This is a genomic window from Streptosporangium sp. OZ121 (genome assembly GCF_051918885.1).
GTDB lineage: Bacteria > Actinomycetota > Actinomycetes > Streptosporangiales > Streptosporangiaceae > Streptosporangium.
In genome coordinates this window covers 112,226-169,896 of the sequence record NZ_JBPXMC010000013.1, presented here as the reverse complement: position 1 = coordinate 169,896, position 57,671 = coordinate 112,226, and the positions used below count along the sequence as shown (strand labels likewise).

44 protein-coding genes (2 of these 44 running past the window's edge) are annotated in these 57,671 nt (G+C 71.8%); 24 read left to right on the top strand and 20 right to left on the bottom strand.

Annotated elements, in window-relative coordinates; translation table 11 throughout:
- The 3 genes from ACTOQ1_RS23575 to ACTOQ1_RS23565 form a co-directional block, all read right to left on the bottom strand.
- Positions 1-46 carry the beginning of an acyl carrier protein gene (locus tag ACTOQ1_RS23575; protein ID WP_440070175.1) on the bottom strand. 206 nt of this gene lie to the left of the window's left edge, so the window shows 46 of its 252 coding nt (coding positions 1-46); it begins with the start codon at positions 44-46; its stop codon lies beyond the left edge, outside the window.
- A gap of 65 nt (positions 47-111) precedes the next feature.
- The gene (locus tag ACTOQ1_RS23570; RefSeq protein ID WP_350972660.1) at positions 112-285 is read right to left on the bottom strand and encodes an MbtH family protein; all 174 of its coding nucleotides are present in this window, start codon (positions 283-285) and stop codon (positions 112-114) included.
- Between the two features lies 1 nt (position 286).
- Positions 287-6,664 (bottom strand): amino acid adenylation domain-containing protein, encoded by a 6,378-nt coding sequence (locus ACTOQ1_RS23565; RefSeq protein ID WP_440070174.1) that lies wholly within the window; start codon positions 6,662-6,664, stop codon positions 287-289.
- Between the two features lie 364 nt (positions 6,665-7,028).
- Here ACTOQ1_RS23565 and ACTOQ1_RS23560 point away from each other — a divergent pair, with 364 nt between their 5' ends.
- From ACTOQ1_RS23560 to ACTOQ1_RS23535, 6 genes are all read left to right on the top strand, one after another.
- Positions 7,029-8,483: a class I adenylate-forming enzyme family protein gene (locus tag ACTOQ1_RS23560; protein ID WP_440070173.1), complete on the top strand. Its 1,455-nt coding sequence runs from the start codon at positions 7,029-7,031 to the stop codon at positions 8,481-8,483.
- Between the two features lie 65 nt (positions 8,484-8,548).
- Positions 8,549-10,294: a condensation domain-containing protein gene (locus tag ACTOQ1_RS23555; protein WP_440070172.1), complete on the top strand. Its 1,746-nt coding sequence runs from the start codon at positions 8,549-8,551 to the stop codon at positions 10,292-10,294.
- Complete coding sequence (locus tag ACTOQ1_RS23550; RefSeq protein WP_440070171.1) at positions 10,287-11,210, top strand: thiamine pyrophosphate-dependent dehydrogenase E1 component subunit alpha; 924 nt, start codon at positions 10,287-10,289, stop codon at positions 11,208-11,210. The genes ACTOQ1_RS23555 and ACTOQ1_RS23550 overlap by 8 nt, the downstream gene beginning before the upstream one ends.
- On the top strand, positions 11,201-12,184 hold the full coding sequence (locus ACTOQ1_RS23545) for an alpha-ketoacid dehydrogenase subunit beta (RefSeq protein ID WP_440070170.1): 984 nt from the start codon (positions 11,201-11,203) through the stop codon (positions 12,182-12,184). The genes ACTOQ1_RS23550 and ACTOQ1_RS23545 overlap by 10 nt, the downstream gene beginning before the upstream one ends.
- On the top strand, positions 12,177-13,439 hold the full coding sequence (locus tag ACTOQ1_RS23540; protein ID WP_440070169.1) for a 2-oxo acid dehydrogenase subunit E2: 1,263 nt from the start codon (positions 12,177-12,179) through the stop codon (positions 13,437-13,439). The genes ACTOQ1_RS23545 and ACTOQ1_RS23540 overlap by 8 nt, the downstream gene beginning before the upstream one ends.
- On the top strand, positions 13,436-19,153 hold the full coding sequence (locus tag ACTOQ1_RS23535) for an amino acid adenylation domain-containing protein (protein WP_440070168.1): 5,718 nt from the start codon (positions 13,436-13,438) through the stop codon (positions 19,151-19,153). Before ACTOQ1_RS23540 ends, ACTOQ1_RS23535 begins: the two co-directional genes overlap by 4 nt.
- Positions 19,154-19,347: 194 nt before the next feature.
- Here ACTOQ1_RS23535 and ACTOQ1_RS23530 read toward each other — a convergent pair whose 3' ends face one another.
- Together ACTOQ1_RS23530 and ACTOQ1_RS23525 are read right to left on the bottom strand one after the other, a co-directional pair.
- Positions 19,348-19,497, bottom strand: a complete 150-nt coding sequence (locus ACTOQ1_RS23530; RefSeq protein ID WP_440070167.1) for a hypothetical protein — start codon at positions 19,495-19,497, stop codon at positions 19,348-19,350.
- Between the two features lie 133 nt (positions 19,498-19,630).
- Complete coding sequence (locus tag ACTOQ1_RS23525; protein ID WP_440070166.1) at positions 19,631-24,541, bottom strand: ATP-dependent helicase; 4,911 nt, start codon at positions 24,539-24,541, stop codon at positions 19,631-19,633.
- Positions 24,542-24,845: 304 nt separating this feature from the next.
- Here ACTOQ1_RS23525 and ACTOQ1_RS23520 point away from each other — a divergent pair, with 304 nt between their 5' ends.
- Both ACTOQ1_RS23520 and ACTOQ1_RS23515 read left to right on the top strand, forming a co-directional pair.
- Positions 24,846-25,334 (top strand): VOC family protein, encoded by a 489-nt coding sequence (locus ACTOQ1_RS23520; protein WP_344749850.1) that lies wholly within the window; start codon positions 24,846-24,848, stop codon positions 25,332-25,334.
- 223 nt (positions 25,335-25,557) lie between these two features.
- Positions 25,558-25,752 carry a DUF3046 domain-containing protein gene (locus tag ACTOQ1_RS23515; RefSeq protein WP_350972642.1) on the top strand — a complete coding sequence of 65 codons (195 nt, stop codon included), beginning with the start codon at positions 25,558-25,560 and terminating at the stop codon, positions 25,750-25,752.
- Between the two features lie 83 nt (positions 25,753-25,835).
- Here the strand turns inward: ACTOQ1_RS23515 and ACTOQ1_RS23510 are convergent, their stop codons facing one another.
- Positions 25,836-26,114: a hypothetical protein gene (locus tag ACTOQ1_RS23510; protein WP_362677457.1), complete on the bottom strand. Its 279-nt coding sequence runs from the start codon at positions 26,112-26,114 to the stop codon at positions 25,836-25,838.
- A 335-nt stretch (positions 26,115-26,449) separates the two neighbouring features.
- On the opposite strand from ACTOQ1_RS23510, the gene recA reads away from it, so the two are divergent.
- From recA to rny, 3 genes are all read left to right on the top strand, one after another.
- Positions 26,450-27,592 (top strand): recombinase RecA, encoded by a 1,143-nt coding sequence (gene recA / locus ACTOQ1_RS23505; protein ID WP_440070165.1) that lies wholly within the window; start codon positions 26,450-26,452, stop codon positions 27,590-27,592.
- Between the two features lie 14 nt (positions 27,593-27,606).
- The gene (gene recX, locus ACTOQ1_RS23500) at positions 27,607-28,527 is read left to right on the top strand and encodes a recombination regulator RecX (protein ID WP_440070164.1); all 921 of its coding nucleotides are present in this window, start codon (positions 27,607-27,609) and stop codon (positions 28,525-28,527) included.
- 326 nt (positions 28,528-28,853) lie between these two features.
- Positions 28,854-30,428 (top strand): ribonuclease Y, encoded by a 1,575-nt coding sequence (gene rny / locus ACTOQ1_RS23495; RefSeq protein ID WP_440070163.1) that lies wholly within the window; start codon positions 28,854-28,856, stop codon positions 30,426-30,428.
- A 152-nt stretch (positions 30,429-30,580) separates the two neighbouring features.
- Here rny and ACTOQ1_RS23490 read toward each other — a convergent pair whose 3' ends face one another.
- The 6 genes from ACTOQ1_RS23490 to ACTOQ1_RS23465 form a co-directional block, all read right to left on the bottom strand.
- On the bottom strand, positions 30,581-32,458 hold the full coding sequence (locus ACTOQ1_RS23490; RefSeq protein WP_440070162.1) for a S9 family peptidase: 1,878 nt from the start codon (positions 32,456-32,458) through the stop codon (positions 30,581-30,583).
- A 226-nt stretch (positions 32,459-32,684) separates the two neighbouring features.
- Complete coding sequence (locus ACTOQ1_RS23485; RefSeq protein WP_440070161.1) at positions 32,685-33,635, bottom strand: amino acid ABC transporter permease; 951 nt, start codon at positions 33,633-33,635, stop codon at positions 32,685-32,687.
- Complete coding sequence (locus ACTOQ1_RS23480) at positions 33,632-34,300, bottom strand: amino acid ABC transporter permease (RefSeq protein ID WP_440070160.1); 669 nt, start codon at positions 34,298-34,300, stop codon at positions 33,632-33,634. The genes ACTOQ1_RS23485 and ACTOQ1_RS23480 overlap by 4 nt, the downstream gene beginning before the upstream one ends.
- Before the next feature lie 60 nt (positions 34,301-34,360).
- The gene (locus ACTOQ1_RS23475) at positions 34,361-35,182 is read right to left on the bottom strand and encodes a glutamate ABC transporter substrate-binding protein (RefSeq protein WP_440070159.1); all 822 of its coding nucleotides are present in this window, start codon (positions 35,180-35,182) and stop codon (positions 34,361-34,363) included.
- 50 nt (positions 35,183-35,232) lie between these two features.
- Entirely contained in the window at positions 35,233-35,988 is a 756-nt protein-coding gene (locus tag ACTOQ1_RS23470) for an amino acid ABC transporter ATP-binding protein (RefSeq protein WP_362677441.1), read from the bottom strand.
- A gap of 83 nt (positions 35,989-36,071) precedes the next feature.
- Positions 36,072-36,746 (bottom strand): Uma2 family endonuclease, encoded by a 675-nt coding sequence (locus ACTOQ1_RS23465; RefSeq protein WP_440070217.1) that lies wholly within the window; start codon positions 36,744-36,746, stop codon positions 36,072-36,074.
- Between the two features lie 172 nt (positions 36,747-36,918).
- Between ACTOQ1_RS23465 and miaB the strand changes: the two genes are divergently transcribed.
- The 4 genes from miaB (at position 36,919) to ACTOQ1_RS23445 (ending at position 40,834) form a co-directional block, all read left to right on the top strand.
- Complete coding sequence (gene miaB, locus ACTOQ1_RS23460; protein WP_440070158.1) at positions 36,919-38,412, top strand: tRNA (N6-isopentenyl adenosine(37)-C2)-methylthiotransferase MiaB; 1,494 nt, start codon at positions 36,919-36,921, stop codon at positions 38,410-38,412.
- Positions 38,413-38,743: 331 nt separating this feature from the next.
- Positions 38,744-39,265: a hypothetical protein gene (locus tag ACTOQ1_RS23455; RefSeq protein WP_440070157.1), complete on the top strand. Its 522-nt coding sequence runs from the start codon at positions 38,744-38,746 to the stop codon at positions 39,263-39,265.
- 287 nt (positions 39,266-39,552) lie between these two features.
- Positions 39,553-40,221, top strand: coding sequence for a hypothetical protein (locus ACTOQ1_RS23450; RefSeq protein ID WP_440070156.1), 669 nt, complete (start codon positions 39,553-39,555; stop codon positions 40,219-40,221).
- 85 nt (positions 40,222-40,306) lie between these two features.
- Positions 40,307-40,834 (top strand): methylated-DNA--[protein]-cysteine S-methyltransferase, encoded by a 528-nt coding sequence (locus ACTOQ1_RS23445; protein WP_440070155.1) that lies wholly within the window; start codon positions 40,307-40,309, stop codon positions 40,832-40,834.
- Between the two features lie 43 nt (positions 40,835-40,877).
- Here the strand turns inward: ACTOQ1_RS23445 and ACTOQ1_RS23440 are convergent, their stop codons facing one another.
- On the bottom strand, positions 40,878-41,231 hold the full coding sequence (locus tag ACTOQ1_RS23440) for an antitoxin (RefSeq protein WP_440070154.1): 354 nt from the start codon (positions 41,229-41,231) through the stop codon (positions 40,878-40,880).
- A gap of 73 nt (positions 41,232-41,304) precedes the next feature.
- Between ACTOQ1_RS23440 and miaA the strand changes: the two genes are divergently transcribed.
- The 5 genes from miaA (at position 41,305) to ACTOQ1_RS23415 (ending at position 47,568) form a co-directional block, all read left to right on the top strand.
- On the top strand, positions 41,305-42,210 hold the full coding sequence (gene miaA, locus ACTOQ1_RS23435; RefSeq protein WP_440070153.1) for a tRNA (adenosine(37)-N6)-dimethylallyltransferase MiaA: 906 nt from the start codon (positions 41,305-41,307) through the stop codon (positions 42,208-42,210).
- A gap of 72 nt (positions 42,211-42,282) precedes the next feature.
- A complete protein-coding gene (gene dapF / locus ACTOQ1_RS23430; RefSeq protein WP_440070152.1) occupies positions 42,283-43,089 on the top strand; it encodes a diaminopimelate epimerase in 807 nt (268 codons plus the stop codon).
- A gap of 306 nt (positions 43,090-43,395) precedes the next feature.
- Positions 43,396-45,672, top strand: a complete 2,277-nt coding sequence (locus tag ACTOQ1_RS23425; RefSeq protein WP_440070151.1) for a tetratricopeptide repeat protein — start codon at positions 43,396-43,398, stop codon at positions 45,670-45,672.
- Between the two features lie 252 nt (positions 45,673-45,924).
- The gene (locus ACTOQ1_RS23420) at positions 45,925-46,683 is read left to right on the top strand and encodes an SDR family NAD(P)-dependent oxidoreductase (protein ID WP_440070150.1); all 759 of its coding nucleotides are present in this window, start codon (positions 45,925-45,927) and stop codon (positions 46,681-46,683) included.
- Between the two features lie 204 nt (positions 46,684-46,887).
- Positions 46,888-47,568: an HNH endonuclease family protein gene (locus ACTOQ1_RS23415; RefSeq protein ID WP_440070149.1), complete on the top strand. Its 681-nt coding sequence runs from the start codon at positions 46,888-46,890 to the stop codon at positions 47,566-47,568.
- Here ACTOQ1_RS23415 and ACTOQ1_RS23410 read toward each other — a convergent pair whose 3' ends face one another.
- From ACTOQ1_RS23410 to ACTOQ1_RS23400, 3 genes are all read right to left on the bottom strand, one after another.
- Entirely contained in the window at positions 47,569-47,949 is a 381-nt protein-coding gene (locus tag ACTOQ1_RS23410) for a PepSY domain-containing protein (RefSeq protein WP_440070148.1), read from the bottom strand.
- Between the two features lie 135 nt (positions 47,950-48,084).
- A complete protein-coding gene (locus ACTOQ1_RS23405; RefSeq protein WP_440070147.1) occupies positions 48,085-48,699 on the bottom strand; it encodes a hypothetical protein in 615 nt (204 codons plus the stop codon).
- Between the two features lie 177 nt (positions 48,700-48,876).
- A complete protein-coding gene (locus ACTOQ1_RS23400) occupies positions 48,877-49,752 on the bottom strand; it encodes an STAS domain-containing protein (RefSeq protein ID WP_440070216.1) in 876 nt (291 codons plus the stop codon).
- A gap of 99 nt (positions 49,753-49,851) precedes the next feature.
- Here ACTOQ1_RS23400 and ACTOQ1_RS23395 point away from each other — a divergent pair, with 99 nt between their 5' ends.
- Both ACTOQ1_RS23395 and ACTOQ1_RS23390 read left to right on the top strand, forming a co-directional pair.
- Positions 49,852-50,859, top strand: a complete 1,008-nt coding sequence (locus ACTOQ1_RS23395) for a chemotaxis protein CheB (RefSeq protein ID WP_440070146.1) — start codon at positions 49,852-49,854, stop codon at positions 50,857-50,859.
- Between the two features lie 31 nt (positions 50,860-50,890).
- Positions 50,891-52,753, top strand: a complete 1,863-nt coding sequence (locus ACTOQ1_RS23390) for a CheR family methyltransferase (RefSeq protein ID WP_440070145.1) — start codon at positions 50,891-50,893, stop codon at positions 52,751-52,753.
- A gap of 24 nt (positions 52,754-52,777) precedes the next feature.
- Here ACTOQ1_RS23390 and ACTOQ1_RS23385 read toward each other — a convergent pair whose 3' ends face one another.
- Both ACTOQ1_RS23385 and ACTOQ1_RS23380 read right to left on the bottom strand, forming a co-directional pair.
- A complete protein-coding gene (locus tag ACTOQ1_RS23385) occupies positions 52,778-54,037 on the bottom strand; it encodes a HAMP domain-containing sensor histidine kinase (RefSeq protein ID WP_440070144.1) in 1,260 nt (419 codons plus the stop codon).
- Positions 54,034-54,717, bottom strand: a complete 684-nt coding sequence (locus tag ACTOQ1_RS23380; RefSeq protein WP_440070143.1) for a response regulator transcription factor — start codon at positions 54,715-54,717, stop codon at positions 54,034-54,036. Before ACTOQ1_RS23380 ends, ACTOQ1_RS23385 begins: the two co-directional genes overlap by 4 nt.
- Positions 54,718-54,810: 93 nt before the next feature.
- Here ACTOQ1_RS23380 and ACTOQ1_RS23375 point away from each other — a divergent pair, with 93 nt between their 5' ends.
- Positions 54,811-55,347, top strand: coding sequence for a hypothetical protein (locus ACTOQ1_RS23375; RefSeq protein WP_440070142.1), 537 nt, complete (start codon positions 54,811-54,813; stop codon positions 55,345-55,347).
- A gap of 159 nt (positions 55,348-55,506) precedes the next feature.
- Here ACTOQ1_RS23375 and ACTOQ1_RS23370 read toward each other — a convergent pair whose 3' ends face one another.
- Both ACTOQ1_RS23370 and ACTOQ1_RS23365 read right to left on the bottom strand, forming a co-directional pair.
- Positions 55,507-56,586 carry a CU044_5270 family protein gene (locus ACTOQ1_RS23370; RefSeq protein ID WP_440070141.1) on the bottom strand — a complete coding sequence of 360 codons (1,080 nt, stop codon included), beginning with the start codon at positions 56,584-56,586 and terminating at the stop codon, positions 55,507-55,509.
- The gene (locus ACTOQ1_RS23365) at positions 56,583-57,182 is read right to left on the bottom strand and encodes an RNA polymerase sigma factor (RefSeq protein ID WP_440070140.1); all 600 of its coding nucleotides are present in this window, start codon (positions 57,180-57,182) and stop codon (positions 56,583-56,585) included. Before ACTOQ1_RS23365 ends, ACTOQ1_RS23370 begins: the two co-directional genes overlap by 4 nt.
- 201 nt (positions 57,183-57,383) lie before the next feature.
- On the opposite strand from ACTOQ1_RS23365, the gene ACTOQ1_RS23360 reads away from it, so the two are divergent.
- Positions 57,384-57,671, top strand: partial view of an SPFH domain-containing protein gene (locus ACTOQ1_RS23360; protein ID WP_440070139.1) — the 5' end (the start) only. The gene runs 642 nt beyond the window's last position; the window shows 288 of its 930 coding nt (coding positions 1-288); it begins with the start codon at positions 57,384-57,386; the stop codon falls past the right edge of the window.

Genomic DNA, 57,671 nt, shown 5'->3' with positions numbered 1-57,671 from the left:
CGTCGGAGGCCGAGGCCACCATCGCCGCCAGCCGTTCCCTAACCATTGCCAGCCCCTCTCGTACGATCTCCGGCGCCGCTCGCCGGGATCCGGATCCAGTCGCCGTGCATCTCACGCCCCTCTCGCGCTGAGCGGGCGCAGGTCGGTCCAGACGCGGTCGATGTGGGCGAGACACTCCTCCTTGGTGCCGGAGACGCCCTCCTCGCGCCAGCCGTCCGGGAGGTCCCGGCCGTCCGGCCAGATCGAGTACTGCTCCTCGTGGTTGACCACGACGCGGTGACCCATCTCAGCTCCCGGTTTCCATGAGGCGCTCGGCCTCCTCGTCGGACATCTCGGCCAGCTCCGCGACGAGCAGTTCCTCCACCGCCGCCGCGAGATCGGCCACGGTGCTGCGGGCGAACAGGGTGCGGATCGGCACGTCCACCTCGACGGCGGCGCGGAGCCTGGCGACGGCGCGGGTGGCGAGCAGCGAGTGCCCGCCCAGCGCGAAGAAGTCGTCGAAGGCGCCGATCTCCTCGATGCCCAGCACCTCGCCGAAGATCTCGGCCACCAGCTCCTCGGCGTCGCCGCGCGGGGCGGTCCTCGTCCGGGGTCCGGCCTCGGGCGCGGGCAGCGCGGCCCGGTCGAGCTTGCCGTTCGCGGTCAGCGGCAGCGCGGTGAGGCTCACCCAGAGCGCGGGGACCATGTAGGCGGGCAGCGTCCCGGCCAGGTACCCGGCCAGTTCGTCTCCCGTGGCCGTGCCGACGACGTAGCCGACCAGCGTCTCCCCGTGCACGGCCACCGCCGCCTGGCCGACGCCGGGTTGGGCCAGCAGCCGCGCCTCGATCTCGCCGGGCTCGATCCGGAAGCCGCGGACCTTGACCTGGTCGTCGAGGCGGCCGAGGAACTCCAGTTGCCCGTCGGCCCGCCAGCGCGCCAGGTCGCCGGTCCGGTAGATCCGCTCCCCGCCGGGAACACCGGGAACGCCGGGAACGCCGGAGTCGCCAAGGGTGTCGTCAAGAATGGGAAAGCGCTCGGCCGTGAGGTCCGGCCTGCCCAGGTAGCCGACGGCCACCCCGGCCCCGCCGACGCACAGCTCGCCCGGCGCCCCCGGCGGCACGGCCTCGCCCGAGCCGTCCAGGATCAGGACCGAGGTGTCGGCGATCGGGACGCCGATGGGCGGGCGCCCGGGGGAGCCGTCCAGCTCGGCGGCGGTGGCGATGATCGTCGCCTCGGTCGGGCCGTAGGTGTTGACCAGCCGCACCCGGTCGCCGAAGCGCTCCCGCCAGCGGGTCACGGCCGCCTCGTGCACCTGCTCGCCGCCGAGGATCACCAGCCGCAGGGTCGGCGGCCAGGCGATCTCGTCGATGTCGTCGACGAGCGCGTGCCAGTACGCCGTGGGCAGGTCGAGCACGGTGACCCGGTCGAGGTGGTCGGGCAGGGTGACGCCGCCCTCGGGCAGCAGCTCCAGCCGGGCCCCGGCGGCCAGCGCCGGATAGATCTCCTCGGCGTGGGTGTCGAAGCTCAGCGAGGCGAACTGGACCACCCGGTCGCCGGGCCCCAGCCCGTACGCCTCGCGCATCCAACCGACGCGGGCGGCCAGGTTGCGGTGCGAGACCACGACCCCCTTGGGCGTTCCCGTGGACCCGGAGGTGTAGATCACGTAGGCGGCCGAGCCGGGCACCGGGGCGCTCACCGGGACGAGGGGGGACCCGTCCGCGGGCGGCGCGCCGGGCCGGGCCGTACGGGCAGCGGGCAGGGGGCTCTCGTCCGCGTGCGCGCGCGGCGTGCCGGGAGGCAACCGGTCGCCCAGTCTCGCCGTGGTGAGGACGAGGGAGGCGCCGCTGTCCCCCAGCATGAAGGCGAGCCGCTCGGCGGGGTGGTCCGGGTCGAGCGGCAGGTAGGCCGCCCCCGCCCGCCAGACGGCGAGCAGGGCCGCGACGGCGTCGGGCGACCTGCCCAGGCAGACGCCGACCACGTCGCCGGGCGCGACGCCCCGCCCGCGCAGCAGCGCCGCCAGCTCGTCCGCGCGGGCGTCCAGTTCGGCGTAGGTGAGCGCGGTGTCCCCGCATCCGATCGCCACCGCGCCCGGCGTGGCCCGTACGGTCGCCGCGAACAGGTCCGGCACCCAGGGAGCGGGCGGTCGCGCGGGTCCCCGCGAGAGGCGCCGCAGTAGGGCGTCGTCGTCCCCGGTGCGCAGCGGCAGCTCGGAGACCCGGTCGCCGGACGCGTCCGGCAGCGCGGTGAGCAGCAGGCGGAACCGCGCGGCCATCGCCTCGATCGTGGCCCGGTCGAACAGCTCGGCGTCGTAGACGAAGCTGAGCGTCAGCTCGTGCTCGTCCTGCCAGGCCTCCAGCATCAGTTCGAGCTTGGCCTGCCGCATGCCGTGCTCGAACCCCGTGGTGGTCAGCCCCGCGAAGGCGTCGCGAGCCTGCGCGACGTCCTGCGTGTGCAGGATGAGCATGGTCTGGAACAGCGGCGTGCGGGTCAGGTCGCGCTCGACCCTCAGCGCCGCCACCAGCTCCTCGAACGGCACGCCCTGGTGGGAGAAGGCGTCCAGGACGCCGATCTGGGTCTCGCGGAGCAGGTCGGCGAAGATGGGGTCGGCCGACAGGTCGCCGCGCATGACCAGGGTGTCGCTGAGGTAGCCGACGACCGGTTCGAGCTGGACCCGGTCCCGGCCCGCGGTGGCCGTGCCGACCAGGATGTCGCCGCGCCCGGTGTGCCGCGACAGCAGGACCTGGTAGGCGGCGAGCAGGACCATGAACATGGTGGCGCCGTGCTCCCTGCCCAGCCGGGCCAGGGCGGCGGCCTCCGCCGCGTCCAGCCGGACGCTCGCCACGTCCCCGCGCCTGGCGGCCCCGGCGGTGCGCGGCCGGTCGACCGGCAGGTCCAGCGGGGTGGGGTCGGCGAGCCTGTCCCGCCAGTAGCCGAGAAGGTCGCCGAGGTCGCGCCCGCGCTGCCAGAGGGCGACGTCGCCGAACTGGAGCGGGACCGGCGGCAGGGCGGTGGCACCGGAGTACAGCCGCGACACCTCGTCGAAGATGAGGTTGAGCGACCAGCCGTCGCCGAGGATGTGGTGGAGCACGACGCACAGGACGTGGTCGTCCTCGGCGATCCTGATCAGGGTGACGCGCAGCGGCGGCCTGGCGCCCAGCTCGAAGGGCGCGTTGGTCAGGGCCGCGACCAGCTCCAGCGCCCCGGCCTCGCCCGCGGCGTCCGTCTCCTCGACGGTCACGGGACCCGGCGGGTCGACGACCACGACCGGTGCGCCGTCCACCTCGGGGAAACGGGTGCGCAGGCTCTCGTGCCTGGCGACCGTCCCGGCCAGCGCCTCGGCGAGCGCGTCCCGGTCCAGCGGCCCGCGCAGCCGCCTGACCAGGCACAGGTTGTACGACGCGTCGTCCGGGTCGAGCCGGTTGAGGAACCAGAGCCGCTCCTGGCCGAAGGAGAGCGGCGGTACGGTTCCCTCGGGTCTCGGCCGCGGCCCGTCGCTCCTCCCACCGGACGCGGTGGCGATCAGTTCCGCCAGCCCGGCGACCGTCGGCCGGGTGAACACCTCCCGGACCGGCACCTCCGTCCCGGACAGCGCCGCCAGCCGCGCGGTGACCATGGTGGCGAGCAGCGAGTGCCCGCCGAGGGCGAAGAAGTCGTCGTACGCGCCCACCTCCGTCGTTCCGAGCACCTCGGCGAAGACCTGTGCGACCATCCGCTCGCCCGGGGTGCGGGGGGCGATCGCGTCCCGCGCGGGCGTCGCGTCCACGTCGGGAAGCGCGTTGCGGTCGATCTTCCCGTTGGGGGTGAGCGGCAACGCCTCCACCTCGACGAACACGCTGGGCACCATGTAGCCGGGCAGCTCGCGCGCGGCGCGCTCCCCGAGCCCGTCGAGCGCTCCCGCGCCGTCCGTCTCCACCTCTGATGACGAGGTGGGCACGGCGGGCACGACGAAGGCCACCAGCCGGTCCCCGCGCACCGCGACGACCGCCTGCCGCACGCCGGGGCAGGCGTCCAGCACGGCCTCGATCTCGCCCAGCTCGATGCGGTGACCCCGGAGCTTGACCTGGTTGTCGGTCCGGCCGAGGAACTCCAGGGTGCCGTCGTTGCGGAGGCGGACGCGGTCTCCGGTCCGGTAGTGCCGCGAGCCGCCGGGACCGGGGACGAAGCGCTCCGCGGTCAGGGCCGGGCGGCCCAGGTAGCCGGTGGCGACCCCCTCGCCGCCGATGAGCAGCTCTCCGGCCACCCCGATCGGGCACGGCCCGCCGCCGGGGTCGGCGACGTGGACGACGGTGTTGGCGATCGGGCGGCCGATGACGATCTCACCCGGGTCCTCCGGGACGTCCCAGGCCGTGGACCAGATGGTGGTCTCGGTCGGGCCGTAGACGTTGACGAGCCGGTCCACCCGGGGACGCAGCTCGCGGGCGAGCCGGGGGGCGAGCGGCTCGCCGCCGGTCAGCCCCACCACGCGCGGCAGGTCCCCGGCGAGCAGGACCCGCCACCCCGAGGGCGTCGCCTGGACGTGCGTCACGCCCTCGTCCCCGACGAGGCGCGCGAGCCGCACCCCGTCGCGGGCCGTCTCCGCGTCGGCGACGACCACCCGCCCGCCCGTCACCAGCGGCAGGTAGAGCTCCAGGGCGGAGATGTCGAACGACAGCGAGGTCAACGCCAGCCACACGTCCTTCGGGGAGGACCGCACCAGGTCGCGCATCGCCAGCAGGAAGTTGGTCAGCGCCCGGTGAGGTACCACCACCCCCTTCGGCCGTCCGGTGGACCCCGAGGTGTAGAGCACGTACGCGGTGTCGCCGGGAAGCGGCCGCGCGGGCGCGGCGGTCACCGCGCCGGTCGCAGTGCCGGTCGCAGTGCCGGCCGTCGCGCCGGTCACCGGGGGGAGGTCGTCGAGGCCGGTCAGCACCAGCGCCGCCGCGGAGTCCTCGATCACGTACGCGACGCGCGCCTCGGGGTAGTCGGGGTCGACGGGGAGGTAGGCCGCGCCGCTCATCGCCACGCCCAGCAGGGCGACGAGCATGTCGGTGCCACGTTCCATCCGGACCGCGACCAGCGAGCCGCGCCCGATCCCGGCCGCGCCCAGCCGCCCGGCCAGCTCCGCCGCCCGCCCGGCCAGCTCCGCGTACGTCAGCTCCCGCGCGCCGGCCCCGCCCACCGGCCCGTCCACAGGCCCGTCCGCCGGTCCGTCCATCGGCCCGTCGGCCGGCGCGCTCACCGGTGCGGTCGCGGGCGTGGAGGCGCGAGCGGACGCGGCGCGTACCGCGACCGCGTCGGGGGTCGCCGCGGCCTGTTCGAGCAGCAGGTCGACGAGGGTGACCTCGGGCAGCTCGGCCGCGGTGTCGTTCCACCCCTCCAGCCGGGCGAGTTCCGCGTCCGGCAGCATCCGCAGCGAGCCCACCGGGGAGCCGGGATCCGCCACGACGGCCGCGAGCAGCTCCTGGAAGCGGGCGACCATCCGTTCCACGGTCTCGCGGTCGAACAGCTCGGTGCTGTAGATGGCGGTGCCGTACAGGGCGTCGCCGTCGGGGTAGAGGTCCACCGACAGGTCGAGCCTGGCGCGGGCCCAGCCGCTGGGGAAGGGCGCGGCGTCGAGGCCGGGCAGCGGATCGATCGGCTCGCCGTGGGTGTGCAGGGCGAACAGGGTCTGGAACAGGGGCGTGCGGCTCAGGTCCCGCTCCACGTCGAGGTCCACCACGAGGCGCTCGAAGGGGACGTCCTGCCGCGAGAGTCCGTCCAGTACGACCCTGCGGGTGCGCCTGAGCAGCTCCTCGAAGGTGGGGTCGCCGGAGACGTCGCAGCGCAGGGCCAGCGTGGTCGAGAGGAAACCGATCATGGTCTCCAGCTCGGTGCTGCCGCGACCGGCCGAGGGGGTGCCCACGCAGAAGTCGGTCTGGCCGGTGTGCCGGTGCAGCAGCACCTGGTAGGCGGAGAGCAGCACCATGAACGGCGTGCACCGGGCGCGGCGGGCGAGGTCGCCGATCGAGGCGGCCACGTCGGAGGAGATCCGGAACTCGACCTCGGCGCCCGCGCCGGTCCGCCGGGCGGGACGCGGCCGGTCTGCCGGGAGCTCCAGGGGAGGCACTCCGGCCAGCCGTTCGGTCCACCAGCGGAGCTCGGAGTCCGCGGGGCGCAGGGCGCGCGCGTACTCGCCGTACTGCAGGGGCAGCTCGGGCAGCGGGGCGGTGCCCCGGCTCCCGTAGTGGGCGGCCACCTCGGAGCGGAGCACGTTCAGCGACCAGCCGTCGCCGTTGATGTGGTGCAGGACGACGCAGAGCACGTGGTCGGCGGGGCCGATCTCGATCAGCGAGACGCGGAACGGCGGTGCGGCGGCCAGGTCGAAGGCCATGTTGGTGAGCGTCGAGACCAGGGCCGTGACCTCCTGCTCGCCCTGGACGGTGAGCCGATGGACCGTCGCCGGTGACGGCGGCTCGACGATCGCCACGGGCTCCCCGGCGATCTCGCGGAACCGGGTCCGCAGGCTCTCGTGCCGTGTCGCCACCGCGGTGAAAGCGGCCTCCAGGGCGATCTTGTCAAGGCGACCTTTCAACCTGTAAACATAGGAGGTGTTGTGAGCAGAGTCGCCTGGATCGAGCCGGTGGAGAAACCAAAGCCGCTGCTGGCCATACGACAGGGGGTATTCCGTCCCTGATTGGCCGGTCGAAACGGTCTCCGGTGGGAACACGCAGGGCTCCTTTTTCGGCCGCGGGCCCGTAGTTCACGCAATCGCGTTGGAGGTTGGTACGCAAAAGGTCCGCTCTGTGCACATGTGAACAGTGGGCGGACGTCGGGAAAGGTTTCTTTCTGGAAAGAAACCTTTCAGTTAGTTCTGCGGTCGTCAGTGTTACACCTTCGCCCTGAGGGCGCAAGGGTCACTTTCGCGCGGTTTTATTGCCTCTGTGAACCTCTCCCCAAAGCCTTGCGCACCCCTTACGATCATGTAAGACTGGCGCTCGATTTTAATTAGTAAAGATTCTTTCCTGTAGTGCCCCCGGTGTCCGCACACGCCGAGTGCATATACATCCGATCTTTAGTGGGAGGTTCACTTGGTGAACCTGACCGTCCCCCAGCTGCTCGGAGACCGGGCCCTCACCGACCCCGACGGGGTCGCGCTGATCGTGCACGGCTCGGCTCAGCTCACCTACCGGCAGTGGCACGAGCGTTCCACCGCGCTCGCGAACAGCCTGGTCACGCGAGGTGTCGTCCGGGGCGACCGGGTGGGCCTCGTGTTCGGGGCCGCGGACTGGGCCGACTACGCCGTGGCGTTCTGCGGGGTCCTGGCGGCCGGAGCGGTGGCCGTGCCGCTCTCCGACCGCCTCACCCTCGACGACCTGCGCTTCATGCTGGAGAACTGCCGGGCGACCGGCGTCGTCCACGCCACGGGCCTCGCCGTGCCCGAGATCGGCTGGAGCGCCACGGTCGACGGCCTGAACGTCGAAACGTCCTATGAGATGGCCGATATCGTGCCCCCGGAGCCCGGGGATCTCGCCCAGATCCTCTACACCTCCGGTACGACCGGCCGTCCCAAGGGCGTCTCGGCGACCCATGCCAATCTGGCCTACGGCTGCGGTGCCAAGCGCCGCCCGTTCGCGCACTCCCGGCATCTCGTCCACGCCTTCCCGATCGGGACCAACGCCGGGCAGGCGATGCTGATCAACGCGCTCGACGCCCGGCCGGCCGTCGTGACGCTGCCGCGCTTCACCCCGGCCCGCTTCGCCTCGCTGATCGAGTCCTACCGCGCGGGGACGGTCTTCCTGGTCCCCGCGATGGCCATCGAGCTGATCAACGCGGGGGTGGCCGAACGGCACGACCTGTCCAGCGTGCTGCTGCTCGGCTCGGCCGCCGCGCCGCTGCCCTCGGCCGTCGCCCAGGCGCTGACCACGGCCTTCCCCAACGCGACGATCACCAACTACTACACCTCGACCGAGGCCGCCCCGGCTCAGACGATCATGATGTTCGACCCGGACCGGCCGGGAAGCGTCGGCCGCGCCATCGCCGGGGGACGGGTCAGGATCGCCACCGCGGAGGGAGAGCCGCTGGCGCCGGGGGAGACCGGGGAGGTCTGGATGCGATCCCCCGCGGCGCCGCGCGCCTACTACGGCGACCCCGACAGCGGGACCTTCCGCGACGGCTGGGTGCGGATGGGCGACCTCGGCTACATCGACGCCGACGGCTACCTCTACCTCGTCGACCGCGAGAGCGACGTGGTGAAGTCCGGGGCCTTCAAGGTCTCCACGATCCACGTCGAGGAGGTCGTCTACCGGCATCCGGCCGTGATCGAGGCCGCCGCGTTCGGGGTTCCGCACCCCGTGCTCGGAACCGTCGTCGCCGTGGCCCTCGCCACCAGGGAACCCCTCACCCCCGAGGACCTGCGGATCTTCCTCAAGGACCGTCTGGCCCCGCACGAGCTGCCCGCGCACGTCATCACGGTCGACGCCCTGCCGCGCAACGCCGGCGGCAAGGTCGACAAGAAGGCCCTGCGCCGGACGACGGAGGGTGCGTGATGGACCGGGTCACGTCCGAGAACACCTCCGGGCCGTCGCGGGAAAGCACGTCAAAACCTGTGCCCGTGAGCGCGTCCGCGGGCCTTCCGGAGGTCACGTTCACCCAGCAGGGGATGTGGGTGACCGAGCAGACCGTGGGCGGGGGCGCGGCCTATCACATGCCGATACTCGTCCACCTGCGCGGCGACCTGGACACCGGCGCGCTCCTGGCGGCCTGCGAGGCGGTGGTCGCACGCCATCCGATGCTGGGCAGCGTGGTGGCGGAGGTGGACAACGAGCTGCGGTTGGTGCCCGGAGCCGGGGTTCCCGTGCGCGAGGCGGTGACCTCTTCCGGTTCTGCCGACCCCGACGCCGTCACCGGTGGTTCCCCGCCGGACACGCGCGACCTCCAGGCCCCGCCGAACGCGCCGGATCCGTCGTCCGAGAACGCCGAGAACCGTGAGGACGCCGAGAGCGGCGAGAGCGATGAGAGCGATGAGAACGGCGAGAGCGGCGAGAGCGGCGAACGGTACGGACGGGCCGTGCGGGCGGCGGTGCGGGAGGAGATCCTGCGCGAGTTCGACCTGGAGAAGGGCCCGCTGGCCAGGTTCACCCTGTTCGGGATCGGCCCCGGACGGCACCTTCTCGTCTTCGTCGCCCACCACCTGGTCTTCGACGGCCAGTCGAAGGACATCCTGGTGCGCGACCTGGCCGCCTTCTACAACGGCGAGCCGCCGCCCCCGCTGCCCGCGCTCGACCACGGCCGGGCCGAGCGCGAGCGGGTGGCCGCCCTGCTTCCCGGCGCGCGGGAGTTCTGGAGGCCCCGCTGGCGCGATCCTGGCGAGACCGTCGTACTCGGCCGCGCGCTGCGATCCCGGCGGGCGGGCGAGGGCCGGGTGCTGCGGTTCACCGTCGATCCGTCGATCACGCCCCGCTCGTCCTCCGTTCCGTCTTCGGGTCCCTCCTCCGCGTCCGTCCCGTCTTCGGACTCCCCTTCCGCGTCCGTCCCGTCTTCTGCCCCCTCTTCGGGCACGCAGGCCCCCGGCCTGACCCGGTTCGAGGTGCTCCTCGCCGCGCTGCACACCCTGCTCCTCGGCTACGGCAACCCCGCGGTGACCACCGCCGTCGACCTGTCCACCCGGCCCCCCGAGGCCGCCGGCCACATCGGCCTGTTCGTCAACGAACTCCCGGTCGCCTCCAGCCCGTCCCCGGAGGCGACCTTCCGCGAGTTCGCCACCGCCCTGCGCGCCGAGCTGCGGGAGGTCTACCGGTTCCGCCAGGTGCCGCTCTCCCGGGCGATGCCCCGCCTCCGTCCGCACGCCGCGCTGGTCCCCGTCTCCGTCAGCTACCGCACCCGCCGCGACGCGGACCCGGTGTTCGCCGGGCTCGACGCGTCGGTGGAGTGGACCGTCTTCAACCACGCGGTACGCGGCGCGCTGCACCTGCAGTGCGTGGACGGCCCCGGCGGGCTGGAGATCAGCCTGCGTCACGATCCCGAGACGGTGCCCGACGCCGCCCGGGTCGCCGACGACCTGCGTCTCCTTCTGGAACGCGCCATGCATGACCCTGACCTGTCACTGCACGAAATTCTGGAGAACGAGATGGGTTCCGTCACCACGCTGACCGACCAGGTGCGCGAGATCTGGGAGGAAGTACTGGGCATCTCACCGATCGCCGATGACGACGACATCTTCGATCTGGGTGGCCACTCCCTCACCATCACGCAGATCATCGCCCGCATGCGCAAGCGCCTGGACATCGAGGTCTCCCTGGACGCCTTCTTCGACAACCCGACGATCGCCGGGATCGTAGATTCACTCGGCGATGACTGAGACCCTCGACGGGCTCCGTCTCTCCCCCCTCACCGACGACGACCTGGGGCTCCTGCTCCTGGTCAGGCACTTCGAGCTCAAGCTCCTGGAGCTGTACGGCAGAGGCGACCTCAACGGCACCACGCACACCTGCCTGGGCCAGGAGTACGTCCCGGTCGCGCTGCGATCCCTGCTCGGCCCGGCCGACCACGTCTTCAGCAACCACCGGGGACACGGCCACTACCTGGCCAGGTTCCGCGACCCGCACGGCCTGCTCGCCGAGATCATGGGCAGGGAGGGCGCGGTCTGCGGAGGTGTCGGCGGCAGCCAGCACATCCACCGCGACCGCTACATGTCCACCGGCGTGCAGGGCGAGAGCATGCCGGTCGCCGCCGGGGTCGCGCTCCACCTCAAGCGCTCCGAGCCCGGCACCCTGGCCTGCGTGCACATCGGCGACGGCACCTGGGGCGAGGGCGCGGTCTACGAGGCGCTGAACCTCGCCGCGCTCTGGAAGCTCCCGCTGCTCGTCGTGGTGGAGAACAACGGCATCGCCCAGTCCACCCCGACCACCGCGCAGATGGCCGGCACGGTGGCCGACCGGGCGGCGGCCTTCGGCATCCCGCACCGGCTGGTCCTCTCCACCGACGTCAACGAGATCCGCCTCTCGCTGGAACGCGAGATCGCGCGGGTGCGCGAGGGGCAGCCGCTGGTGGTCGAGTTCGTCACCCACCGCCTCGGGCCGCACAGCAAGGGCGACGACATCCGCCCGGCCGACGTCGTACGGGCCGCGAGGGACAACGACTGGTACGCCCGCTACGCCCACGACCATCCCGAGCACTTCCACCGGTTCGACGGCGTCGTCAAGGCCGAGGTCGAGGCCGTCGCCGACGAGGTGGCCGCGCGCCCGCTCTCCCGATGGGAGGGGCCGTGCGCGTAGCGGAGAACCTCAACGCCGCCCTGCACGGGCTGCTGGACGACGATCCCACCGCCTACGTGCTCGGCGAGGACATCCTCGACCCGTACGGCGGTGCCTTCAAGGTCACCAAGGGGCTGTCCACCCGCTTTCCCGAGCGCGTGATCGGCACCCCGATCAGCGAGGGCGCGCTGACCGGCGTCGCGGCGGGTCTGGCGCTCACCGGCAACACGGCCGTGGCCGAGATCATGTTCGGCGACTTCGTGGCGCTCGCCTTCGACCAGCTCTGCAACTTCGCGAGCAAGTCGGTGTCGATGTACGGCAGGCGGCTGCCGCTGCGGATGGTGGTGCGCTGCCCGACCGGCGGCGGCCGGGGCTACGGTCCCACGCACAGCCAGAGCCTGCAGAAGCACTTCGTCGGCATGCCGGGACTGTCGCTGTACGAGATGTCCCCCTTCCACGACAACCGCGCGGTGTTCGCGGCGATGCTGGAACGGGGCGAGCCGTGCGTGTTCTTCGAGGACAAGGTCCTCTACACCCGGCAGATGGAGCGGGTGGACCCGCTGTTCCTGATGAGCCGCGACGGGGACCTGGCGGTGGTGGACGTCCGCGACGCGGGCGACCGCCCCGACTGCGTGGTCATCGCTCCCGGCGGGATGGCCCACCGGGTGCTGGGCGCGATGCGCTCCCTGATGATGGAGGAGGAGATCTCGGTCCGGCTGCTGGTTCCCTCCCGGCTCTACCCGCTGGACGCCGACGCGCTCCTGCCCCACCTCGGGGACGTCGTCCTGGTCGCGGAGGAGAGCACCGCCGGGGGCACCTGGGGCAGCGAGGTCGCCCACCTGCTGCACGCCCGCCTCTGGGGTCGCCTGCGCGGGCCCGTCCGCCTCGTCCACTCGCGAGCCTCCGTCATCCCCACCGCCGCGCACCTGGAGAACGAGGTCCTGGTCGGGGAGTCCACGATCCACCACGCCGTACGGGAGGCCCTGCGTGGCTGACATCCACGTCCCCAAGCTCAACAACAACGACACCGAGTACCAGATCGTCGAGTGGCTGGTGGGGAACGGCAAGCCCGTCATCGCCGGGGAGCCGATCGCCGTCCTGGAGACCTCCAAGGCGGCCGACGAGCTGGAGGCGGAGGAGACCGGCTACCTGCACCACGCCGCCGCTCTCGGCACCTGGATCGCTCCCGGCGCGCTCCTCGCCCGCGTCACCGCCGAGGCGGCCCCGCAGCCCGCCTCTGCGCCTGCCTCTGTGCCCGCCTCTGTGTCCGCCTCTGTGTCCGATGACGCGCCCGAGGTCGTGGTCTCCGCGGACGCGGTGGGGCAGGAGGACGCGGTGGTGGCGGAGCCGGTCGTCACCGCTCCCGCCCGCGCCGCCATGGAGGAGCTCGGCGTCTCCCACGCCGAGGTCGCGTCCCTGGGACTGGCCGTCATCCGCAGGGCCGACGTGGAGGCCGTGGCCTCCCGCCGTACCGGACAGACGGCCTCCGAAGCGGGCGAGGACGCGCGCGAGGACATGAGGGAGGGCGCGCGGCAGGACATGCGGGAAGTCGTGCCCGGAGACGTGCTGGAGGACGTGCCGGAACCGGTCGTGAACGCGGGCGCGCACCGCCTCTCGCGGGTGCAGCGGGCCGTCGCGCGCGCCGTCACCACCTCGCACGGCACCATCCCCGCCGCGTACACCGTCGTGAGGTTCGAGGTGGGCCCGCTGCTGGAACGGGCCAGGGGGCTGAGCAGGGAGGTACGCAGGCCGGTCGGCCTGGCGGAGCTGTTCGTCCAGGCCGTGGCCGCGCTGCACCCCGCGTTCCCGCTGTTCTTCGCCTCGCTCGACGGGGACCGGGCGCGTCCGGCCGACGCCCCGCGCGTCGGCGTCACGTTCGACATGGGTGAGGGCCTGTACGTGCCGGTCGTCCACGACACCGGCTCGCTCAAGGCCATCGCCGACGCGCTCATGCGCTACCGGCTCGCCGCCACCGAGGGCGACTTCCGCGAGAAGGACCTCACCGGTGCCAACATCGCCGTCACCCTGCACACCGACGCCGACGTCATCCTCGCGATCCCCCTCATCTTCCCCGGTACGGTCTGCGCCCTCGCGATCACCTCGCCGCAGCCCGAACTGACACTCGCCGAGGACGGCACGGTGGCCTCGAGGACCGTCGCCAACATCGGCCTCGCCTACGACCATCGGCTGATCAACGGACGGGACGCGGCGCTCTTCCTCGCGGCCCTCCGGATGGAGTTACAAGCGTGACCGGGACAACGCTGTCGGACGCCAAGAAGGCGCTGCTCGCCAGGCGGCTGAAGAGCCGGGGAGAGGCGCGGGCCGCCGTCGCCCGCCGCGCCCCCGGAACCGTCCCGCCCCTGTCCCACGCCCAGGAACGCCTGTGGTTCCTGGAGCAGTACCGGCCGGGCACCACCACCTACACCGTCCCCGTCGCGGTGCGCCTGCGCGGGGACCTGGACGCCGACGCGCTGCGCCGGGCGCTGGACGAGATCGTCGCGCGCCACGAGGCCCTGCGGACGCGGTTCCTCACCACCGACGACGGCACCCCCGAGCTGGTCATCGACGAACCGGGGCCCGCCGCGCTGCGCGTCGCCGAGGCGGACGACGTGGACGCCGCGATCGAGCTGCTCGACGCCGACCTCGCCGTCCCGTTCGACCTGGAGCGCGGCCCGCTCCTCCGCGCCGTGCTGGTCAGGATCGCGGCCGACGACCACGTCCTCCTCATCGCCGCCCACCACACCGTCATTGACGGCTGGTCCAGCGACCTGCTCATCCGCGAGCTGCTCGCCCTGCACGACGGCGGGACCCCGCCGCCCGCGCCGGTCGGCTACGGCGACTACGCCCTCTGGCAGCGGGGCCGCGACCACCGCCGAGAGATCGACCACTGGCGCGACCGGCTCGCCGGGCTGCCCGCCATCGAGCTGCCCACCGACCGGCCGCGTCCCGCCGAGCAGCGCCACGAGGGAGCCGCCCTCGACGTCCGGGTGGACGCCGATCTCACCCGGCGGCTCGCCGAGCTGGGCACCGCGGCCGGTGCCACGCCGTACATGACGCTGCTCGCCGCCTTCCAGGTCCTGCTGGCCCGCTACTCGGGGCAGACGGACTTCGCGGTAGGCTCCCCGGTCGCCGGGCGCGGGCTGCCCGAGCTGGACGGGGTCGTCGGCATGTTCGTCAACACCCTGGTCATGCGCGCCGACCTGGCCGACGACCCGTCGTTCACCACCTTCCTGGCCCGGACGCGCGAGACCGCGCTGGACGCCTACGCGCACCAGGAGCTCCCGTTCGACCAGCTGGTCAACGAGCTGAACGTGGTCCGTGACGTGAGCCGGTCGCCGCTCGCGCAGGTCACCTTCGCGCTGCAGAACTTCAAGGCGGGCGAGGAGGACGGGCGCGTCTCCTACCTCACGCTCCCGGCCAGGACCACCCGCTTCGACCTCGGCCTCTACCTGTTCGAGAGTCCCGACGGCGGGCTGGCCGGCCACATCGCCTACGGCACCGCGCTGTTCGACCCGGAGACCGTCGAGCTGCTGGCGGCGCGCTTCGAGACGCTGCTGCGCTCGATCGTGGCGGACCCGGACACGCGGGTGGGGGAGCTGTCGCTGCTCTCCGACGACGAGCGGGACCTGGTCCTGGGCTTCGGCTCGGGACCCGCCCTGCGGCCGTCCGGCCACGACCTGCTGCACGACCTCGTCACCGCGCGGGCCGCGCTCACCCCCGGCGCGACGGCCGTGGTCCACGAGGGCTCGCCCGCCTCGGGGACGGCGCCCGCGACACGCGGCGGTTCGCGTACGGCGTCCGCGGCCCGCGGCGACTCCGGATCGGGAACGGCGGGCGGCGGCTCGCTGACGTACGCCGAGCTCGACGAGCGCTCCACCGGGATCGCCGCCCTGCTGAGGAACCGTCACGGGGTGGGCCCCGACACCAGGGTGGGCGTCTTCCTCGAACAGTCCACCGACCTGGCGGCGGCCGTCGTCGGCGTGCTGAAGGCCGGTGGCGCATACGTGCCCCTCGATCCCAAGCAGCCCCGCGACCGGCTGGCGTACATGCTCGCCGACGCCGGGGCCGTCGCCGTCCTGACCACCTCCGCGCTGCGCGACCTGCTTCCCGGCGTTCCCGGCGCCCCGGTGATCTGCCTGGACTCCGAGGCGCTGGACGAGACCGGGTTCGAGCCCCCGGACGTCTCGCCCGGCCACCTCGCGTACGTGATCTACACCTCGGGCACCACCGGACGGCCGAAGGGCGTCGGGGTGCAGCACCGGCAGGTGCTCAACTACCTCGCCGGGGTCGCAGAGCGCTTCGAGGTCGAGCCGGGCGCGGTCTACACGCTGCTGCAGTCGCTCTCGTTCGACTTCGGGGTGACGGTCTTCTACCTGTCGCTCATGACCGGCGGGGAGCTGCACCTGGCCGACCCCCAGGCCCCCGCCGAGGAGCTCGCCGGGCTGCTGAGCGGCACCGACTACCTGAAGATGACCCCCTCCCACCTCGCCTCGCTGCTCGCCGCGGTCGACGACCCCGCCGAGCTGCTCCCGCGCAAGCTCCTCGTCCTCGGCGGCGAGGCCTCCAGCTGGAGTTGGGCGCGCGAGCTGACCGCGCACACCACGGTGGTCAACCACTACGGCCCCACCGAGGCCACGGTCGGCATCTCCACCCACGCCGTCACCGGCGAGCACGAGCGGGCGCTGAACCTGCCGATCGGCAGGCCGCTGCCCGGCGCCGGGGTCTACGTGCTCGACGAGCACCTGCGGCTGGTCCCGCCCGGCATGACCGGCGAGATCTACCTCGGCGGCGACCGGCTCGCCCGCGGGTACCTCGGACGCCCCGGCCTGACGGCCGAGAGGTTCCTGCCCGACCCGTACGGCGCGCCCGGCGCCCGCATGTACCGGACCGGCGACCTCGGCCGCTGGCTGCCCTCCGGCGACCTGTGCTTCCTCGGCCGCCGCGACCTGCAGGTCAAGGTCAGGGGCTACCGGGTGGAGCTGTCGGAGATCGAGTCGGTGCTCGCCGGCGAGCCGGGAATCGCGCACGCCGTCGTCGAGCTGCGCGCGGACCGGCTGGTCGCGTACGTGGTCGGCGAGATCGGCGGGGAGCAGGTCAGCGTCAGCGAGCTGCGGGCGCGGCTCGGCGAGCGGCTTCCCGAGTACATGATCCCCGGGCGGTTCGTCTGGCTGGACGAGCTGCCCCTGAAGTCGCACGGCAAGGTCGACCGGGCCAGGCTGCCCGAACCCGACGAGGCGCGACCCGACCAGGAAGCCGGATTCGTCCCGCCGGAGACGCCCCTCGAAGAGGCGATCGCGGCGGTGTGGGCGAAGGTGCTCGGACTGGTCCATGTCGGCGTGCTGGACGACTTCTTCGACCTGGGTGGTCATTCGCTGCTCGCCGCGCAGGTGGTCGCCCGCCTTCGGAAAGCCATTCCCGAAGGCGGGCGCCAGGTCACGATCCTGGACCTGTTCAAGCACCGGACCGTCCGGGAGCTGGCGCGGCTCGCCGAGACGGCCGACGACGGCCCGCGGATGCTCCTGCACCGGCTCACCCCGCCCCGCGCGGCCACCTCGACCCTGGTCTGCGTGCCGTACGGCGGCGGCAGCGCGGCCATCTACCAGCCGCTGGCCGACACGCTGCCGCAGAACTGGGCGCTGCACGCGGTAGCCGTCCCCGGCCAGGAGATGGGGCTGGTCGAGGAGACCCGGCCGGTGGCGGAGGTCGCGCAGGACTGCGTGGAGGAGATCCTCAAGGACGTCCGCGGCCCGCTCGCGCTGTACGGGCACTGCGGGCTCGGCGTCATGCTGATCGTGGAGATCGCCCGCCGCCTGGAGGCGGCGGGCCGCCCGATCGAGGCGATCTACTTCGGCGGTGTCTTCCCCTTCGCCCGTCCCGCCTCGGTGCTGGCCAAGCTGTCGAACCTGACCGACCGCCTGCGCAGCGACCAGATCTGGGCCAACGCCCTGCGGGCCGCGGGTCTCGAAGTGGACGACCTGGAGCCCGACCAGCTCAAACTGGTGATCGACAACCGTCGCAAGGGCACCAGGGAGGCGGAACGCTACTTCACCCGCCTCTTCGAGGAGGGCGTCGAGCCGCTCAGGACGCCGATCATCTCGGTGGTGGGCGAACGCGACCCGGCCACCGAGTTCTACCAGGAGCGCTACCGCGAGTGGCATCTCCTGAGCGGCTCCACGGCCGTGGTCGTCCTCGACGAGGCCGGACACTTTTTCCTGAAATATCGGGCGGATGAGCTCGCCGCCATCGTCACCGGCACCCACCGGGCCATCGCCTCCCGCGACACGGCGAAGCTGGCCCGTACCGACCGGTCCACCTGGTGGCTCGGCGGCGTCTCCACCCAGGACGCCCTCACGGAGATCGCCCCGGCGACGACGGCACCCGCGCTCACCGGTGCGGGACCGGTCGCGCCCGCCTCCACCGGTCAGGGAACGTCCGCGCCCGCTCTTCCCGGTCCGGAAGCGCCCGCTCTTCCCAGTTCGGAAGCGGAAGCGTCCGCTCTTCCCGGCCCGGGCACGGGCGGGGCTCCACCGGGGACGGGGCAGCCGGTCGCGACGACCCCGCCGGCGCGCTCCGGTCCGCCGCCCAGCATGAAGCGGTTCGCCGCCGTGGCGGCCGGACAGCTCGTCTCGATCGTCGGATCGTCGCTGACCGAGTTCGCCATCCCGCTGTGGATCTACATCACCACCGGCTCGCTCCCCATGATGGCCCTGTTCTCCGTCCTCGCGCTGGTCCCCGGCATGCTGGTGTCCCCCCTGGCCGGTGCCCTCGTCGACCGCCACGACCGGCGCAGGGTCATGCTCGCCGGAGACATCGGCGCGTTCGGCACCCAGCTGGCGCTGGGCGTCCTGCTGTGGACCGGCAACCTGCAGATCTGGCACATCTACCCGCTCCTGGTCCTGCTGTCGGTCGCGCTGACCTTCCAGCGCCTCGCCTACAACTCCGCCATCCCGCAGCTGGTCCCCAAGCGCTTCCTCGGCCACGCCAACGGCGTGGTCCAGATGGTCACCGGTACCGCCCAGCTGGTCGTCCCGCTGGCCGCGGTCGGCCTGATGGCCGTGATCGGGCTGGAGGGCATCCTCGTCCTGGACGTCGTCTCGTACGTCTTCGCGATCGGGGTGCTGCTCTTCGTCCGCTTCCCGAAGACCATGGCGTGGAAGCGCAGGGAGTCGCTGGTCGCCGAGATGGTCGAGGGCTGGAAGTTCTCCTGGGGCAACCGGGGCTTCCGCGGCATGCTGTTCTTCTTCGCGGTGCTGAACATCTTCCTGTCCCCGCTGTTCCTGCTCATCTCGCCGCTGGTCCTGGGCTTCGCCACGCTGGAGGACGTCGGCCGGATCTCCTTCTTCGGCGGCCTGGGGGTCTTCCTCGGCGGCCTGACCATGACCGTCTGGGGAGGCCCGCGACGGCATCGGCTGCGCGGCGTCATGCTCTCCACCCTCGTCCTGAGCCTCTTCTGCCTGGTCACCGGCCTGCAGCAGAACCTGGTCCTGATCGCGGTCGGCGCCTTCGGGATGTCGTTCTGGCTGACCATGCTCAACGGCGTCTACGCCACGATCATCCAGGTCAAGGTGCCGCAGCGCTTCCACGGCCGTGTCATCGCGCTCAACACGCTCATCGCCTGGTCCACCCTGCCGGTCGGCTTCGGCCTGGTCGCCCCGTACGGCAGCAAGCTGTTCGAACCGCTGCTGGTTCCCGGGGGGCCCCTGGCCGACACGGTCGGCCTCGTGCTCGGCACCGGCGAGGGCCGGGGCGTCGGCCTGATGTACGCGCTGTTCGCCGTCGCCATCGCGGTCACGGTGCTGGTCGCGATGCGGACCCGCACGCTGTCCAGGTTCGACATGGACGTCCCCGACGCGCTCCCTGACGACCTGGTCGGCTTCCAGGCCATCCAGAGGCGTCAGGAACGCGAGCGTCAGGAACGCGAGCGTGACGAGCCGGTCGCCGAGGTGATCTCGATCAGAAGGTGACCTCGCCCTGACCGGCGGGACGCCGGTTCCCCCGGGCCCTTCCCGGCGATCCGCCCGGGAGGACCCGGGAGAACCGGAGGGCCCGGAAAGAACAGGTGGGGAAAGCACGGACGGGGCGCGGCCGGTGGCCGCACCCCGTCTTCTCGCGTCTGTCCGGCTACGCTTCTCGCGTCTGTCCGGCTACGCGCCCGGTATCAGGGGCGGTACGCCCAGCCACCGGGAGCGAAGTCCTCCCAGTGGTACCAATCCCAGTAGTAGCCACCGTTGACCTGCGCGAGCTGACTCTCGTCCAGCTCGGTGCCGATCCCGGACAGCGCGGACAGCTCCGGCTTGGCCTTGGCCATGTTGTTTCCCCTTTCGATCTAACAACGTGGCCAATCTCCCAATCCCCGGTTGTGAACCAGTGGTGGGTGGCTGCAACCGCCTCGCGGGACACGCGCCGGACGCGGGCGGGACCGGACGACCCGTCACGGCGCTCTAGGCCCTCAGGCGCAGCCCTCTCGGTGTCGGATGGAAACCGGCGGCCTCCAGGGCGGCGCCCAGGGGGGAGTCGTTGATGGCGGTGCCGTCCGCCCGCTCGACGGTCAGCTTGCCCAGCGCGCCGTCGCGCACGGCGAGCGCGAGGGCGTCGACGGCGGGCCGGAGGCGGTCGTCGCCGGAGAAGGACAGCAGGGTCTTGCCGCCGCGCTCGACGTAGAGGATCAGGTGCCCGTCGACGAGCACGACCAGGGAACCGGCCTTCCTGCCGGGCTTGTGGGACACCTCCCCGGGATGGGCCGGCCACGGCAGGGCCGCCCCGTACGGACTGGCCGGGTCGGCGGCCGCCAGCACCACCGCCCGCCGGGCGTTTCCGTCCGCCCTCTCCGGCTTCCGCGCGCCCCACGGGTCGGGCACCGCTGCCGTGTCCGGGTGGGCGGGCGAGGGGGACGTGGCGCGCATCCGGTCGACGGCACCGGGGAGGGCGAACTGGGCACCGCCCAGCCCCTCCACGAAGTAACCCCTGCGGCACCGGCCGCTCTCCTCGAAGGCGCGAAGCACCTGGTAGACGGCGGCGAACCCGCCCGGCAGCCGCTCGGCGGTCACCGCGCCCCTGGTCACCACGCCGTGCCGCTCCAGCAGCACCTCGGCCTGGGCGTGGGCGCGCTGGGTGGAGTCCTCCGCGAGAGCGGGCAGTGCCCACCAGCGCCCGCCCACCGTGGGCGGCCCGCTCCTGGTCGGCAATACCGCCCGCCGTCGCCGGGTCGGGGCCGGGCGGTGCGCGGGGCGCCCCGTCCCGAGGACGGCCCGCAGCGGCGCCAGCGTGTCGCCGGTGATCCGGCCCGACCACACCAGGTCCCATACGGCGGCGGACAGGGCACGGTCGTCCGGGACGGCACCGGCCAGGAGGGCGCCGGCCCGGCCGCCCAGCTCACGGAAGAACAGCGCGCCCCCGCCGCCCAGAACCTCCAGCACCGCCTCGTGCACCGGCGTCAGGGTGATGTCGGCGGGGCCGGGCATCAGAAGTGGCGCGGTGTCGGCGAAGTAGAGCGACACCCAGCCGTCGCCACCCGGCAGGGACCCCTGCCCCACCCAGATCACCTCGCCGGAGGCCGTCAGCTCGTCCAGGAACGAGGGGTCGTATCCGGGCACCCGCGAAGGCAGGATCAACGTCTCCAGCGCCGACGCGGGCACCGCCGCGCCCTGCAACTGCTCGATCGCGCCCACCAGCGCGTCGATCGGCGGCCTGCCCCGCTGCGGGGTGCCGGTGATGCCGTGCCAGGCGGGCGCGAAGGCGGCCAGGGTCTCCGGGGAGACCGGCTCCACCTCCTTGCGGAGCCTGGCCAGGGACCTGCGGCGCAGCATCCGCAGCACCCCCGCGTCGCACCACTCCTCGCCCCGGCCGCCCGGCCGGAACTCCCCGCTCACCAGCCGCCCCGAGGCGGCCAGGCGGCGCAGCGCGTCGGTGACGACCGCGGGGCCGAGGCCGAACCTGGCCGCGGCGGTGCTCGCGAGGAAGGGGGTGCGCGTACGGGCGTGCCGGGCCAGCAGATCGCCCAGCGGGTCGTCGACCGGTTCGAGGAACGCGTGCGGAACCCCCACGGGCAGCGGCACGCCGAGCGCGTCGCGCAACCGGGCGGCGTCCTCGATCGCCGCCCACCGCTCCTGCCCCGCCACCCGCACCCTGATGGCCCGCCGGGAACCCTCCAGCACGGTCAGCCACGCCGGGTCGCCCTCGCGCACGCCGACGTCCTCGGCCACCAGGGGGCCGTGGGAGCGGAGCAGGTCGGCCAGGTCCTCGGCGTCGCGCAGCGGCCGGTCCAGCCGGGCCAGCTCCCGATCGGCGTCGGTGATCACGTCGAGGTCGAGCAGCTCGCGCAGGTCCGCCTGGCCCAGCAACTCGGCCAGCAGGGTCGTGTCGAGCGCGAGCGCCTGGGCGCGGCGCTCGGCCAGCGGGGCGTCGCCCTCGTACATGAACGCGCCGATGTAGTTGAACAGCAGCGACGCCGCGAACGGCGACGCCTTGTCGGTCTCGACCTCCACCAGCCGGACCCGCCGCGCCTCGATGTCGCGCATCAGCCGGACCAGCCCCGGCACGTCGAACACGTCCTGAAGGCACTCGCGCATCGTCTCCAGCACCACGGGGAACGACCCGTAGCGGCCCGCCACGCTCAGCAGGTGCGAGGCGCGCTGCCGCTGCTGCCAGAGCGGCGACCGCCTGCCCGGCACGCGGCGCGGCAGCAGCAGGGACCGCCCCGCGCACTCGCGGAACCGCGCCGCGAACAGCGCCGAACCGCCCAGCTCCTCGGTGACGATCCGCTCGATCTCGTCCGCGTCGAAGACCGCGACGTCGGACGGGGGGTCGGAGAGCGTGTCGGGAATGCGCAGCACGATCCCGTCGTCGGAGTGCAGGGCCTGCACGTCGACGCCGTAGCGCTCCCGCAGCCGCCGCCCGATCGCCAGCGCCCACGGCGCGTGCACCCGCGCCCCGTACGGGGAGTGCACAACCACCCGCCAGTCGCCCAGCTCGTCGTGGAACCGCTCGACCAGCAGCGTCCTGTCGTCCGGCACGTAGCCGGTCGCCTGTCGCTGCTCGGCCAGGTAGGAGAGCAGGTTGGCGGCGGCGTACTCGTCCAGCCCCGCCGCCCTGATCCTCTCCATGGCCCCCTCACGCGCGGCGCTTCCCGCTCCCGCGCTTCCCGGTTTCGCGTTCTCCGCCGCCCCGTTTCCCGCCTCGGCGCCCTCCGCTCCCGCGTTTCCCGTCCCCGGGCCTCGGGCGCGCCCGCTCCCCGTCTCGGCGTCCGCGCCCGCCGCCGACATCTCGCGGAGGAACGCGCCGATGGCCCTGCCCAGCTCCGCCGGTCTCCCGGCGGTGTCGCCGTGCCAGAAGGGGAGCTTTCCCGGCTGGCCGGGGGCGGGCGTGACCAGCACCCGATCGGCCGTGATCTCCTGGATCCGCCAGGAGGTCGCGCCCAGCACGAACACGTCCCCGGCCCGCGACTCGTAGACCATCTCCTCGTCCAGCTCGCCCACCCGGGAGGACTTCTCCCCGACCAGGAACACGCCGAACAGCCCCCTGTCGGGGATCGTGCCGCCGTTGGTGACCGCCAGCCGCTGGGCTCCGGGACGGCCCCGCAGGGTGCCGGTCACCCGGTCCCAGACGATGCGCGGCCGCAGCTCGGCGAACTCCTCGCTCGGGTAACGTCCGGCGAGCATGTCGAGCGTCGCCTCCAGCGCGCTCCTGGGCAACGTCCGGTAGGGGGCCGCCCGCCGCACGACCTCCTCCAGCTCGTCCACCGTCCACTCGTCCAGCGCGGTCATCGCCACGATCTGCTGGGCGAGCACGTCGAGCGGGTTGCGCGGGTAGCGCAGGTCCTCGATCTCCCCGCTCCTCATCCGCTCGGCCACCACGGCCGTCTGGACCAGGTCCCCCCGGTACTTGGGGAAGATCACGCCACGTGAGACCGCTCCCACCTGGTGCCCGGCCCGGCCGATCCGCTGCAGGCCGCTCGCCACGCTCGGCGGCGCCCCGACGCAGGCCACCAGGTCGACCGCGCCCATGTCGATGCCGAGCTCCAGGCTGGAGGTCGCGACCACGGCGGGCAGCCGCCCGGACTTGAGCGCCTCCTCGATCTGGGAGCGCTCCTCCTTCGACACCGAACCGTGGTGGGCCCGCACGATCTCCGGGCCGACCCCCTTGGCCGCGCCGGCCTGCGCCATCATCGCCGCCGGGGTGGAGAGGGAGGCCGGGGGGACGGGGAACCCCTCGGCCCAGTGCACCGGCTCCGCCCCCGCCTCCGCGTCCTGCCCGGCCGGCTCCTCGCCGGTCTCCCTCCGCTCCCACGCCAGCTCGTTGAGGCGGGTGCACAGCCTCTCGGCCAGTCGCCGGGAGTTGGCGAACACGATCGTGGAGCTGTGGCCTCCGATCAGCTCGAACAGCCGCTCCTCCACATGCGGCCAGATCGACCGCCTGGCCGGGGTCTCGGTCAGCCAGCGGTCGTCGTCGGGGGCGGGCGGGGCGGGAGGCGTGTCGAGCTCGGTCATGTCCTCGATCGGGACGACCACCTCGACCTCGATCTCCTTGTCGGAGGGCGGCTGGACCACGGTCGCCGGGCGCGATCCGCCCAGGAAGGCGGCCACCTCGCTCACCGGCCGGACGGTCGCCGACAGGCCGATCCGCTGGGCGGGCCGGGGCAGGAGGGTGTCGAGCCGCTCCAGACTGAGGGCCAGGTGCGCGCCGCGCTTGGTGGCCGCCACCGCGTGCACCTCGTCGACGATGACCGTCTCCACACCGCGCAACGCCTCGCGGGCCTGGCTGGTGAGCAGCAAAAACAGCGACTCGGGGGTGGTGATCAGGATGTCGGAGGGCCGGGTCGCGAACCGCCGCCGCTCCTCGGGGGCGGTGTCACCCGACCGGATCGCCACCGAGATCTCCGGCACCGGGAGCCCGAGCCGCCGCGCGGTCTGCCTCAGCCCGGCCAGCGGCGCCCGGAGGTTGCGCTCGACGTCGACCGCCAGGGCCTTGAGCGGCGAGACGTACAGGACCCGGCACCGCCTCACCGGCTCGCCGTCCCCCCGGTTCCCCCGCGAACGCCCTCGCCCGCCCCGGGCGCTCGTACCGGCCGTATCGCCGGTGCCACCCGTACCGGCCGTCAGGTCCGTGTCGGAGGATCCGGCGTCCGGTGGGGAGCCGGGAGCGGAGGAGGCGAGCCGGTCGAGCGACCACAGGAAGGCGGCCAGCGTCTTGCCGGATCCGGTGGGTGCGACCACCAGCGTGTTGTCGCCCCGCGCGATCGCCGCCCACGCCCCCTCCTGCGCGGCGGTCGGCGCGGCGAACGCCCCGGTGAACCAGTCTCTGGTCATCCGGGTGAAGTGATCGAGCGCCCCGCCCGCGCTCGCCGTCTCGCTCATCGCCGCCCCCTAGCTCCCGGTCCGGACGACCGACCGGCTCACCGCCCATACTGCACGGCCCCACCGACAGAACCCGTCACCGCCCGCCCGGCGACCGGGCGGCGGACGGGAGCGGGTGGTCCGCGCATCACCTGCGGACGCACGGTTCGCCGGTGCTGCGACGCCCCACGGGAGACCGGATCCGCGGCGTTCGCCGGGACGGTGACCATTCGCCACCATGACGTGACGTCCGGGATAGGTTGGCTCCCTGCCGTTGAGGACATGGCTTTGACGAACACACGACGTATTGAGTGGTGAGCTAAAGGTGAGCATCGACCATCAGGCCATCGAGGCGACACGCGAGCGGATCAAGGCGGAGCATCTCAGGGCGCACCGCCCGCCGAGCAGCGCGAGGGGGCTGCACCACTTCGCGCTGATCTCCTCCGACGTCGAGACGACGATCGCGTTCTACCAGGACCTTCTGGAGTTCCCGCTGACGGAGATCTTCGAGAACCGCGACTACCGGGGGTCGAACCACTTCTTCTTCGACATCGGCAACGGCAACCTGCTCGCCTTCTTCGACTTCCCCGGCCTGGACCTCGGCCCCTACAAGGAGGTCCTCGGCGGGCTCCACCACGTCGCCATCTCGGTCGATCCCTCCACGTGGGAGCGCCTGCGGGGCAAGCTGGAGGCGGCGGGCGTTCCGCACCAGGTCGAGAGCGGCGCGTCGATCTACTTCGCCGACCCCGACGGGGCCCGCCTGGAACTGCTCGCCGACCCCCTCGGCGAGATGTACGGCTCCCGCGTGCTCTGACGGCTCTCCCGCCTCCGGCCGCCCACGCCTTCCCCCTCGCTCTCGCTCTCGCCCATCCCCGTCCCCGTCCCGTCCCCGTCCCGTCCCCGTCCCCGTCCCGTCCGCTCCGTCTCCGGCTCGCCCCCGTCCGGCGGAGGCCGGGAGAGCGGGACGCGGGCGCCTCGCGGCCCGGCGGCGCGCCGGGGTGGGTCGCGGCACGCCGATGGGCGTCCATACTTGGGGCATGCGCCTATCGGATTTCTGGAAGCGGATGAAGTCACACTTCGGCGACCAGTACGCCGAGTCGTGGGCCCGCGACTACGTCATCGCCGATCTCGGCGGCCGGACCGTGATCCAGGCGCTGGCCGAGGGAGTCGGCGCCAAGGAGGTCTGGCACGCCGTGTGCGGGGTGACCGACGTCGCGCCCAGGCTCCGCTGAGAGCCGGTGAGCACGCGGCCCGGTAAACGGGCCGGAGAGCATGCGGCCGGGTAAGCGGAGAGCCGGAGAGCGTGAAGGGCCGCTCAGGACGGTTCCGTGAGCGGGGCGAGGAGCTTCTCCACCGAATCGGCCGCCCGCGCGGGATCGTCGGCGCTCTCCTCACCGTCCGGTGCCCACAGAAACAGCCAGCCGTCCCTGACCGGGGTGGCGAAGACTATGGTCTGCCGACGGCTGTCCGGATGCCACACCCACAGCACCGGGGCGGCGCCTCCGAGGGTGCGGCTCGCCAGCCCTCGTTGTCGCAGCTCGGCGGCGAGGGAATCGAGATGGGCTAGACGTTGCTGCGTGAACGTGTTGGGCACGTCGGGCACCTCGGGTCGTTTCCCCTCAGGATCACTCCAGGTCAACCCGGTGACAACAGGTCCTGGGCAATTCTTGGAAATGTCGCCTCCCGGATGGGGTCCGCATCTCCCGAAGCCGTGGCCCGCCGGCCTGCCCGGCCGTGTCCGGTCGTGCGCGGGGGGACTCCGCGGCGGTTCGTGACTCCCGCAACGTATGGTGCCAACGGGCGGCGATCGAACAGTCGTTCGGCTATATTGAACAAGCCACCACTCTTGGCGTGCCCTCCCGAAATTGTCGGCGGCACCCCGTAGCTTTCTGGCAACCGATCCAACCCGCGACCCTTCAGGGGGCTCCCATGGCAGCTAACGACCGCGAGAAGGCGCTTGAGACCGCACTCGCTCAGATCGAGCGGCAGTTCGGCAAGGGCTCGATCATGCGCCTGGGCGACGAGACCCGGGCGCCCATCGAGGTGGTTCCCACCGGCTCCATCGCGCTCGACGTGGCCCTCGGCATCGGCGGCTTCCCGCGCGGCCGCATCGTCGAGGTCTACGGTCCCGAGTCCTCGGGCAAGACCACGGTCGCCCTGCACGCGGTGGCCAACGCCCAGCGTGGTGGCGGCATCGCCGCGTTCATCGACGCCGAGCACGCGCTCGACCCGGAGTACGCCCAGAAGCTGGGCGTCGACACCGACGCGCTGCTCGTCTCCCAGCCCGACACCGGTGAGCAGGCGCTGGAGATCGCCGACATGCTGATCCGGTCCGGCGCCGTCGACCTGCTGGTCATCGACTCGGTGGCGGCCCTGGTGCCCAAGGCCGAGATCGAGGGCGAGATGGGCGACAGCCACGTCGGCCTCCAGGCCCGTCTGATGTCCCAGGCGCTGCGCAAGGTCGCCGGCGCGCTCAACAACACCGGCACCACCGCGATCTTCATCAACCAGCTCCGTGAGAAGATCGGCGTCATGTTCGGCTCGCCCGAGACCACGACCGGTGGAAAGGCGCTGAAGTTCTACGCCTCGGTCCGCCTCGACATCCGCCGCATCGAGACGCTGAAGGACGGCACCGAGGCGGTCGGCAACCGCACCCGGGTGAAGGTCGTCAAGAACAAGATGGCCCCGCCCTTCCGCGTGGCCGACTTCGACATCCTCTACGGCGTCGGCATCTCCCGCGAGGGTGGCCTGATCGACATGGGTGTCGAGCACGGCTTCGTCCGCAAGTCCGGCGCCTGGTACACCTACGAGGGTGACCAGCTCGGTCAGGGCAAGGAGAACGCGCGAAACTTCCTCAAGAGCCACCCGGACATGGCGAACGAGATCGAGAAGAAGATCAAGGAGAAGCTCGGCGTCGGCCCGCGCGTCGACAGCCCGGCCGTCCCGTCGCCCGTCCCTGCGGCTTCGGCCCCGGCCGCCGCTTCCGGCCGCGCGTCCGGTGCCGCTTCGGCTCCTGCCGCGTCCGGTCGCGGTTCCAAGGCCGCCGCTGCCCCCAAGCCGGGTGACGCCTGAATCCGGGCTGATCGATGACCACGGGACCTGACTCCGGTCCGGCCGGCGAGGCCGGGCCGAGAGACTGGGGAGCCTGGCCCGACGAACCTCGGGCGGGTTCACCGAGCCGGCGCGGGCGCGACCATGACCACGGTTCGTCCGTCGCGGAGGGAGGCTTTCGCGAGGAAGCCGCGGACCCGGCGAGTGACGGGCCGCGAGGCCGGAAGAAGCGTGCCTCACGGCGTGGGCGGCGGTCCGGGAGCGCTGCCCCGGGCTTTCTCTCCGACCGATCCGACGGATTCGACGGACTTGGCGGACCTGACGGAATTGACAGATCCGGCAGGTCCGGCGGACGCGGCAGGTTCGGTGGGCGTGACGGGTCCGGTGGACGTGACGGGTCCGACGGGTCGGCCGAGGGGTCTCGGGCGAGCCGGGAGGCCGGATCCGATCCGCAGGCGGTTGCCCGGGGCATCTGCCTGCGGCTGCTGACCATGGCGCCGCGCACCCGGGCCCAGCTCGCGGAGGCGCTGCGCAAGCGCGAGGTGCCCCAGGAGGCGGCGGACGCCGTGCTGGAGCGCTTCTCCGAGGTCGGGCTCATCGACGACGAGGCGTTCGCCGCGGCATGGGTGAGCTCGCGTCACGCCGGGCGGGGTCTCGCCAGAAAGGCCCTCGCCTCGGAGCTCCGCCACCGAGGGGTGGACGAGGAGACCGTGAAGGAAGCGGTGGATCGGCTCGATCCCGAGGAGGAGGCGGAGACCGCTCGTCGCCTCGTGCGGCGCAAACTCTCCTCGACCCGGGGTCTGGAGCCCGCGGTCAGGACCCGCAGGCTTGCCGGCATGCTCGCCCGCAAGGGATACGGCCCCGGCCTGGCATTTCGCGTGATCCGTGAAGTGCTGGAGGACGAAGGGGCGGAAACATCGCCATTCGCGGAGGATCAGGGCTATCCACTCGACTAGTCCAAAGCAGCTTTGACAGCGGGTCTTTGCTTGCTCGTTACCTCTCTGACGCTTAATCTCAACGACAGTGAGGAGTTACTCCGCGCAGTGCGGATTGTCATAGCGGTGTAATACGGACAAGCAGGCTTGGCGGATGAGGACGGGACGACGGACCGGCGGGAACAGCCGGTGGGTGATCCCCTCTGGGTTCACTTCTGTCCCGACGGTGCCGTCTCTTGAGCTTTCCGTGCCGTGCGTGTGACCCCTCGTGTGCCTGATATTTGCGACGCGAGGAAGGTGAGGCGCGCATGGATCCGGTCGTGGTCGTCATGTTGACAGTGGCGGTTATGGCTCTCGCCGTGATGACAGCCGTGCTGGTCGTGTTGCTGCGTCGTGTCGGCGGAGCCGGGGGCCCGAAGGGTCCCACGCCTGAGCAGGAGGCCGAGGTTCAGGCCCACCTGGAGGAGGCCAGACGCGAGGCCGCCGACATCCGGGCGAAGGCCCAGGACGACGCCGGAGAGCTGCTGCGCAAGTCGGAGGCGGCGATCGAGGCGGCGGCCGAGATGCGCAAGGAGGCCGAGGCCGAGGGCAAGATCCTGAAGTACGAGCTCAAGGAGCTCCGGTCCGACCTCGAACGCAGGGAGAACCGGCTCGCGGAGCGCGAGCAGCGTCTCGACGAGGAGGCCAGGCGCCAGGCCGACCGGGCCCGCAAGCTCGCCGAGACGGAGACCGAGCTGGCCGACCGCCGCGAGGATCTCGAACGGGTCGCCGAGGAGCGCAAGACCATCCTGGAACGGGTGTCCGGGTTCACCAGCGACCAGGCCAGGGCCGAGCTGGTCAGGGAGATCGAGAACCAGGCGAAGCGCGAGGCCGCTCTGATCATCAGGGAGATCGAGGGAGAGGCACGCAAGGAGGGCGAGAAGCGCGCCACCAAAATCGTCACGTTGGCGGTCCAGCGGGTCGCCACCGAGCAGACCGCCGAGTCCGTGGTGAGCGTCCTGCATCTTCCCGGTGACGAGATGAAGGGGCGCATCATCGGCCGCGAGGGCCGCAACATCCGGGCCTTCGAGTCGACCACCGGCGTCAACCTGATCATCGATGACACGCCGGAAGCCGTGTTGTTGTCGTGTTTCGACCCGGTCCGCCGCGAGACCGCGCGGCTCACCCTGGAGAAGCTCGTCCTCGACGGCCGCATCCATCCGCAGCGCATCGAGGAGGCCCACGATCGCAGCAAGGCCGAGGTCCAGGAGCTGTGCGTGCGTGCGGGCGAGGACGCCCTGGTGGAACTCGGCATCACCGACATGCATCCCGAGCTCGTCACCCTCCTCGGCCAGCTCCGTTACCGCACCTCCTACGGCCAGAACGTGCTGGGCCACCTCATCGAGTCGGCCCACATCGCCGGCATCATGGCGGCCGAGCTGCGACTCGACACGACGCTGCTCAAGCGCTGCACGCTCCTGCACGACATCGGCAAGGCCCTCACCCACGAGGTCGAGGGCAGCCACGCGCTCATCGGCGCCGAGATCGCCAGACGATACGGCGAGCACGAGGACGTCGTCCACGCCATCGAGGCCCATCACAACGAGGTCGAGGTCAAGACCGTCGAGGCCGTCCTCACCCAGGCCGCCGACGCGATCAGCGGCAGCCGTCCCGGCGCCCGCCGCGAGTCGCTGGAGGCCTACGTCAAGCGGCTGGAGCGCCTTGAGGAGATCGCCACCTCCTACGAGGGCGTCGAGAAGGTCTTCGCCATGCAGGCGGGCCGGGAGATCAGGGTCATGGTGAAGCCAGACGCGGTCGACGACATCCAGGCCCAGGTGATCGCCCGCGACGTCGCCAAACAGGTCGAGGAGGAGCTCACCTACCCCGGCCAGATCCGCATCACGGTCGTCCGCGAATCGCGGGCCACCGAGTTCGCCCGCTGATCCCGCCCAACGGGCCCAATCCGCCGACCCCGCTGTGCGCGCCGAACCAGCCCAACCCGCCGACCCCGCGGAATCCGCCGAACCGGGGAGCACGCCGATTCGCCCGGTTCGCCGACCCGCCCGGCAACCCGCCGGTCCACCTGGCCTCTCGCTCAGGAATGGAAGATCTGCTGGTAGAAGGCGAGCTCGGTGGCCAGGGCCGCGCTACGGGTCTCGGCGCGGCGGAAGCCGTGGGCCTCCCCCTCGAACGTGAGGTAGGTGCAGGGAACGCCGCGTTCGGCGAGCGCGTCGGCGAAGGCCTGTGACTGCGCCGGAGGGACCACCGGGTCGGACAGGCCCTGGAGGAGCAGCATGGGGCAGCTCACCCCGGCCACCCGGCCGACGGGTTCGCGCGAGGCGTACAGGGCGGGGTCCTCCGGGCCGATCAGCCACTCGACGTAGCGCGACTCGAAGTCGTGGGTGGTCGCGCTGAAGTTGGCGAGCCCGCTCACGCCGTAGTAGGAGACGCCTCCGGCGAACGCGTCGGACGCGCAGCAGGCCGCCATGACCGTCCAGCCGCCCGCGCTACCGCCCCGGATCGCGATCCGCGCCGGGTCGCCCAGCCCCTCCGCGGCCAGCCACTCGGCCGCGGCGATCGCGTCCTCGACGTCGACCACGCCCCACTGACCGCGCAGCCGCTCGCGGTAGACGCGGCCGTAGCCGGTGGAGCCGCCGTAGTTGACGTCGAGCACGCCGATGCCCCTGCTGGTGAGGAACGTCTTCTCCAGATCGAGCGCGCCGACGCTGTTCCCGGTCGGCCCGCCGTGCACGAACACGACGTACGGCGCGGGGCCCTCGCCGCGCGCCACGGGGTTGGACGGGGGGTAGAGGAACGCGTGGACCTCGCGCCCGAACCGGCTCTCGAACTCCACGGGCCTGGCGCGCGGCAGGTAGCCGGGGTCGGGCAGCTCGTTGACGTCCCGGCGGAGCTCCTCCACCCGCCCGGTCACGGTGTCGACCCGGACGATCGACCGGGGCAGCGCCGGGCCGTACCCGATCCCGACCACGGCACGCCCGTCGGTGGCCAGCACCACCTCCCAGCCGTCGTAGGGCACGTCCAGGTCGCTCAGTACGCCACTGTCCGGGTCGAGAACCCCCAGCCGCAGGTCGCCCCGCCCGTGCAGGACCGCGAGGCTCCCGTCGTCCATCGGCGCGTACGGCACCGCGCCGAGCTGCCACAGCGGCCCCGCGAACTCCTGCTCCGCCGGGTGGAGCGCCTTCGCCGAGGCGCCGTGTATCCCGACCAGGTAGAGGTTCCACCAGCCCGACCAGTCGGAGACCAGGTACAGGTGCTGCTCGTCACGCCACCGCGGGGCGAGCACCGATTCCGAGATGCCGCCCTTGACCTTCCAGGACGTGCCGTCGGCGAGCCTGGAGATCCACAGCTCGGTGCCGTTCCACGGCATCCGGGGGTGGTCCCAGCAGACGAAGGCCAGGTGCTCGCCGTCGGGGGAGACGGTGGGGGAGGCGTAGAAGTCGTGCCCTCCGGCCCGCTCGCGCGGCTCGCCCTCGCCGGACAGCGGGATGGACACGATCGACCGGCTCACCCGGCCGCCGTCGTGGCGCTCCCTGACGCACCAGATCTGCCCGTCGTGAAGGATGAGGTCCGCGTAGCGCAGGGCCGCCGGCTCCTCGGGCTCCGGTGTGAGCGGCCTGGGCTCACCACCGGTGGGCAGCAGGTAGAGACGCTGGTCGACGAAGTTGGCGAACACCACGCCCTCGCCGGGCACCACCGCGTACGACCGCCCGCCGTACTCGTGGACCCTGGTCCTGGCGCTCCACGGTGCGCTCAGCAACTCGCGCTGGGCGCCGTCGGCGCCGCGGTGCACGATGGTGGTCCGCCCGCCCTCGGCGGGACGGTCCTCGGTCCACCAGACCTCCTCGCCGAGCACCGTCGGGTATCCGAGGCGCAGCCCGGAACGGGCCACGTCGGAGGTGGAGACCGGCGACGGCCAGGTGGCGTACGGCAGGACGACCTGCTCGGGGGACATGGCGCAATCCTGCCCGATAACCCGCCGCGTGTCGCCGGTATCACGCTCGCGTCACCCGAGATATGCCGCCGGTGAACCGCGCGAGCCGTGAGATCGGGGGGAATGATGAGGTGAGAGCCGTTGGTCCGGTCTCCGCCATAAGCCGACCTGCGGATGTTTTCTCACCCGACTGGCACGCGGAAGGGCGGCCACCGGATCCGGTGACCGCCCTTCGGCTGCCGTGCTTCTACGGTGCGGGGGTGGTGGGGGTTCCGAGGCCGCCCTCGACCGCCGTCGGCGAGTCGGGCCGGGCGATCGGCTTGGCCGCGGTCTTCCTGCTGCGACGGCTCCGCCTCTCCAGCCAGGTGGCGACGGCGCCCACCATCACGTTGATGATGATGTAGATGATCGCGATGACGATCACGGCGGGAATGATGTTGTTGAAGTTGGAGGGCAGCACGCGCGCCCCCGCGTTCAGCAGGTCCTCGAACGACACGATGAAGCCCAGGGCGGTGTCCTTCAGGAGCACCACCAGCTGCGCCACGATCGCCGGCATCATGACCGTGACCGCCTGCGGCAGCAGGATCATCCGCATCACCTGGCCCGGACGCAGGCCGACCGCGAGCGCGGCCTCGCTCTGCCCCCGGGGGATGGACAGGATGCCCGCCCGTACGATCTCCGCCAGCACCGAGCCGTTGTACAGGACCAGGCCGATCACCACCGCCCAGAAGGGCGTCACGGTGAGCCCGAAGACCGCGCTCCCGCCGAACATCACCGCGAAGATCATGATCAGCAGCGGGATCGCCCGGAAGAACTCGACGACCGCACCCGAGGCGCGGCGGATCCAGGCGTTCGCCGAGAGCCGGCCGATGCCGAAGACGAACCCGAACGGCACCGCGATCAACGCGGCCACCGCGGCGGCGCTGAGCGTGTTGACCAGGCCGGGCAGGATCAGGTTGATCCACACGTCGCCGCGCAGGAACGGCGTCCACAACTCGGCGCTGAGCTGGTTCTTCTCGCCGAGCTTGGTCACCATCACGTACACCGCGAACAGCACGGCGAGGATGACCAGCACGGTGAGCACGTTGTTGCGTATCCGGGCCTTGGGGCCGGGAATGTCGTACAGGACGCTGACGCGGTCGGAACTCTCGACGCGCCGCTTGCGCGCCGGGGGCCGCTCGGTGGTGACCGCGGTCATCGGACCACCGCCAGGCGCTTGGCCAGCCAGCCGAACAGCAGTCCGGTCGGCAGGGTCAGGATCAAAAAGCCCAGCGCGAACCCGGCGAAGATCTGGATGACCGCGTCGCCGTGCGCCTCGAACAGCGTCTTCATGGTCAGGGACGCCTCACCCACCCCGATGGCCGCGGCGATCGTGGTGTTCTTGGTCAACGCGATCAGGATGCTGCCCAGCGGGGCGATCACCGCGCGGAACGCCTGGGGCAGCACGATCAGCCTCAGGTTCTGGCCGAACGTGAGCCCGATGGCGCGGGCCGCCTCCGCCTGGCCGACCGGGACCGTGTTGATCCCGGCCCGGATCGCCTCGCAGACGAACGCCGCCGTGTAGGCGGACAGGCCGATGATGGAGAGCCACAGGTAGTTGACGGACAGGCTTTCTGAGAACGAGACGTCCAGGACCAGGCCGAGGCCCAGCCCGCAGAACACGATCACCAGGGTCAGCGGGGTGTTCCGCAGGACGTTCACATACGTCGTGCCGATCCCGCGCAGGACCGGCAGCGGGCTGACCCGCATGCCCGCGAGGATCGTCCCGAGCACGAGCGCCACCAGCCCACTGGCGAGGGTGAGCCGGATGGTCAACCAGAAAGCGTCCAGAATGATCGGGAATTCATCGAAGAGTGCCTGCACTCATCCCTCCAGAGGTCACAGGCCGGGGCGTCCGTACGCCCCGGCCGAGGTGTGACCGAATCAGTAGCGCTCGACAGCCGGCGGGGTGGTGAAGAACTTCCCGAACTCGCCGAAGTTGGCGTCGATGGCCTTCTTCCAGCTGCCGTCCGTGAACATCTTCTCGACGGCCGCGTTCACCTTGTCGCGGGTCTCCTTGTCCTCCAGCTTCAGGCCGATGCCGTACTTCTCCTCGGAGAAGGGCTGGCCGACGAGGCGGAACTTGCCGGGGGACTGGGTGGCGAAGCCGGCCAGGATCGTCGCGTCGGTGGAGATCGCGTCGACCTGCTTGTTCTCCAGCAGAGGCAGGCAGGCGCCGTAGCCCTGCTGCTCGGTGAGGAAGCCGCTCTTCCACTCGTCGCCGAACTTCTCGACCAGGCGGGCGGGGGAGGAGGAGCCCTGGGCGCCGCAGACCTTCTTGGTCTTGAGGTCCTCGACGCTGTTGATCGTGGTGTCGTCCGCCCGGGTCAGGATGTCCTGGCCGGTGACCAGGTACGGGCCGGCGAAGGAGACCTTCTTCTTGCGGTCGTCGGTGATCGAGTAGGTCGCGATCACGGCGTTGACCTGGCCCTGCTGGATGAAAGATTCGCGGTTGGCCGAGATGGCCTCCTTGAACTCAATCTTGTCGTCCGTGTAGCCGAGCTCCTTGGCGACATACCGGGCAACGTCGACGTCGAATCCCTTGAAGGAGCCGTCGGGCTGCTTCTGCCCGAGACCGGGCTGGTCGACCTTGATGCCCACGACGAACTTGTCGCTTCCGCCGCCGGCGTCGTCGCCGCACGCGGTCAGACCGGCCATCGCCGCCGCGGCTGCGATCACCACGGCTCCAATACGACGTACACGCATTCTTGCTACCTCGTCTTTCATCAGGGACATATCAGGGATGAGCAGAGCCGTCAGTGAGTGAGGATCTTGGAGAGGAAGTCCTTGGCCCGGCCGGTCCTGGCGTTGGTGAAGAACTCCTCGGGGGTGTTCTCCTCCACGATCTGGCCCTCGGCCATGAACACCACGCGGTTCGCCGCGCGGCGGGCGAAGCCCATCTCGTGGGTGACGACCATCATCGTCATGCCCTCCTGGGCGAGGCCGATCATGACGTCGAGCACCTCCTGGACCATCTCCGGGTCGAGCGCCGAGGTGGGCTCGTCGAACAGGATCATCTTGGGGTCCATGGCCAGGGCGCGGGCGATCGCCACGCGCTGCTGCTGGCCTCCCGAGAGCTGCGCGGGGTACTTCGACGCCTGGGCGCCGATGCCGACCCGCTCCAGCAACTCCATGCCCCGCCGCTCCGCTTCGGCCTTCGCGATGCCACGAACCTTGATCGGCCCGAGGGTGACGTTCTCGAGGATCGTCTTGTGCGCGAACAGGTTGAAGGACTGGAACACCATCCCGACCTCGGACCTGAGCTTGGCCAGGGTCTTGCCCTCGGCCGCGAGCGGCTGCCCGTCGAAGGTGATGGTTCCCTCGTCGATCGCCTCCAGCCGGTTGATCGTCCGGCAGAGGGTCGACTTGCCGCCGCCCGACGGGCCGATGACGACGAGGACCTCGCCGCGGGAGATCGTCAGATTGATGTCCCGAAGGACGTGCAGGCTGCCGAAGTGCTTGTTGACACCTTCGAGCACGACCAGAGGAGTCTTGTCCCCGTTCTCCGTCATGGTGGACAACGTAATTCTGTAAAGGGCACCTGAGGCTAACCCTGCGGTACCGATCAGATCACGGCCTGCTCACACCTTGATCATCAAATCCTGCTCAGGGCCTCGGGGTCAACCCTGAACGCGAACGGTTCCGTCAGGTTCACGGTCGTTCCGGTGGCGACGCGGTGGACGAGCTGGTAGTCGTCGTTCTCGTCGAGAGCGTACGTGAAAATCACCGGAAGCTCGTCGGATCCCTGCCCCCGGAAGGGTTTCATCTCGACGCGCCAGAAGTGAGGGATCCCGGCCTCCGCGTACTTCACCGGCTTGATGATCCGATCCACGGCCGTGGTGGACCTGGAGACGATCTCCACGACGAGGTGGGCCCATTCCGGGTCGACGACCTGGGCGCCGTCGCGGATCGGTTTCCGTTCCACGACCATGACGTCCGGAATGACGCCCGGCCGGGAGTCCAGGAGGAGCCCGGTGCCGGTGACGACCATCAACTCCTCGGGGGCGGAGTCCTCCAGGAACCGGCGGAGCCGGTCGCCGATCCACTGATGCTGGGCGGATGGGGCAGGAGACACGATCAGGCTCCCGTCGATGAGCTCGTAGCGGCCGCCGTCATCGCGGGAGTTGAGCTCGAACCATTCGTCGATGCCGAGTTCGCCGGGTGTCTCCCAGAAGCCCGCCGCCGGGACCGCGGTGTTCTGCGGCTTCTTGCGCGGCTTCTTTACGGGCTTCTTGGCCTTCACCGGGGCCTCCGAGGTCTGCACGAGCATCGCCACCGTGGCTCACCACTCTCAGCTGTCGGTCGAGTCCTAATTCTCGCATGCGGCTTTGGAGCCCCACCTTAGCGAGAGAATTGACATTGGGTGACCGATCGATTACCCGGAGTTCGAAGGGTCGAGGGCGTACCTGAAGGTTCGGCGGAGCGCCTACCCTTGTCGTGAGATGACTGCCACCGTGGAGAGCGCCCGCACGTACGAGGTCCGTACCTATGGGTGCCAGATGAACGTGCACGACTCCGAGCGCCTGTCGGGCCTCCTGGAGGACGCCGGATACGTCCCGGCCGCCCAGGGGGAGACGGCCGACGTGGTCGTGTTCAACACCTGTGCCGTACGGGAGAACGCCGACAACAAGCTCTACGGCAACCTCGGCCACCTGCGCCCCTCGAAGGTGGGCAACCCCGGCATGCAGATCGCCGTGGGCGGCTGCCTGGCGCAGAAGGACCAGGGAGAGATCGTCCGCAGGGCGCCCTGGGTGGACGTGGTGTTCGGCACCCACAACATCGGCTCGCTGCCGGTGCTGCTGGAGCGGGCGCGCGTCCAGCAGGAGGCCCAGGTCGAGATCAAGGAGTCCCTGGAGACCTTCCCGAGCACGCTGCCGACCAAGCGCGAGTCCGCCTACGCCGCCTGGGTGTCGGTCTCCGTGGGGTGCAACAACACCTGCACGTTCTGCATCGTGCCCGCCCTGCGCGGCAAGGAGAAGGACCGCCGCCCCGGCGACGTTCTCAACGAGGTGCGCACCCTGGTCGACCAGGGTGTGCTGGAGATCACCCTCCTCGGCCAGAACGTCAACACGTACGGCGTGGAGTTCGGCGACCGGCTGGCCTTCGGCAAGCTGCTGCGGGCCTGCGGCGACGTCGAGGGCCTGGAGCGGGTCCGCTTCACCAGCCCGCACCCGGCGGCGTTCACCGACGACGTCATCGCGGCGATGGCCGAGACGCCCAACGTGATGCACCAGCTCCACATGCCGCTGCAGTCGGGCTCGGACCGGGTCCTCAAGGCCATGCGCCGCTCCTACCGGGCCGAGCGCTACCTGGGCATCATCGAGCGGGTCCGCGCGGCCATGCCCGACGCGGCGATCTCCACCGACATCATCGTGGGCTTCCCCGGCGAGACCGAGGAGGACTTCCAGGCCACCCTCGACGTGGTGCGCGAGTCGCGGTTCGCCAACGCCTTCACGTTCCAGTACTCCATCCGGCCCGGCACGCCCGCCGCCACCATGGAGCACCAGGTTCCCAAGGAGGTCGTGCAGGAGCGCTACGAGCGGCTCGTCGCCCTGCAGACCGAGATCTCCTGGGCGGAGAACAAGAAGCAGGTCGGCCGGACGCTCGAGGTGCTGGTCGCCGAGGGCGAGGGCCGCAAGGACGAGGCGACCCACCGCATGTCGGGGCGGGCCCCCGACAACCGCCTGGTGCACTTCACCCCCGGTGCCGAGACCCCGCGTCCGGGTGACGTGGTGAGTGCCGAGGTCACGTACGCGGCACCGCACCACCTGGTCGCCGACGGCCCCGCGCTGAGGCTCCGCCGTACCCGCGCGGGCGACGCCTGGGAGGCCCGCCAGGGCGCCCCGGCCGGAGCCGGTTCCGGGGTCATGCTGGGCATGCCCTCGATCGGCCGTCCCGCCCCGCTCCCGGAGACCTCGGGCTGCTCCGTCTCCTGAGGTTCCGTCCTTCGGATGCCGCACCGGAAGTACCTCTCCCGATTTTTTCCTTCGGGTGAGGTCTTCCGGCGTCTTTTCCGAAGGCGCTCCCCGGCGTGGCGCGGGCCCATGATCGAATCCTTGGAATCCCCGGTGGCGGCGGCGATTCCGGCGCCACCGCCGTCCCTGCCAGGGGGTATGCGCACGGGGCCGCCGCGGCTTCCCCGAAGAATGATATTTCGTGATTCGCCCGTGATTGATGTGCGAGCATTTCCCCACTGTGACTACTGTGGTTCGGCACCCTCGGAAGCCGTGGAGGTTTCCCCCCGAGAGCCGCAGGGAGTTCTTCCTCATGCACGTCCCTCCATCCCCGGGCAGTCCCGGAGAACCAGAGATCCTCGTCGGCCCCGCCGACGGGCCCAAGAAGCCTCGCAAGCGCAAGCCCCAGCGGATGAACGGCCTGGCCATAGCCGTCTTCTCCGTCCTCGCCGCCGCCCTCCTGGCCGGGGGCGCCGTCTTCGCCTTCATGAACGCCGGGGGCGACGACCCCCGGGTGCCGCCGGCGCCGGACAGCGCCCAGGAGCCCGCGCCGGACCAGAGCCCGCCGCAGGCCACGAAGCAGAAGCCGGAGAAGGGGGCGGACGCCGCCTCCGGAGCCGATGACACGTCCACCGGAGGCGGCGGCACCGACTCCGGCACCGGCACCGGCACCGGCGGGGCGGACGAGAGCGAGCCCGGAGCCGAGTCGGCCGCAGGGAAGCCCTCGAAGGACAAACCGTCGAAGCAGCCGCAGAGCAGTCAGCAGCCGCAGGACTCCGGCACCGACGACCCCGCCGGCTACGTACATCCCCAGGGGCCCGTCGGCGGCTACTGACCGAGATCGGAAAGCCGCACGTCTCCGGTCCGCCGGACACGTCCGGCGCGCGGGGCACGGTGAGCGGATCACCGTGCCCCGCCGCGTTCCGGTAGCCCGCAAGCCGCTGTCCCGCACGGCCGTTCTCGCCGCGAGCCGCGAGCCGCGAGCCGCGAGCCGCGAGCCGTGAGCCGCGAGCCGTGAGCCGTGAGATGGCGGGGCGGCGAGATGGCGGGGCGGTTCCCGGAGAGGGCTCCGCCGGCTTCCCGGAGAGGGCTCCGACGGCAGGGCTCCGTTAGTCTGGCGAGGTGCTTGTCGCCGCGGCCGTGTGCCCGCATCCCCCGCTGCTGGTCCCCGAGCTGGCCGGGACCGCGGCCGCGGAGCTCGACGACCTCAGGGCGGCCTGCGCGGCCGCGGTCGGGGCGTTGCGCGACGCCGGTGCCGACGAGATCGTGGTGGTGGGAGGCGCGGACCGGACCGCGGCGTACGGCGCGGACGCCGCCGGGAGCCTCGCGCCCTGGGGCGTCGACGTCCGGAGCGGCCAGGGGGAGCCCGTCCTGCCGCTGTCCCTGACGATCGGCCGCCGGCTCCTCGAAGGAGAGCACCTGACGGCCTCGGGATTCCACGCGATCTCCTTCGACGCGACTCCTGGGGAGTGCGCGGCCCTGGGGGAGCGGCTGGCGGCCACGGCCGGTCGCGTGGCGATGCTCGTCATGGCCGACGGCTCGGCCCGCCTCACCGAGAAGTCCCCCGGATACCTGGACCCTCGCGCGAAACCGTACGACAGGACGATCGTCGAGGCGCTCGCCCGTGGCGAGGTCCCGGCGCTCGACCCCGGCGAGGCCGCCGAGCTGTGGGTCGCGGGTCGCGCGGCCCTGCAGGTCCTCGGCGGGTGCGGGAGCGCCCTGCGCGGTGAGATCCTCTACGACGACGCGCCCTACGGCGTCGGCTACTTCGCCGCCCGCTGGACGGAGTGATCCCGCCCGCAGTGGTTACGGTGGCGGGAGAGGACGGTGCCCGGGGCACCGGGGACGACGAGTTCGCGAAGGGGACACGAGGCCGATGGCGGGGAGCGTGGCGTTCGGGAGCGTTCCGACACCGCTGGGGGACATGGCCGTCGCCGTGACCGAGGACGGTGTGGCGAGTGTGGGCTGGGAGGAGCCGTCCCGGTTCAGGGCCCGCCTGCTCGAACGGCTGGGGCTGGAGGAGGCGGACGACCCCGGCATGACGGCGGCCGTGCTCGGCGAGCTGGGCGACTACTACGCGGGCAGGCTGAAGGTCTTCGGGGTTCCGGTGGACTGGCGGCTGACCTCGCCGGTGCAGCGCAGGGTGCTCGGCACGCTCTACGAGACGGTCCCGTACGGCAAGGTGGTGACCTACGGGGAGCTGGCGGCCCGCAGCGGGACGGGTGTGCCGGCGCGGGCCATCGGGTCGATCATGGGAGCCAACCCGGTCCCCGTCATCGTGCCGTGCCACCGGGTGGTCGCCGGGAACGGGCTCGGCGGGTTCAGCGGAGGCGACGGCGTGGAGTCGAAGCGCTGGCTGCTCACCCTGGAGGGCTACCTGCAGCCGATGCTCGACTGGGACTGACCGGGGACCGGGGCCGGGAACTGTGATCGGCCTCGCCGACCGCCTACGGCCCGTAGGGCGGCGGCGTGGTGCCGGGCTGGCCGGGACCGGACGCGCCGTCGTCCCGCCCGGTGGGCGTGGCGCGGCCGGGCGCGGGCGTGGTGCCGGGCCGGCCGGGACCGGACGCGCTGTCGTCCCGCCCGGGCTCGGGTGTCGTGCCCGGTGGTCTGGTGTCCGGTTCGTTGATCTTGTCGGCCATCTCCCTGGCCTTCTGCGCGGCGGTGTCGATGCGCCGGGCGTGTTTTCCGCCCAGCTTCGCCTTGGCGATCCGTTCCGCCTTGTCGATGCCCTGTTTGGCGAGTTCTTCGGTCTTGGCGCCGCCGCCCAGCATGTGCTTGACCTTGTCGAGGATCGACATGGTGAATCCCCCAATTCCGATGCGAGGACGCATCGTTTCTCATCCATACCCGGGGAGTTGGCAGACTTACCCCGTGCCTCAGCTACCCGTCATCGCCGTCGTCGGCCCGACCGCGGCCGGAAAGTCCGACCTGGCCGTGGATCTCGCCCTCGAACTGGGGGGCGAGGTGATCAACACCGACTCCATGCAGCTTTACCAAGGAATGGACATCGGGACGGCGAAACTCTCCGTGGCGGAGCGCAGGGGGGTGCCTCACCACCTGCTGGACATCTGGGACGTGACCAGGGCGGCCAGCGTGGCCGAGTACCAGTCGCTGGCCCGGCCGATCATCGACGGCCTGCGGGCCAGGGGGATCGTGCCGATCCTGGTGGGCGGATCCGGGCTGTACGTGCGGGCCGCCCTGGACGACCTGGAGTTCCCCGGCACCGACCCGGAGGTCCGTGCCCGGCTGGAGGCCGAACTCGACCTGCGCGGCCCCGGCCCGCTGTACGAGCGGCTCCGCGAGCGCGACCCGAAGGCCGCCGAGACCATCCTCCCGGGCAACGGGCGCAGGATCGTCCGGGCCCTGGAGGTCATCGAGATCTCCGGCCGGCCGTTCTCGGCCACGATGCCGTCGTACGACGCCGTCTACGACAGCGTCCAACTGGGGGTGGAGGTGCCCAGGGAGGTGCTGGACGCCCGGGTCGAGGCACGGGTCGAGCACATGTGGCGGGCCGGGCTGGTGGACGAGGTCAGGGAACTGGCAGCGCGCGGGCTCGCCGGAGGCCGTACGGCCAGCCGCGCCCTCGGGTACGCGCAGGTGCTGAGCTTCCTCGGCGGTGAGTGCACCGAGGAGGAGGCGAAGCAGGAGACGGTACGGGCGACGCGCAGGTTCGTCCGCCGCCAGGAGTCGTGGTTCCGCCGCGATCCCCGCGTGATCTGGCTGCCCCAGCGGGAACCGGACCTCCTGGGCCGCGCGCTCGCCGCGATCCGCGGTTGACCGCTCCCCGGACCGGAGACCGGCCGGGGCGGGGCGGCGGGGGCGGACGCGTGCCTGGATAGAGTTGGTCACATGCGATTCGCGAAGGGACACGGCACCGAGAACGACTTCGTCATCCTCCCCGACCCGGACGGTGAGCTGGAGTTGCCCGCGACGCTCGTGGTGGCGTTGTGCGACCGGCGCGCGGGGATCGGCGCGGACGGCGTGCTGCGCGTGACGCGGACGAAGCTCTGCCCGGAGGTGTCCGGCCAGGCGGGCGAGGCCGAGTGGTTCATGGACTACCGCAACGCCGACGGCGGCATCGCCGAGATGTGCGGCAACGGGACGCGGGTCTTCGCCCGATACCTGGTCGACGCGGGCCTCGCCGCGCCGGGGGAGTTCGGCATCGCGACCAGGGGGGGCGTCAAGCGGGTGCGGCTCGCGGAGACGGGTGACGTGACCGTCGAGATGGGCCCGCCCCGGGTGCTGGGGTCGAGCCGCACGACCGTCGCGGGCCACGAGTACGAGGGTCTCCACGTCGACATGGGCAACCCCCATCTGGCCTGCGTCATCGGTGACCCGGTGGCCCAGCTCGACCTGAGCCACCAGCCCGCGTTCGACCCCGAGGTGTTCCCCGCCGGGGTCAACATCGAGCTGCTCAATCCGGTGGGCGCGCGCCGGGTCGTCATGCGGGTCTTCGAGCGCGGCTCGGGCGAGACCAGGTCCTGCGGCACCGGCGCCGTCGCCTCGGCCGTGGCCGCCGCGCGGCTGGCCGGTGAGACCAGCGGCACCTGGGCGGTGGAGGTGCTCGGCGGCACCGTCACCGTCACCCTCGACGAGCGCACCAGCTACCTGGCGGGTCCCGCCGTCCTCGTCGCGTCCGGTGAGGTCACGCTCTGAGCCGTGCGCGCCACCTGCCGCTTCCCGCCGGTCGCGTCCGGTGAGGGCACGCTCCGACGCGCGCGGGACCTCGGATCCCCCGTGACCCGCGCGGCGTCCACCGCGGGCGCGTCGTGTCCGCCGAGGTCACGCCGCGGGGCGTACGGGTGAATCTTCCGTGACCCCCGCGGTACCGTCGCGGGCCTCGCGCACGGCGGGATCGCGCTCATCCGCACGTGCGCGGGACCATACCGTGAGGCCTCGAGGTCGTGCGGGATCGCCCAAGCCGTTTGGGGCATGCTCGCCGACCTGGCAGACTGACGTCTCATGGACGTGGACATCTGGGCCTGGGTGGGCGACACCCAGCGGCAACTGCATGAAGCAGGTAACACCGGTCTGGCTATGGCGATCGGAGATGTGCCCGCGCAGGCGCTGGAAGGCCGATACGCGCAGCTCGACGTGCTCGCGCCCGCCATCGCGCAGCAGGCGGAGAACCTGCGGCTGCCCTGGCTGGAGTTCTACGCCCGCTACTGGCACCTGATCGGCCGCGTCGGCAACCGCGCGCAGGGGACGGTCGCGATCGCCGACGCCGAGGCATTGGTGGAGTTCACCAAGCGGGAGGACGTGCGAGAGTGCCCGGCCGTGCCCGGCGCCGTCGTGGCGCTGGCCATCGCGCAGGCGAACGCCGACGGTCCCGGTTACGCCGCCGAGCGGCTGGCCGCGCTCTCGGCGCTGGACGTCGAGCCGGACTCGCTGGCCTTCGCCTCCGTCGCCGAGCACTACGTCGCGGCGCTGGTCGACGCCGGCCGGGTCGATGAGGCGATCTCGCACGCCGAGACCGCGGTGGCGGCGCTGGGCGGCGCGGGCCGCGAGGCGAGCTGGGAGCTGGGGGCCGCCTCGGCCCGCGCGCTGCTGGCCGCCGGCCGCGCCGAGGACGCGCTCACCGCGCTCGACGCCGCGACCGGTTTCAAGCCCGACGACCCGGTGGCCAAGGAACACCGCGAGGGAGTGCTCCGCGCGCTCGTGCTCGCCACCCTCGACCGGGTGCAGGAGTCCGTCGACGCCCTGCCCGACCTCGACGTGGTGGGCGACCACCCCCGCGTCTGGGTGGAGTGGTCGTACGCCATCCGCGCGCTCGCCGGAACGGCGCAGATCACCAACACCTGGCAGCTGGGCCGGGTGCTCAAGCAGTGGATCGACTACTTCGCCATGATGGGCGGCTACCGCGCCCGGGTCGAGCTGTCGCTCGTCGCCGGGCACCTGGCGGTCGCACGCCAGGGACTCTGGCAGGCGCGCCTCCTGGCCGACCTCGCGGAGTCGGCGGCCGGCGAGCTCAGGAACGCCGGCGACATCGCCAAGCGGATCGCCGAGCTGCGCGCAGCCGCGGACGAGGCCACCCCGCTTCAGGCGCCGAGCCCCGAGGCGGAGCTGGTCGGTTCCTTCGACGCCGCCGACGGCTTCAACGCCGACCCGGAGCGCTGGGTGGGCTGGCTGACCCCGCTGTCCGGCCGTGACGTGGAGGCCACCCGGCGCCACACCACCACGCTGGGCTTCCTCGGTTACCCGGCCAGGGGCGCGGACATCTACTGGACCATGCTGGTCGAGTCCGGCGACATCGAGAACGCCGACCCGCAGGACGCCGCGTACCTCAGTGGCCTGCTGATCGAGGCGCGTCAGGACGAGCGCCTGGAGCAGATGGCCGAGCGGCTGCCCGACGCGCAGCGTCACCTCGCCCTGGGCCGCCTGTACACCGCGCGGGAGCGCTGGGAGCAGGCGGCGGCCGAGGGAGAGGCGGCGTTCGCCGCGGGCGCCGGCATCGAGGCGGCCCGCCTGTGGTCGGCCGCGGTGCAGCAGCTCGGCGACAACGCCAAGGGCGCGGGCATCCTGCGCGACCTCCTCGACTCCGGGGAGATCGAGCAGCAGGACGTCTGGCGGATGGTCGTCATGGCGACGGCCGCCGAAGACTGGGAGACCGTCCGCCTGGGCGCCGCCAAGATCGGGATGCCGCTGCAGTCGAGCGAGGGGCCGATCGAGGAGGAGATGGGCCTGGTGCGCATCATCCTTCCCGCCCCCGACGGCAGCCAGCGCCAGGTCCTGAGCGTGCGCACCGGCCCCGCGACGGCGCGCCTGGCCATTCCCCAGCCTCCCGGCATGGAGTACAACGCGGGTGACCTGGTCGTCTTCGAGCCGCAGCTGCTCGAGCCGATCCCGGAGAGTGCCGAGGAGCAGGAGAACTTCGTCCCGCCCTTCGCGGCGGTCAGCATGCTCCGTCCGGGCGGCTACACCAGCTGGTTCTTCGACGGCGCCGCTCCCAGTCAGGCCGACTGGACGGAGTTCAACGACGTCATGGCCGAGCGCGGCTGGCCGATGTGGGTCTACAGCGACGACAACTACACCGTGAACCACCCGACCTCGGGCGAGCCGCTGCCCGGCGTGTTCGGCTGGATCGCGGTCCCGCCGGACGTCAGCCCGGTCGAGCTCGACGCGCTGCTGGACGACGCCACCGAGCGCTGGGTGCACCCGCTGGCCTGGCTCGACCTGGCCAAGGCCGTCGACGTCGAGGTGGAGCGGCACGAGAGGATCACCAAGGAGTACGGCCTGTAGGACGGCTCGCCACGGCCGCGCCCGGCGGCCCGTGGCGTCGTCCGGTCTCGGAAAAGTCGTCCGGTCTGGGAAAAGGGGAGGCGGCTCCTTCCTGACCACCTCGGAGCCCGGGAAACCGTACCGTCCGTGCACCGCTCGGGCCGTCGGCCGCACAGGACGACGCGTCGCCCGTGAGGAGAATCCTCGCGGGCGATTCTCGTCGCGGTCACTAGAATCTCATTCGGCGCATTGGGCGGACGAAGGAGAATCCGGATGCTGGAACGATTCCGGCTGGACGGCAAGGTCGCGATCGTCACCGGCGCGTCCTCAGGGCTGGGGGTCGCGTTCGCGAGGGGCCTGGCCGAGGCGGGCGCGGACATCGTGATCGGGGCCCGCAGGAAGGACCGCCTTGAGGAGACCCGCACCCTGGTCGAGGAGACCGGCAGGCGATGCGTGGCCCTCGCCACCGACGTGACCAGGCCGGAGGACTGCCAGGCGCTGGCCGAGGCGGCGGTGGCCGAGCTGGGCGCGGTGGACGTTCTGATCAACAACGCCGGTGTGGGCTCGGCGGTCCCGGCGCTGAAGGAGACGCCCGAGCAGTTCCGCCAGGTCGTGGACGTCAACCTGCACGGCACCTACTGGATGGCGCAGGCCTGCGCCAGGCTCATGCGGCCGGGCTCCTCGATCGTCAACGTCGGGAGCATCCTGGGCGAGACGACCGCCGGGCTGCCGCAGGCCGCCTACAGTGCCTCCAAGGCGGGGGTCGTCGGCCTCACGCGCGATCTCGCCCAGCAGTGGACGGGACGGCGCGGCATCCGGGTCAACTGCCTTGAGCCGGGTTTCTTCGCCTCGGAGATGACCGACCAGTACGCGGAGGGCTATCTGACCTGGCACCTTGAGCACCGGGTGCTGATGAGGCGGCCCGGCGATCCGGCCGAGCTCGTCGCCGCCGCGATCTTCCTCGCCTCGGACGCCGCCTCGTACGTCACCGGTGCGGTGATCCCGGTCGACGGCGGGATCCTGATCACCTGATCTCCAGGGGGTGATCACCTGGTCCGGTGACCGTGGCGCGCTTGTAAGGGTATTTGTGCAGGTCATGCGAGGGATGTCGTTAAGGCGGGAATTGATGCGCCGGAAATTCTCGCGTCCCCCCAAAGACTGCTTGAGGCTTTTAAGATTGAGGACGTTATCTGAGGTAATTTGCCGCTTCAGAGAGTGACGCGCGTGAGAGGTGGCATGGTGCGGACTGCGCTGGTACGAGGTGTGGTCGTCGCGACGATCGCGTTCGCGGTGGCGGGCTGCGGCCCGGTGCCGGGCGGAGGCGTGGACGACGGGGCGCAGTCCTCCGGCGGGGGGAAATCCGCGTCCGAGGCGCTCAAGGATCTGAAGAAATTGCAGGTCAAGGGGCGCGCCTCGATGACCGGGTTCGACCGCGACGAATTCGGTTCCGCGTGGTCGGACGTCGACGGGAACGGCTGTGACACCCGCAACGACATTCTCATTCGCGACCTGAAGGAAGAGGTCTTCAAGAAGGGCGAGGACGGCTGCGTCGTGCAGTCCGGAATTCTCGAGGATCCGTACAGCGGCAAGACCATCAAGTTCGAGCGCGGGACGCGGACCAGCATGGCGGTGCAGATCGACCACGTGGTCGCGCTCGCCGACGCCTGGCAGAAGGGCGCCCAGCAGTGGTCGGAGTCCAAGCGGAAGGAGCTCGCCAACGACCCGCTGAACCTGCTGGCCGTGGACGGGCCGCTGAACAGCCAGAAGGGCGCCGGAGACGCGGCGACCTGGCTGCCGCCGCGCCGCGCCTACCGGTGCCCCTACGTCGAGCGTCAGATCAGGGTGAAGGTCAAGTACGACCTGTGGGTGACGTCCGGCGAGAAGGACGCCATGGAGTCCGTTCTCAAGTCCTGCTGATCAGTCGTCGTGGTCGCGCTTCAACTTGATGATCTTTCCGGTCTTCGCCGACACGTAGACGTCGTACTCCCAGGCGCCCCTGTGCAGCTCGACCTTCCAGACCCGCCGGCCGTGCTCCCACTCGCGCTCGACCTTGCCGACGCGCGCCCCGGGAACGCGCTTCCTGGCGATCTGCACGGCCTTGCGGGAGGAGATGCCCGCCGAGGTGGTGACCGGTGCGGCGGCCGTGCCCGTGGCGCCGGTCGCGGTCGCACCGGTGCCGGCCGCGGTGGCGGTGATCGCCGCGCTGTCCGGCTGCGCGGCGAGAGCGATGCCGCCTCCACCGATCAGGAGGGCGGCGGTCGCGAGGGTTCCGACAGTAATCTTGGCAATTCGTGTCATATGCCAAGATTTGCGGAGACTTTGCTAGGGGTGCGCTAAGGGACCGTTAACCAAAGGCGAGTTCGGCCCGTCGCTGAATTCCGGCGCGTTCTCGTACGCCACTTCAGGTTCGTAGGCCACTTCAGGAAGACCGCGTCAGGGGCCGGTCCGCCCGGGGTCGTCTTTCCGGAGATTCCCGGGGTCGTCTTTCCGGGGATCGGGGCCCGCCCGCTCGGCCATGGACGCCCGGTGTTCGTCGGCGGCGGCCTGGCGGCGATGCGTCAGCGCCTGGAGCCGGTGGGTCTCCGCGTCCCCGCTTCCCGCCGCCGCGGCCCGGTCGTGGCTCGCGGCCGCGTTCCGGTGGGCCTGGGCCGCCGACCGGTATCCGGCCACCGCGCGCTCCCTGGCCTGGTCGGCCCGCAGGCGCGCCTTTCCCAGGTGGGCGTCGGCCCGGTCCGTCCGCTCGATGCGGTCCATCCGCTCGGCGCGTGACGAGAGTGACTCGGGGGGTGAGAGTGAGCCGGAGGACGAGGGAAGCGCGGGGGGCGACGGGGACGGGGGCGGCGGGGGCGGCGGGGAGGCGCGTGACATCGGCGCGGTCTCGCCGCGGGCGAGCTCGTGCCGGCGCTCGGCGGCCTGCCCGGCCCGCTCCCCGGCCTGGGCGATGCGCTCGCGAGTGCGCTCGCCCCACTCCCTGCGGGCCTCGCGGCGCTCGTCCTGTGGCTCGTCGTGGGCGTCTGAGCTGTCGTGGATCTCGGGATCGCCCGCCATACGGCTTGCCCTTCGTGGAGCCGCGGTAGCGGCTCAGCGGAACTCCCCTTCCTCAGGGAAGCGGAAAAGTCACGACATCATGCTTTCCGGCATGGCCGCGGATAACCGCGAGGGCGCCTGATCATCCGCTCGGCGACCCGGCCGCGGTGCGCCTCGGCCGGATCCGGCCGGGAAGTCTCAGCCGGTCCCGGCATGGAAGCCTCGGTCGGATCCGGCCGGGAAGGAGGCGGCGAGCTCGCGCGTCCGATCCGCCTGCGCCCGGTCGACGTGGTCGTCGCAGGCCAGCCTCACCGCGGCCCGCATCGCGAGGTGGGTGTCCAGCCCGGCCTGGAGGGTGGCCATCCGGTCGTGGATCTCGGCCAGCGTCGCGCAGGTCGTCTGCGTCTGGAGGTGGAGCGTCTCCAGGCGTGCCGCCGCCTCCCGCCTCAGCCGCGCGGCCCTCTCCAGCGCCGGGTGCGCCGCGCGTTCGGCGGGCGGGTGTCCCGGGTCCGGCTCGGCCCGGGGCTGCGTGCTCTCCTTGAGGGAGGCGATGCGCCCCCGGAGCGTCGTGCTCTCCTGCTCCCAGGGGGAGGTGTGCTCCGGCGGGGTGGCGTCCGGTAGGAGGGGCTCCTCGGAATCCGGGATCCCGGCGCGCCGGGTGGCGTCCCGGTGGGTGCGGCGTCTGCCGCCGATGCGCCGCAGGGCCGGGACGTGCCGCGAGGGGAGCGGTGGGATCTCGGGGAAATCGTCCAGGCCGGAGGTGTCGACCAGGCCGGGGTGCTCGGGCTCCTGCGCTCCCCAGAGCACGGTGAACAGCCGGACCACGGTCGGGGAGGGGACGACGAACAGCTCTCCTCCGGCCGCGCGGAGACCCTCGTGAATCCGCTCCAGCGCCCGGGCCCCGCTGACGTCGCAGAAGAGCAGCTCGCCGGCGTCCACGAGGATGTGTCGTATGCCTCCGAGCATGAGCGACTCCAGCTCCGACTCCAGCAGCCGGCAGTTGAAGGCGTCTATCTCGCCCATCACGGCCACCAGAGCCGTGTCACCATATTGATGAATGACATACACCGACATATCCATATTGGCCATACCCTTCAAGGGTCTTTCAGAGGCCCCGCCGACAATCCTACGGTTCCCCAGTATGAATGGGTCCCGACGGGATAAAAGCTAAATGTGGCAGGTTCCAGCGGGCGTGATGTGGTGGTCGTCGCGGCTTCGGCCGGTGGCGTGGAGGCTCTGCGCGCCCTGCTCGCCCGGTTGCCCGGCGATCTCGCCGCCTCCGTCCTCGTGGTGTTGCACCTGCCCCCCCGCGCGGGGAGCAGTCTCGCGGGGATCCTCGACCGGGCCGGGCCGCTGGAGGCCGCCACCGCGGGAGACGGCGAGCCCCTGCGGCACGGCCGGGTCTACGTGGCGCCTCCCGACCGCCACCTGATGGTCCGGGGCGGCGAGATCAGGCTCTCGCGCGGCCCCCGCTACAACGGTCACCGGCCGGCCGCCGACCCGCTTTTCCTCAGCGCCGCGCTGGACGCGGGTCCCCGTACGCTCGCCGTCGTGCTGAGCGGCACGCTCGACGACGGGGCGAGGGGGTGCGCCGTGGTGGAGCGCCATCTCGGCACGGTCGCCGTCCAGGATCCCCGGCAGAGCGCGTTCGACGGGATGCCCCGTGCCGCCCTGGCCGCGGCACGGAGCGCGGAGGCGTTCCCGGTGGAGGAGATCGCCGAGTGGATCGTGCGGCAGAGTCGCACGATCGTCGAGGACGAGGTCGTGAAGGATCCGGGCATCGAGAAAGAGGTCGCCCTCTACCTGTTGTCCAGTGAGATCGGCCCGTACGGGGGCGATCTCACCGGATTGAGCTGCCCGGAGTGCGGCGGGCCCGTGTACGAGGCGAAGAGCGGCGGCGAGGCCCACTACGGCTGCCGGGTGGGTCACGGATGGTCCCCGCAGGGCATGGCCGCGAGCCAGGCCGAGGCCGTGGAGCGGGCGCTGTGGACGGCGGTCCTGCGGCTGGAGGAGCGGCTGCGCATGCTGGAGCGCATGCTGGAGCGCGCGGAGGCCCAGGGAAGGAGACACTCGTCGCGGCGGCTGCTGGAGGACGCCGAGCAGACCAGGCAGGCACTGGAGACGATGCGAATGCTACAAAGCCGCATCGGCGGCACCGGGGACACCCTTGCCCTCACGTAGCGGTCGGTGACGGGCCTAGGCTGGGAGTGTGATGCCCGGCGACGAACGTGAATTCGACGACCTCCTGCTCATGTTGAAGGAGACGCGCGGCTTCGACTTCACGGGATATAAGCGCACCACCCTCATGCGCCGCATCAGCAGGCGTCTGGAGGCGCTCAAGCTCCGTGACTACGGCGAGTACCGGGACTATCTGGAGCTGGAACCCGAGGAGTTCAACCGGCTCTTCGACAGCCTGCTGATCAACGTCACCGCTTTCTTCCGCGATCCGGCGGCCTGGCAGACGCTCCGCGAGACCGTGATCCCCAGCCTGCTGGCGAGCAAGGGGCCCGGCAAGGTGATCCGGATCTGGAGCGCCGGCTGCGCGACGGGCGAGGAGGCCTACAGCCTCGCGATGGTGCTGGCCGAAGAGCTCGGCATGGACGATTTCCGCGAGCGGGTGAAGATATACGCCACGGACCTCGACCAGAAGGCCCTCCAGACGGCGCGGGCGGCCGTGTACAGCGAGCGGCAGCTCGCCGAGGTGCCGGAAGATCTGCGCCAGACCTACTTCGAGCCGGTGGAGGCCGGTTTCGCGTTCCGGCGCGACCTGCGACGCCAGCTGATCTTCGGTCGCAACGATCTCACGCGCGACGCGCCGATCTCCCGGGTCGACCTCCTGCTGGCCCGCAACACGCTGATGTACTTCAACAGCGAGACCCAGCTCAGCATCGTGCGCCGGTTCCACTTCGCGCTCTCCGACCCCGGCTACCTCTTCCTGGGCAAGGCGGAGATGCTGCTGAACCACAGCGACAGGTTCGAGCCGGTGAACCTCCGGATGAGGCTGTTCAAGAAGATCGGATCGCCGCCGCCGGGCAGCAGGACCACCTGGGCCCCCGGTGCCGGCGTGTCGCAGACCCGCCCGTACGTGCGGCACACGGTGCTGCAGGCGGCGGCGCTCGCCACCGGCCCGGTCGCGCAGATCGCGCTCGACCGCTCCAGGAACCTCGCCCTGGCGAACTCGCGCGCCGAACTGCTCTTCAACCTCAACCCCCGGGACATCGGGCGGCCGTTCCAGGACCTGGAGGTGTCCTACCGGCCGGTCGAGCTCCGCTCGGTGATCGAGCAGGTGGAGCTGGACCTGCGCGTCGCCGAGCTGCAGGACGTCACCTGGCACCGGCCGAACACGCCGGAGCCGAGCGTCTTCGACATCGCCGTCGTCCCGCTCCTGGAACCGGGCGGTGAGCTGGTCGGCGTCGGCGTCACCTTCCACGACGTGACGCGCTACCGCCAGCTCCGCGACCGGCTGGAGCAGACGAACCGGGAGCTGGAGCACGCCTACGAGGAGCTGCAGTCGACCAACGAGGAGCTGGAGACCACCAACGAGGAGCTGCAGTCCACGAACGAGGAGCTGGAGACCACCAACGAGGAGCTGCAGTCCACGAACGAGGAGCTGGAGACGATGAACGAGGAGCTGCAGTCGACCAACGACGAGCTCCAGCAGATCAACGACACCCTCAACTCCCGCAGTGACGAGCTCAAGCGGGCCACCCTCCTCGTCTCCTCGGTGGTGCGCAGCCTCGGCGACGCCGTGGCCGTGATCGACACCGACATGCGGGTGCTGGTCTGGAGCCCGGGAGCCGAGGAGCTGTGGGGTCTCCGCGCCGACGAGGCGATCGGCTGCCGGCTGGCCTCCCTCGACATCGGCCTCCCCGTCGGGGAGCTTCTGACCAGGGCTCAGCGGATGCTGGAGGCGGGGCCCGAGCCGGGGAACGGCCGCGCCGACGCCGTCACCCTGGACGGCGTGAACCGGAGGGGACGCCCCGCCCGGCTCAACGTCGAGCTCTCCCTCCTGCACACCGACGACATGTCGCCCCATGGAGTGATCATGGTGATGAACCTCCTTCAGCAGGGGTAGGAGGCCGGTCTCCCGCCCCCGGCCTCAGGGCGTGACGGCGGGCAGGAACAGGATCACGCTCGCCCCGCCCTCGGGGGAGGCCCCCAGGGACAGCGAGCCACCCGCCGACTCCGCCGTCCGGCGGGCGATGTCGAGGCCGAGACCGGTCGACCCGGCACCGCTCTCGCCGCGCTGCGACGGGTCGGGCGTGGCGAAGCCGGGACCGGCGTCGGCGACGGTCAGCAGCGCGCCGCCGCCGGTCGCCTCCAGCCGTACGGAGAACGAGACCCCCTCCGGCGTGTGCGCGAACACGTTGCCGAGCAGGGCGTCCACGCAGGCGGCGAGGTCGTCCGCGGCGACCCCGACCGGCAGCGGGCCGGGGGCCAGGTCGAGGGTGAAGTGCCGCGACTGGTCCTCGGCGAGCACCGACCAGAACGCGACCCGCGCTCCGGTCACCGCCGCCGCGTCGCACTCGGCCCGCTCCCGCCCCCGCCGCCTGGCCTCGGTGATCACCGAGGTGACGGCGCGTTCCAGGGCGTCCACCCTCGCCTCGATCCTGGCCGACTCCTCGGGATCGGCCAGCGACTCGGCCTCCAGCCTCAGCCCGGTCAGCGGGGTGCGCAGCCGGTGGGACAGGTCGGCGGCGCTCTCCCGCTCCTCCGCGAGCAGGCCGGTGATGCGCTCGGCCAGGTGGTTGAGGGCGACACCGACCGCCTGCACCTCCGGAGGGCCGTCGGGCACCGTCCTGGCGGACAGATCGCCCGCCGCGAGCCGGTGCGACACCCCGGCCAGCGCGGTGATCGGCCTGATCACCGCGCGGGCCAGCCGGTCGCCGACCAGCACGCCCAGCCCGACCAGGGCCAGGCCGAGCGCCGCCAGCCCGGCCCAGACCTGGGGCACGCCCCTGGTCAGGCGGCCGTCGTCCAGGAACACCCGGACCACCGCCGTACCCCCGGGTGCCCCCTGGACCGCGACCAGGATCTCCCGCCCGCCGGGGGCGGCGGCGGTGACGCTGCGACCGCGGGAGGCCAGTTCCACGGCGGCGGAGCGCGGGGCGGGATCGCCGATCACCTCGCCGCCGGGGAGGAAGACCGTGACCGGATGCTCGGCCTGCTCCGCGGTGAGCCGCAGGGTCTCGGTGTCCACCGCGCCGACCACGACCGCCACCGACTCGGCCTCGCTCTCGGCCTCGCTGACCGCCCCGCTCACCGCCACCGTGCGGACCAGCAGGGCCAGCGGGACCAGCAGCGCGATCAGCACGAGGGAGGTGGTCGCCGCGACCAGCAGGGTCAGCCAGCGCCTCATGCCGGGGCGGCCAGTCGCACGCCGACACCCCTGACGGTCTGCAGGTAGCGGGGCTCCTGGGACGTCTCGCCCAGCTTGCGGCGCAGCCAGGAGAGGTGGACGTCCACCGTCTTGTCGGCTCCGCCGTAGGGGATCTGCCAGACGTGGGTGAGCAGCTCCCGCTTGGTGATCACCTCGCCGGGCCGGGCCGCCAGGTAGTGGAGCAGGTCGAACTCCCGGGGGCTCAGGTCCAGCGGCGTCCCGTCCAGGGTCGCCTCCCGGGTGCGCGGGTCGATCCGCAGGCCCCCCACGGTGACCGCGCTGTCGGCGCGGCTCTCACCGGCCACCCGCCGGAGCACCGCGCGGATCCGCGCGTCGAGCTGGGCCGCGCTGAACGGCTTGACCACGTAGTCGTCGGCACCCGCGTCCAGCAACCTGACCATCTCCGCGTCGCCGTCGCGCGCGGTCGCCACGATCACCGGGACCCGGCTCACCGCGCGGAGCATCCGCAGCAGGTCCAGGCCGTCCATGTCGGGCAGACCGAGGTCGAGGACGACCAGGTCGGGGCGTTCCTCGACGGCCAGCCGCAGGCCGTCGAGAGCGGCGGGGGCGGACGACACGGCGTGGCCGCGGTCGCGCAGGCCCCGGGTGAGGGAGGTGCGGATCGCGACGTCGTCCTCGATGAGCAGCACGTTCGACATTTGCCGTCACGTTAGCCCCCTTCCGTACCGCGTCAAAAGCGGGTTAGCGGCTCCTTAGCGTTGTCTTATCGTTTCCGGTGGCACAGTGAGGGCATGCGCAAGCGTCTTTCCCTGGTCGTGGCCGGGTGGCTGATCACCGGGCTCCTCGCGATCGGAGTGGGGGTGGCGGTGATCGACCGGCTCAGCGAGCCGCTGACGGACACCGGGCTCCGGCCGCTCTCCGCCGCCGAGGTCGACGAGGCGCTCGCCCTCGCCTCGTCCCTGCCCAACGCCCTTCCCCCGTCCGTTCCGCCCTCCGTCCCCCCGTCCGCTCCTCCGGCCGAGGGCACCCCGGACCCCGCCGGGCCCACTCCCGCGCCGACCGTCACCGTCACCACCACCGCCACGCCCGCCGCGGAGCCCGGCAAGAGCCGGTTGATCACCACGGTGGGCGGCAAGGTCATCGCCCGGTGCGAGAACGGCCTGGTCACCCTCCGGTCCTGGAGCCCCGCCCAGGGATTCCAGGCCGACGACGTCGAGCGCGGACCCGCCGGCCGGGCCCGCGTCGAGTTCGAGTCCGAGGAGGACGAGGTCAAGGTCGAGCTCCACTGCGCGGCCGACGGATCACCCGTCCACCGCGTGCACGCCTGACCCCGGAGGGCGGGGCCGGTAACTCCGGGCCCGTCTCGCGCACCGCCCGGCCGGCAGGCGGGGCCGGAGACCCGGAGGCCCGTCTCGCGCACCGTCCGGCCGGTCAGCGGCGCCGGGAACCCCGGGCCCGCGGTGCGGGCGGGACCGGGAGGGCGGCTGTCAGCCGCATCTGTCCGCGTCCGTGATCTCCACCTCGGGAGCCTCGTCGGCCACGGTGACCGAGAGCCGGGCGGTCGAGGCGACCAGGCTCCCCTTGGGAGACCTGGCGGCCTTCTCGTCGACCACGATCCCGCGCTCGCCGAGCAGCTCGTACGTCTTCGCGTCGAAGATCAGATCCTCCCTGACGCCGCCGACGCCGACCCTGCCGACGCCGATCCCGTGGCGTCCCGCCGCGTCCTCGGCCCGCTCGGTGACGTCGACCCCGGGGATGGTGCCCACCGCCTTGAACAGCGCCGCCCGTTGCGCCGGAGGCAGGTAGGTCTCCCTGAGCATGTCGCCCGCCGCGGTGAAGGCCGCCTCGTCCTTGGAGTTGCCACCCCGGTCGCCGGTGTAGAGGTGGGCGCGCATCCCCTCGACGTCCGTGGGGAGCTTCTTGAGCGCGGCGTGGTCGGTGCGCATGTAGTCGGGGGTCTTCCCGCAGTTCACCAGCGGGAGCGTCTCGACGCCGGTCCGCTCGTACGCGCTCTCGGGGATCGGCCAGCCCGGGTAGGCCTTGGGCTCCAGGTGTTCGATCCGCACCACGCCGTTCCTCGTCCCATCGGCAGACAGCCAGATGGCCCGCTTGGTCCGGTAGAGGTAGCGGGTCTCCCCGCCGGCCTCCCCCGTCTCCGCGTTCGTGGCCTCGTCGCCGTAGAAGCCGTACATCGTCTCCGACTCGACCTTGACGAACTGGTCGTCACGCGGCGCCAGGTCCGTTTGTACGGTCGCCCGCGCCGCCCTGTCGAGCACCTCGCCCGCCGAGACGGCGACGATCTCGGGCATCGTCACCACGACCTCCTCCACGGGGCCCGGCGAACCGCCGGGAGCCCGTGTCAGGGTGATCGCGGTCGCCCCCACCGCCACCGCGAGCGCCCCGGCCAGGGCCATCGCGTACGGTCCGCGCCACCGCGGCCGCCAACCCCGGGCCCGCGGCGCGGCGGCCGCGACCAGCCCCCTCCGGGCCGCCTGCCTCGCCTGGTCGTCGTACGGGGAAGCCTCGGGCCGGATGGCGGCCACCAGCTGGATCTCGTCGTCGTTCATCTGTGCGACTCCAGGGAGCGGCGGATCTTGGTCCGGGTGCGGGAGAGGCGGGACCTGACGGTCCCGATCGGGACGCCGAGCGCCTGCGCGGCCTCCTCGTAGGTCAGGTCGGCCCAGGCCACCAGCAGGAGCAGGTCCCGCTCGGCGGAGCCGAGCCCGGCCAGCGCGGCGGCGAGGGCGGGCCTGAGCCGGTCGGCGGTGACGCGCTCGGCGCTGCGGTCCTCGAACTCGGCCGCGCGCTCGGGAGCCTGCCGGGCGAGCGCCTTCAGCCTGCGGGTCTCCGACCTGCGGTGACCGGAGATCAGGTTGGAGGCGATCCCGTACAGCCAGGGTCTGGCGTCGGCACGGCCGAGGTCGTACCCGGCCCGCTTGCGGAAGGCCACGAGGAATGTCTCGGCCGTCACGTCGTCGGCCGTGGTCACGTCGTCCAGCCGCCGCGCCACGTACCGGTGGATCTCGTCGGCGTGGCGGTCGAAGAGCCCCGCGAACCGGTCGGGGTCCGTCAGGGACTCCCCGATCAGTGTCGCGTCGGCCGTGTCGTCGGCGGGTGTGGGCGGCGGGAAGGCCCCGGTCCGCCGGGGGAGACCCAGTGTCACCACCCGCTTCGTCCAGTCGTTGTCACGGTGCATCCTTACCGGAGCGCGTCCGCGCCCTCACCTCCTACTCCGCCGGTCACCTGCATCGGGTTCCATAGATGTATATGTCTCCCTTGGGCGTCGAGTCGCCGGAGGCCCCACCGTCCGTGATCGGCCGCCACTAGGCTCCGCCTTCACGAAACGGGTGCAAAGGGAGAGATGATGAGCGCTCAGAAGGCCGGTGGCGGCAGGCGGTTGTTGCTGAAGGGGTTCCTCCTCGCGGTCGCCCTGCTGGTGGTCTCCGGGTTCGCCCTCAGCGCGTGCTCGCGGGTGAGCACCCAGCCCGACGAGGTGGTCCTGCACTACGCGGGCGGTGTCCTGGAGGCCATCAAGTTCGAGAAGTGCATCAACCCCTCCAGCGGCGCCACGCTCCTCGGCCCCGGCGACAACGGGTACTCCTACCCGTTCGGCCAGCGGACCTTCGACTTCTCCGGGGCAGACGACGCCGAG

Bases quoted from the DNA above. Each gene is read 5' to 3' on its own strand.
- ACTOQ1_RS23570 (WP_350972660.1), bottom strand. From the start codon at position 285: ATGGGTCACCGCGTCGTGGTCAACCACGAGGAGCAGTACTCGATCTGG.
- ACTOQ1_RS23550 (WP_440070171.1), top strand. From the start codon at position 10,287: ATGACTGAGACCCTCGACGGGCTCCGTCTCTCCCCCCTCACCGACGAC.
- ACTOQ1_RS23530 (WP_440070167.1), bottom strand. From the start codon at position 19,497: ATGGCCAAGGCCAAGCCGGAGCTGTCCGCGCTGTCCGGGATCGGCACC.
- ACTOQ1_RS23525 (WP_440070166.1), bottom strand. From the start codon at position 24,541: ATGAGCGAGACGGCGAGCGCGGGCGGGGCGCTCGATCACTTCACCCGG.
- ACTOQ1_RS23515 (WP_350972642.1), top strand. From the start codon at position 25,558: ATGCGCCTATCGGATTTCTGGAAGCGGATGAAGTCACACTTCGGCGAC.
- recA (WP_440070165.1), top strand. From the start codon at position 26,450: ATGGCAGCTAACGACCGCGAGAAGGCGCTTGAGACCGCACTCGCTCAG.
- recX (WP_440070164.1), top strand. From the start codon at position 27,607: ATGACCACGGGACCTGACTCCGGTCCGGCCGGCGAGGCCGGGCCGAGA.
- rny (WP_440070163.1), top strand. From the start codon at position 28,854: ATGGCTCTCGCCGTGATGACAGCCGTGCTGGTCGTGTTGCTGCGTCGT.
- ACTOQ1_RS23490 (WP_440070162.1), bottom strand. From the start codon at position 32,458: ATGTCCCCCGAGCAGGTCGTCCTGCCGTACGCCACCTGGCCGTCGCCG.
- ACTOQ1_RS23485 (WP_440070161.1), bottom strand. From the start codon at position 33,635: ATGACCGCGGTCACCACCGAGCGGCCCCCGGCGCGCAAGCGGCGCGTC.
- ACTOQ1_RS23475 (WP_440070159.1), bottom strand. From the start codon at position 35,182: ATGCGTGTACGTCGTATTGGAGCCGTGGTGATCGCAGCCGCGGCGGCG.
- ACTOQ1_RS23470 (WP_362677441.1), bottom strand. From the start codon at position 35,988: ATGACGGAGAACGGGGACAAGACTCCTCTGGTCGTGCTCGAAGGTGTC.
- ACTOQ1_RS23465 (WP_440070217.1), bottom strand. From the start codon at position 36,746: ATGCTCGTGCAGACCTCGGAGGCCCCGGTGAAGGCCAAGAAGCCCGTA.
- miaB (WP_440070158.1), top strand. From the start codon at position 36,919: ATGACTGCCACCGTGGAGAGCGCCCGCACGTACGAGGTCCGTACCTAT.
- ACTOQ1_RS23455 (WP_440070157.1), top strand. From the start codon at position 38,744: ATGCACGTCCCTCCATCCCCGGGCAGTCCCGGAGAACCAGAGATCCTC.
- ACTOQ1_RS23445 (WP_440070155.1), top strand. From the start codon at position 40,307: ATGGCGGGGAGCGTGGCGTTCGGGAGCGTTCCGACACCGCTGGGGGAC.
- ACTOQ1_RS23440 (WP_440070154.1), bottom strand. From the start codon at position 41,231: ATGTCGATCCTCGACAAGGTCAAGCACATGCTGGGCGGCGGCGCCAAG.
- dapF (WP_440070152.1), top strand. From the start codon at position 42,283: ATGCGATTCGCGAAGGGACACGGCACCGAGAACGACTTCGTCATCCTC.
- ACTOQ1_RS23425 (WP_440070151.1), top strand. From the start codon at position 43,396: ATGGACGTGGACATCTGGGCCTGGGTGGGCGACACCCAGCGGCAACTG.
- ACTOQ1_RS23420 (WP_440070150.1), top strand. From the start codon at position 45,925: ATGCTGGAACGATTCCGGCTGGACGGCAAGGTCGCGATCGTCACCGGC.
- ACTOQ1_RS23415 (WP_440070149.1), top strand. From the start codon at position 46,888: ATGGTGCGGACTGCGCTGGTACGAGGTGTGGTCGTCGCGACGATCGCG.
- ACTOQ1_RS23410 (WP_440070148.1), bottom strand. From the start codon at position 47,949: ATGACACGAATTGCCAAGATTACTGTCGGAACCCTCGCGACCGCCGCC.
- ACTOQ1_RS23405 (WP_440070147.1), bottom strand. From the start codon at position 48,699: ATGGCGGGCGATCCCGAGATCCACGACAGCTCAGACGCCCACGACGAG.
- ACTOQ1_RS23400 (WP_440070216.1), bottom strand. From the start codon at position 49,752: ATGTCGGTGTATGTCATTCATCAATATGGTGACACGGCTCTGGTGGCC.
- ACTOQ1_RS23390 (WP_440070145.1), top strand. From the start codon at position 50,891: ATGCCCGGCGACGAACGTGAATTCGACGACCTCCTGCTCATGTTGAAG.
- ACTOQ1_RS23385 (WP_440070144.1), bottom strand. From the start codon at position 54,037: ATGAGGCGCTGGCTGACCCTGCTGGTCGCGGCGACCACCTCCCTCGTG.
- ACTOQ1_RS23380 (WP_440070143.1), bottom strand. From the start codon at position 54,717: ATGTCGAACGTGCTGCTCATCGAGGACGACGTCGCGATCCGCACCTCC.
- ACTOQ1_RS23375 (WP_440070142.1), top strand. From the start codon at position 54,811: ATGCGCAAGCGTCTTTCCCTGGTCGTGGCCGGGTGGCTGATCACCGGG.
- ACTOQ1_RS23370 (WP_440070141.1), bottom strand. From the start codon at position 56,586: ATGAACGACGACGAGATCCAGCTGGTGGCCGCCATCCGGCCCGAGGCT.